The sequence below is a fragment of the Blautia sp. MSJ-19 genome (assembly GCF_018918125.1).
Taxonomy (GTDB): Bacteria; Bacillota; Clostridia; order Lachnospirales; family Lachnospiraceae; genus Blautia_A.
In genome coordinates, this window is record NZ_JAHLQA010000019.1 from 57,672 (window position 1) to 101,037 (window position 43,366).

General features: G+C 43.7%; 61 protein-coding genes (1 of these 61 running past the window's edge). 55 read left to right on the top strand and 6 right to left on the bottom strand.

Annotated features, from left to right (window positions below; translation table 11 throughout):
• From KQI91_RS08205 to KQI91_RS08240, 8 genes are all read left to right on the top strand, one after another.
• Positions 1-222 carry the 3' portion of a bifunctional folylpolyglutamate synthase/dihydrofolate synthase gene (locus KQI91_RS08205; protein ID WP_216392360.1) on the top strand. 1,080 nt of this gene lie to the left of the window's left edge, so only the last 222 of its 1,302 coding nucleotides appear in the window; its start codon lies off the left edge, out of view; its stop codon occupies positions 220-222.
• 11 nt (positions 223-233) lie between these two features.
• On the top strand, positions 234-386 hold the full coding sequence (locus KQI91_RS08210) for a hypothetical protein (protein ID WP_005424949.1): 153 nt from the start codon (positions 234-236) through the stop codon (positions 384-386).
• A gap of 17 nt (positions 387-403) precedes the next feature.
• Positions 404-1,651, top strand: a complete 1,248-nt coding sequence (locus KQI91_RS08215; RefSeq protein WP_216392361.1) for a tetratricopeptide repeat protein — start codon at positions 404-406, stop codon at positions 1,649-1,651.
• Positions 1,652-1,743: 92 nt separating this feature from the next.
• On the top strand, positions 1,744-2,073 hold the full coding sequence (locus KQI91_RS08220; RefSeq protein WP_216392362.1) for an anti-sigma factor antagonist: 330 nt from the start codon (positions 1,744-1,746) through the stop codon (positions 2,071-2,073).
• The gene (spoIIAB, locus tag KQI91_RS08225) at positions 2,070-2,498 is read left to right on the top strand and encodes an anti-sigma F factor (RefSeq protein WP_216392363.1); all 429 of its coding nucleotides are present in this window, start codon (positions 2,070-2,072) and stop codon (positions 2,496-2,498) included. Before KQI91_RS08220 ends, spoIIAB begins: the two co-directional genes overlap by 4 nt.
• Before the next feature lie 8 nt (positions 2,499-2,506).
• The gene (locus tag KQI91_RS08230; RefSeq protein ID WP_330654496.1) at positions 2,507-3,223 is read left to right on the top strand and encodes a SigF/SigG family RNA polymerase sporulation sigma factor; all 717 of its coding nucleotides are present in this window, start codon (positions 2,507-2,509) and stop codon (positions 3,221-3,223) included.
• 105 nt (positions 3,224-3,328) lie between these two features.
• Positions 3,329-3,970 (top strand): stage V sporulation protein AA, encoded by a 642-nt coding sequence (locus KQI91_RS08235; protein WP_216392364.1) that lies wholly within the window; start codon positions 3,329-3,331, stop codon positions 3,968-3,970.
• Positions 3,970-4,386, top strand: a complete 417-nt coding sequence (locus tag KQI91_RS08240) for a stage V sporulation protein AB (protein ID WP_216392365.1) — start codon at positions 3,970-3,972, stop codon at positions 4,384-4,386. The genes KQI91_RS08235 and KQI91_RS08240 overlap by 1 nt, the downstream gene beginning before the upstream one ends.
• Before the next feature lie 83 nt (positions 4,387-4,469).
• On the opposite strand, the gene sstT is transcribed toward KQI91_RS08240, so the two are convergent.
• The 4 genes from sstT to KQI91_RS08260 all read right to left on the bottom strand — a co-directional run bounded on the left by sstT (position 4,470) and on the right by KQI91_RS08260 (position 7,726).
• Complete coding sequence (gene sstT / locus KQI91_RS08245) at positions 4,470-5,696, bottom strand: serine/threonine transporter SstT (protein ID WP_216392366.1); 1,227 nt, start codon at positions 5,694-5,696, stop codon at positions 4,470-4,472.
• Between the two features lie 120 nt (positions 5,697-5,816).
• Complete coding sequence (locus KQI91_RS08250) at positions 5,817-6,173, bottom strand: SpoVA/SpoVAEb family sporulation membrane protein (protein WP_216392367.1); 357 nt, start codon at positions 6,171-6,173, stop codon at positions 5,817-5,819.
• A 3-nt stretch (positions 6,174-6,176) separates the two neighbouring features.
• Positions 6,177-7,259 carry a stage V sporulation protein AD gene (locus tag KQI91_RS08255; RefSeq protein ID WP_216392368.1) on the bottom strand — a complete coding sequence of 361 codons (1,083 nt, stop codon included), beginning with the start codon at positions 7,257-7,259 and terminating at the stop codon, positions 6,177-6,179.
• Positions 7,256-7,726, bottom strand: a complete 471-nt coding sequence (locus tag KQI91_RS08260) for a SpoVA/SpoVAEb family sporulation membrane protein (RefSeq protein WP_216392369.1) — start codon at positions 7,724-7,726, stop codon at positions 7,256-7,258. The genes KQI91_RS08255 and KQI91_RS08260 overlap by 4 nt, the downstream gene beginning before the upstream one ends.
• A gap of 297 nt (positions 7,727-8,023) precedes the next feature.
• Here KQI91_RS08260 and KQI91_RS08265 point away from each other — a divergent pair, with 297 nt between their 5' ends.
• The 41 genes from KQI91_RS08265 (at position 8,024) to KQI91_RS08465 (ending at position 34,584) form a co-directional block, all read left to right on the top strand.
• Positions 8,024-8,761 (top strand): tRNA threonylcarbamoyladenosine dehydratase, encoded by a 738-nt coding sequence (locus tag KQI91_RS08265; RefSeq protein ID WP_216392370.1) that lies wholly within the window; start codon positions 8,024-8,026, stop codon positions 8,759-8,761.
• Positions 8,762-8,794: 33 nt separating this feature from the next.
• Positions 8,795-9,715, top strand: a complete 921-nt coding sequence (murB, locus tag KQI91_RS08270; protein WP_216392371.1) for a UDP-N-acetylmuramate dehydrogenase — start codon at positions 8,795-8,797, stop codon at positions 9,713-9,715.
• Between the two features lie 3 nt (positions 9,716-9,718).
• On the top strand, positions 9,719-10,597 hold the full coding sequence (gene rapZ, locus KQI91_RS08275) for an RNase adapter RapZ (RefSeq protein WP_216392372.1): 879 nt from the start codon (positions 9,719-9,721) through the stop codon (positions 10,595-10,597).
• A gap of 25 nt (positions 10,598-10,622) precedes the next feature.
• Entirely contained in the window at positions 10,623-11,570 is a 948-nt protein-coding gene (gene whiA / locus KQI91_RS08280) for a DNA-binding protein WhiA (RefSeq protein WP_216392373.1), read from the top strand.
• Entirely contained in the window at positions 11,567-11,821 is a 255-nt protein-coding gene (locus KQI91_RS08285) for an HPr family phosphocarrier protein (RefSeq protein WP_216392374.1), read from the top strand. Before whiA ends, KQI91_RS08285 begins: the two co-directional genes overlap by 4 nt.
• 94 nt (positions 11,822-11,915) lie before the next feature.
• Complete coding sequence (locus KQI91_RS08290; protein ID WP_216392375.1) at positions 11,916-12,983, top strand: hypothetical protein; 1,068 nt, start codon at positions 11,916-11,918, stop codon at positions 12,981-12,983.
• A gap of 409 nt (positions 12,984-13,392) precedes the next feature.
• On the top strand, positions 13,393-13,710 hold the full coding sequence (rpsJ, locus tag KQI91_RS08295; protein WP_005424971.1) for a 30S ribosomal protein S10: 318 nt from the start codon (positions 13,393-13,395) through the stop codon (positions 13,708-13,710).
• A gap of 87 nt (positions 13,711-13,797) precedes the next feature.
• On the top strand, positions 13,798-14,430 hold the full coding sequence (gene rplC / locus KQI91_RS08300; protein WP_216392376.1) for a 50S ribosomal protein L3: 633 nt from the start codon (positions 13,798-13,800) through the stop codon (positions 14,428-14,430).
• 21 nt (positions 14,431-14,451) lie between these two features.
• Positions 14,452-15,072, top strand: a complete 621-nt coding sequence (gene rplD, locus KQI91_RS08305; protein WP_216392377.1) for a 50S ribosomal protein L4 — start codon at positions 14,452-14,454, stop codon at positions 15,070-15,072.
• The gene (rplW, locus tag KQI91_RS08310; protein WP_216392378.1) at positions 15,072-15,371 is read left to right on the top strand and encodes a 50S ribosomal protein L23; all 300 of its coding nucleotides are present in this window, start codon (positions 15,072-15,074) and stop codon (positions 15,369-15,371) included. Before rplD ends, rplW begins: the two co-directional genes overlap by 1 nt.
• Positions 15,372-15,544: 173 nt before the next feature.
• The gene (rplB, locus tag KQI91_RS08315) at positions 15,545-16,390 is read left to right on the top strand and encodes a 50S ribosomal protein L2 (RefSeq protein ID WP_216392379.1); all 846 of its coding nucleotides are present in this window, start codon (positions 15,545-15,547) and stop codon (positions 16,388-16,390) included.
• Between the two features lie 15 nt (positions 16,391-16,405).
• Positions 16,406-16,687 (top strand): 30S ribosomal protein S19, encoded by a 282-nt coding sequence (rpsS, locus tag KQI91_RS08320; protein ID WP_008707255.1) that lies wholly within the window; start codon positions 16,406-16,408, stop codon positions 16,685-16,687.
• A gap of 97 nt (positions 16,688-16,784) precedes the next feature.
• Entirely contained in the window at positions 16,785-17,174 is a 390-nt protein-coding gene (gene rplV / locus KQI91_RS08325; protein ID WP_005424978.1) for a 50S ribosomal protein L22, read from the top strand.
• Between the two features lie 11 nt (positions 17,175-17,185).
• Positions 17,186-17,842 carry a 30S ribosomal protein S3 gene (gene rpsC, locus KQI91_RS08330; protein WP_216392380.1) on the top strand — a complete coding sequence of 219 codons (657 nt, stop codon included), beginning with the start codon at positions 17,186-17,188 and terminating at the stop codon, positions 17,840-17,842.
• Complete coding sequence (rplP, locus tag KQI91_RS08335; protein ID WP_216392381.1) at positions 17,842-18,279, top strand: 50S ribosomal protein L16; 438 nt, start codon at positions 17,842-17,844, stop codon at positions 18,277-18,279. Before rpsC ends, rplP begins: the two co-directional genes overlap by 1 nt.
• Positions 18,269-18,478, top strand: coding sequence for a 50S ribosomal protein L29 (gene rpmC, locus KQI91_RS08340; RefSeq protein WP_022067328.1), 210 nt, complete (start codon positions 18,269-18,271; stop codon positions 18,476-18,478). The genes rplP and rpmC overlap by 11 nt, the downstream gene beginning before the upstream one ends.
• Before the next feature lie 22 nt (positions 18,479-18,500).
• On the top strand, positions 18,501-18,755 hold the full coding sequence (gene rpsQ / locus KQI91_RS08345) for a 30S ribosomal protein S17 (protein WP_008707264.1): 255 nt from the start codon (positions 18,501-18,503) through the stop codon (positions 18,753-18,755).
• 13 nt (positions 18,756-18,768) lie between these two features.
• On the top strand, positions 18,769-19,137 hold the full coding sequence (gene rplN / locus KQI91_RS08350) for a 50S ribosomal protein L14 (RefSeq protein WP_005424985.1): 369 nt from the start codon (positions 18,769-18,771) through the stop codon (positions 19,135-19,137).
• An 11-nt stretch (positions 19,138-19,148) separates the two neighbouring features.
• Positions 19,149-19,460, top strand: a complete 312-nt coding sequence (rplX, locus tag KQI91_RS08355; protein WP_216392382.1) for a 50S ribosomal protein L24 — start codon at positions 19,149-19,151, stop codon at positions 19,458-19,460.
• A gap of 21 nt (positions 19,461-19,481) precedes the next feature.
• Positions 19,482-20,021, top strand: a complete 540-nt coding sequence (gene rplE, locus KQI91_RS08360; RefSeq protein ID WP_216392383.1) for a 50S ribosomal protein L5 — start codon at positions 19,482-19,484, stop codon at positions 20,019-20,021.
• 14 nt (positions 20,022-20,035) lie between these two features.
• Complete coding sequence (locus KQI91_RS08365) at positions 20,036-20,221, top strand: type Z 30S ribosomal protein S14 (RefSeq protein WP_005424988.1); 186 nt, start codon at positions 20,036-20,038, stop codon at positions 20,219-20,221.
• A gap of 193 nt (positions 20,222-20,414) precedes the next feature.
• Positions 20,415-20,816: a 30S ribosomal protein S8 gene (rpsH, locus tag KQI91_RS08370; protein WP_005424990.1), complete on the top strand. Its 402-nt coding sequence runs from the start codon at positions 20,415-20,417 to the stop codon at positions 20,814-20,816.
• 229 nt (positions 20,817-21,045) lie between these two features.
• On the top strand, positions 21,046-21,585 hold the full coding sequence (rplF, locus tag KQI91_RS08375; RefSeq protein ID WP_015542257.1) for a 50S ribosomal protein L6: 540 nt from the start codon (positions 21,046-21,048) through the stop codon (positions 21,583-21,585).
• Positions 21,586-21,602: 17 nt separating this feature from the next.
• Positions 21,603-21,971, top strand: coding sequence for a 50S ribosomal protein L18 (rplR, locus tag KQI91_RS08380; RefSeq protein WP_005424994.1), 369 nt, complete (start codon positions 21,603-21,605; stop codon positions 21,969-21,971).
• 18 nt (positions 21,972-21,989) lie between these two features.
• On the top strand, positions 21,990-22,499 hold the full coding sequence (gene rpsE / locus KQI91_RS08385) for a 30S ribosomal protein S5 (protein ID WP_005424995.1): 510 nt from the start codon (positions 21,990-21,992) through the stop codon (positions 22,497-22,499).
• A gap of 13 nt (positions 22,500-22,512) precedes the next feature.
• Positions 22,513-22,695, top strand: a complete 183-nt coding sequence (rpmD, locus tag KQI91_RS08390) for a 50S ribosomal protein L30 (protein ID WP_008707273.1) — start codon at positions 22,513-22,515, stop codon at positions 22,693-22,695.
• A gap of 39 nt (positions 22,696-22,734) precedes the next feature.
• On the top strand, positions 22,735-23,175 hold the full coding sequence (gene rplO / locus KQI91_RS08395; RefSeq protein ID WP_216392384.1) for a 50S ribosomal protein L15: 441 nt from the start codon (positions 22,735-22,737) through the stop codon (positions 23,173-23,175).
• Positions 23,175-24,491, top strand: coding sequence for a preprotein translocase subunit SecY (gene secY, locus KQI91_RS08400; protein WP_216392385.1), 1,317 nt, complete (start codon positions 23,175-23,177; stop codon positions 24,489-24,491). The genes rplO and secY overlap by 1 nt, the downstream gene beginning before the upstream one ends.
• 120 nt (positions 24,492-24,611) lie before the next feature.
• Positions 24,612-25,256, top strand: coding sequence for an adenylate kinase (locus KQI91_RS08405; protein WP_216392386.1), 645 nt, complete (start codon positions 24,612-24,614; stop codon positions 25,254-25,256).
• A 5-nt stretch (positions 25,257-25,261) separates the two neighbouring features.
• A complete protein-coding gene (map, locus tag KQI91_RS08410; RefSeq protein WP_216392387.1) occupies positions 25,262-26,017 on the top strand; it encodes a type I methionyl aminopeptidase in 756 nt (251 codons plus the stop codon).
• Positions 26,018-26,039: 22 nt separating this feature from the next.
• Positions 26,040-26,258, top strand: a complete 219-nt coding sequence (infA, locus tag KQI91_RS08415) for a translation initiation factor IF-1 (RefSeq protein ID WP_005428560.1) — start codon at positions 26,040-26,042, stop codon at positions 26,256-26,258.
• A gap of 381 nt (positions 26,259-26,639) precedes the next feature.
• Complete coding sequence (gene rpmJ / locus KQI91_RS08420; RefSeq protein ID WP_003497809.1) at positions 26,640-26,753, top strand: 50S ribosomal protein L36; 114 nt, start codon at positions 26,640-26,642, stop codon at positions 26,751-26,753.
• 301 nt (positions 26,754-27,054) lie between these two features.
• Positions 27,055-27,423 (top strand): 30S ribosomal protein S13, encoded by a 369-nt coding sequence (gene rpsM / locus KQI91_RS08425; protein WP_022387993.1) that lies wholly within the window; start codon positions 27,055-27,057, stop codon positions 27,421-27,423.
• A 167-nt stretch (positions 27,424-27,590) separates the two neighbouring features.
• A complete protein-coding gene (rpsK, locus tag KQI91_RS08430) occupies positions 27,591-27,986 on the top strand; it encodes a 30S ribosomal protein S11 (RefSeq protein ID WP_022214196.1) in 396 nt (131 codons plus the stop codon).
• 18 nt (positions 27,987-28,004) lie between these two features.
• A complete protein-coding gene (rpsD, locus tag KQI91_RS08435; protein ID WP_216392388.1) occupies positions 28,005-28,598 on the top strand; it encodes a 30S ribosomal protein S4 in 594 nt (197 codons plus the stop codon).
• A gap of 56 nt (positions 28,599-28,654) precedes the next feature.
• Entirely contained in the window at positions 28,655-29,614 is a 960-nt protein-coding gene (locus KQI91_RS08440) for a DNA-directed RNA polymerase subunit alpha (protein WP_044926370.1), read from the top strand.
• Between the two features lie 94 nt (positions 29,615-29,708).
• Positions 29,709-30,245: a bL17 family ribosomal protein gene (locus KQI91_RS08445; RefSeq protein WP_253288458.1), complete on the top strand. Its 537-nt coding sequence runs from the start codon at positions 29,709-29,711 to the stop codon at positions 30,243-30,245.
• 161 nt (positions 30,246-30,406) lie between these two features.
• Complete coding sequence (locus KQI91_RS08450) at positions 30,407-31,744, top strand: MurT ligase domain-containing protein (RefSeq protein WP_216392389.1); 1,338 nt, start codon at positions 30,407-30,409, stop codon at positions 31,742-31,744.
• Positions 31,741-32,466, top strand: a complete 726-nt coding sequence (locus KQI91_RS08455; protein WP_216392390.1) for a type 1 glutamine amidotransferase — start codon at positions 31,741-31,743, stop codon at positions 32,464-32,466. Before KQI91_RS08450 ends, KQI91_RS08455 begins: the two co-directional genes overlap by 4 nt.
• 10 nt (positions 32,467-32,476) lie before the next feature.
• Positions 32,477-33,088, top strand: a complete 612-nt coding sequence (locus tag KQI91_RS08460; protein ID WP_216392391.1) for a WYL domain-containing protein — start codon at positions 32,477-32,479, stop codon at positions 33,086-33,088.
• Between the two features lie 17 nt (positions 33,089-33,105).
• On the top strand, positions 33,106-34,584 hold the full coding sequence (locus KQI91_RS08465) for a substrate-binding domain-containing protein (RefSeq protein ID WP_216392392.1): 1,479 nt from the start codon (positions 33,106-33,108) through the stop codon (positions 34,582-34,584).
• Between the two features lie 62 nt (positions 34,585-34,646).
• On the opposite strand, the gene KQI91_RS08470 is transcribed toward KQI91_RS08465, so the two are convergent.
• Entirely contained in the window at positions 34,647-35,219 is a 573-nt protein-coding gene (locus KQI91_RS08470; RefSeq protein ID WP_216392393.1) for a xanthine phosphoribosyltransferase, read from the bottom strand.
• Between the two features lie 180 nt (positions 35,220-35,399).
• Here KQI91_RS08470 and yedF point away from each other — a divergent pair, with 180 nt between their 5' ends.
• The 5 genes from yedF to KQI91_RS08495 all read left to right on the top strand — a co-directional run bounded on the left by yedF (position 35,400) and on the right by KQI91_RS08495 (position 37,958).
• Positions 35,400-36,023 (top strand): sulfurtransferase-like selenium metabolism protein YedF, encoded by a 624-nt coding sequence (gene yedF, locus KQI91_RS08475; protein ID WP_216392394.1) that lies wholly within the window; start codon positions 35,400-35,402, stop codon positions 36,021-36,023.
• On the top strand, positions 36,020-36,256 hold the full coding sequence (locus tag KQI91_RS08480) for a DUF3343 domain-containing protein (protein WP_216392395.1): 237 nt from the start codon (positions 36,020-36,022) through the stop codon (positions 36,254-36,256). The genes yedF and KQI91_RS08480 overlap by 4 nt, the downstream gene beginning before the upstream one ends.
• 6 nt (positions 36,257-36,262) lie before the next feature.
• A complete protein-coding gene (locus tag KQI91_RS08485; RefSeq protein ID WP_330654497.1) occupies positions 36,263-36,535 on the top strand; it encodes a hypothetical protein in 273 nt (90 codons plus the stop codon).
• Between the two features lie 84 nt (positions 36,536-36,619).
• Positions 36,620-36,982 (top strand): metal-sensing transcriptional repressor, encoded by a 363-nt coding sequence (locus tag KQI91_RS08490; protein WP_216392396.1) that lies wholly within the window; start codon positions 36,620-36,622, stop codon positions 36,980-36,982.
• 139 nt (positions 36,983-37,121) lie between these two features.
• Positions 37,122-37,958: an Mrp/NBP35 family ATP-binding protein gene (locus KQI91_RS08495; RefSeq protein ID WP_216392397.1), complete on the top strand. Its 837-nt coding sequence runs from the start codon at positions 37,122-37,124 to the stop codon at positions 37,956-37,958.
• Between the two features lie 125 nt (positions 37,959-38,083).
• Here KQI91_RS08495 and KQI91_RS08500 read toward each other — a convergent pair whose 3' ends face one another.
• Positions 38,084-38,953, bottom strand: a complete 870-nt coding sequence (locus KQI91_RS08500) for a LysR family transcriptional regulator (protein WP_216392398.1) — start codon at positions 38,951-38,953, stop codon at positions 38,084-38,086.
• A 173-nt stretch (positions 38,954-39,126) separates the two neighbouring features.
• Between KQI91_RS08500 and KQI91_RS08505 the strand changes: the two genes are divergently transcribed.
• On the top strand, positions 39,127-42,885 hold the full coding sequence (locus tag KQI91_RS08505; RefSeq protein WP_216392399.1) for a phosphoribosylformylglycinamidine synthase: 3,759 nt from the start codon (positions 39,127-39,129) through the stop codon (positions 42,883-42,885).
• Positions 42,886-43,366: the final 481 nt, after the last annotated feature.

Here is a 43,366-nt window from a genome sequence, read left to right on the forward strand (position 1 = left end):
ATCGTGACACAGGTAGGCGGCTACCGTAAGGTGCCGGCAGAGAAACTTGCGGAGATCTTCCGCAAAGAAGGATGTCCGTCAGCTGAAGCCTGTGAGGATGTAGAAGAGGCATTTCGCAAAGCACTGGCTGTGAAGGGCGAAGACGGAATGCTGTTCTGTGTTGGTTCCCTGTATCTGGTTGGTGAGATCAAGACAGCCATCCTGAAGGGAATCGGAAAATAAAGGAGAATACGATGATTGATTATGAAGAGGAACTGAAGAAGTTTGAACCATGTCTGGATGTCACAGATGCAGAAGGCGCGATCTATGACCGTGAACTGACAGATATTCTGGATGTTCTGCAGGAAGTATTAAGAGAAGCAAAGAGCAACAGACGTGTAAAATAAAGCACAAGGAGAACTACATGAATTGTATGAACTGCGGTGCATTTCTCATGGATATGGATCTGGATTACTGTCCGAACTGTGGGTATAATGTGCTGATTCAGAAAAAAGTAGATTATCTGTCCAAAATATACTATAATCAGGGGCTTGAAAAAGCGAGCATTCGTGACCTTTCCGGCGCGATTGCCTGTCTGAAACAGAGCCTGATGTATGATAAAAGAAATATTCGGGCTCGAAATCTGCTTGGACTGGTATATTTTGAGACGGGTGAAGTGGTGTCGGCACTCAGTGAATGGGTGATCAGCAAGAATCTTCAGCCGAGCAGAAATCTTGCAACAGAGTATATCAATAAATTACAGGCCAACCCGAACAAGCTGGCTGCGATCAATGAGACGATCAAAAAATATAATCATGCGCTTTTTCTCTGCAGAGAGGGGCATGAGGATATGGCTGCGATCCAGCTGCGTAAAATTCTTGCGCAGAATTCAAAACTGATCAAGGGATACCATCTGCTTGCCCTGATCCAGATGAAAAACGGGGAATGGAATCGTGCACGAAGAATCCTGAAGAAGGCAGCACGGATCGACAAAACAAATACGACAACACTTCGGTTTCTTCGTGAAGTGGATGAACAGACCGGGGTTACGACAAGACTGGAAAAAACTCCAAAGAAGGGGCTGTTCCGTTCCAAAAACAAAAAACAGAGTTTTGATGAGGAAATCCTTGGAAATGGCAGCAGTGTGCAGCCGACCGTGTACAGGGAACATTCGAGGATTTCTGCATTCTTTATTTTGATGTCCGGTATTGCGGCAGGTGCAGTTGCATTCTGGCTGCTGGCCGTGCCATCGATTCGTCAGGGAATCTACCAGGAAGCAAATCAGCAGATCGTGCAGTACAGTGAATCGCTGGCAAGTCAGGGAGCTGAGCTGACCAAAGTGCAGGGAGAGGCAAAAGAGTCCGGGGATACCGTAGAATCCGTGACACAGGAGCTGACAACGGAGCAGGCGAAGAGTGAGAGTTATCAGGCACTTCTGCAGGCATATACGTATTATCAGCAGCAGGATATCGACAGTGCAGCGGTGGAGATTCAGAAAGTACATGTAGATGTGCTGACAGATTCCATGAAGACGATCTATACGACGATCAAAAATGCAACCGGTGTTACTGGAATCAATGATTCTGAAGGCGTACAGGCGCAGAGTGACCAGAATACAGACAATGCTGATTACAGTGAGTATGACAATGCAGATGGAGAATATTATGAATAAGCGATTCGGATTTTAAGAAAAACCTCGGAGAAGGGGATGTACCAGCGGTGCATCCTCTTTTTCTTTTTTATAAAAGCAGGGGGGAGTGGAAAATGAAAGAAATGTTTAAACTGGAGGGGACAACATTGGTTATTCTGGTTCCGGAGGAACTGGATCATCCGGTATCTGACTGGATCCGGAAAGAGGCGGAAAAACTGGCAGGCAGAACTTATATAAGGACGATCGTGTTTGATTTTTCGCAAACGCAGTTCATGGACAGCTCCGGAGTTGGATTGCTGATGGGAAGATATCGGTCTCTGGGGATGCGCAAAGGCTGCATCCAGGCAACGGGAGTGAGCAGCCATATCGACAGGCTGCTCCATCTGTCGGGACTGCATCGTTATATTGAAATACACAGAGCAGAAGAGGAGGAGAAACCATGAAAGAGAATACAAACGAAATGCTTCTTGTTTTTGACAGCCTTCCGGCAAATGAAGGTCTTGCGAGGATCACGGCGGCATCTTTCTGTACGCAGCTGAATCCTACATTGGAAGAGATTGCAGACCTTAAGACTGCAGTGTCGGAAGCCGTGACAAACTGCATCATTCACGGATATGAGAATCAGATAAAAAAGATTGAAATGAAATTATATTACAGAGAGCAGGTACTGTACGTGGACATCACAGATCATGGAGTGGGAATTATGGATGTGCAGAAAGCAATGGAACCAATGTATACCACAAAACCGGATAAAGACCGTTCGGGAATGGGATTTACCTTTATGGAAGCCTTTATGGATGAAGTGGAGGTGGAATCAGAAACAGGAAAGGGAACCACGGTGCATATGAAAAAGACCATTGGTCGGTAGGCACAGATATGACCTTGGATACATCGGCCCTGATCGGGCGGGCGCACCAGGGGGATAAAGAAGCGAGAGAACTGTTATTTCATCAGAATATGGGACTGGTCTACAGTGTTGCCAGAAGGTTTGCGGGCCGAGGGGTAGAAATGGAAGACCTTGTCCAGATTGGAAGTATCGGCCTTTTGAAAGCGATAGATAAATTTGACCTGTCATTTGATGTGAAATTTTCTACTTATGCCGTGCCTATGATCGCAGGTGAGATCAAAAGATTTCTGAGAGATGATGGCATGGTAAAAGTCAGTCGTTCTATAAAAGAAAATCAGTACAGGATCTATCGTGCACGGGAAATGCTCGAAAAAAGGCTGGGAAGGGAACCGAACATTACAGAACTTTCCGAAGAACTGCAGATGCCGCCGGAAGAGATTGCGATGGCATTGGAATCAGCAGCTGAGGTGGAATCCATTTACCGGCCGATCCATCAGGGTGAGGGAACGGAACTGAGGCTGCTGGATAAAATTCCGGAACTGAAGAATATGCAGGAGAAATTGTTGGACAGAGTGCTGCTGGAAGAACTTCTGGATCGCCTTCAAAAAGAAGAAAGAGATATGATCTGTATGCGCTATTTCTGCGATATGACACAGACAGAGGTAGCGTCGCGCCTGGGAGTATCACAGGTGCAGGTATCCAGAATGGAAAAAAGAATTTTGCAGAAGCTTCGAAAAGAATTATAAAATATGCTGTGGCAGCCAAAACTTTAATGGCACTATTACGTATACTTTTTGCCGGTTTTTCAGATACTGATACAGAAACAAACCGGAAAGGACGTGTGGGGATTTATGGCATCTGAATCAGTAACGGTGTATATCAAAGGTGACCGGAATGTGGAGGTAACAAAAACGGATGTGACTCTGGGAGATATTGTCACACTGGAGTGTGCCGATAAAGTTATGCTGCCCAGGATCAAAGCATTGAAGATACTCAAAATACACGGGGAGAAAGAACAGAGATTTGTGATATCCATATTAAAGATCATTGCCTGCATTCACGAGCAGTATCCCAAAGTAGAAGTGCAGAATCTGGGAGAGTCGGATCTGATCGTGACCTATGAAAATCAGAAGACACCGCCATATGCGTGGCATATCCTGAAGGTGACTGCTGTGGCAGCTGTGATATTTGTAGGATCGGCTTTTTCTATCATGGCATTTAACAATGATGTAGGAGGGACGGAACTGTTCGGTCAGATCTATGAACTTGTGATGGGAAGCAAAAGTGATGGATTTACAGTGCTGGAGATCACTTACTCGATTGGGCTGACACTAGGAATTCTGATCTTTTTCAATCATTTTGGAAAAAAACGTTTTACTGTGGATCCGACACCAATGGAAGTGCAGATGCGTCTTTATGAAAATGATATTCAGACAACACTTGTGGAAGATGCGGCGCGCAGAAAAAAAGAAATGGAAGTTGGTGGGAAATAATGTGGATACAGAAGATAGTTCTTGTACTGATCGGACTGAGTGCAGGTGTGGTCGTTGCAGGCGGATTGTTCTCTTTTATCGTAGAACTGGGGGTGATCTCTGATTTTGCGGACCGGACGCATACCGGAAATAAGATCATGTTCTATGAAGATATGGTTTCGGCAGGGGCTGTGTTTGGGAATCTGTTTCAGATCTTTGGACTGCAGATGCCGGGTGGAAAGCTCTTTTTGTCTGTATTTGGTCTGCTTGGAGGAATCTTTGTGGGATGCTGGGCTATGGCACTGGCAGAGATTCTGAATGTATTTCCGATCTTTATGCGCAGGGCCAGGATCGTTCGCTATCTGGCGGTGTTTGTGCTTATGGTAGCACTGGGAAAAGGGTTTGGAGCAGGGCTCTTTTTCTGGAAGAGATGGTAAAAGACAACGGGGACGGAGTTTTGTGTTGTAAAACTCCGTCCCCGTTGTCTTTGGAGATAAAATCAATAAACAAGAATAGTTGGCTAGAATTTAATTTCTTTTCCTTCCAGTCGCCACTGTCTGAATTCTGCAGATGCAGAAAGGAGAAGGTCGGAAGAAGAGTTCAGAGCGGTCTCTACAGAGTCCTGGATAACACCGATGATGAAACCAACGGCAACGACCTGCATGGAAATATCATCAGAGATACCAAACAGGGAGCAGGCCATCGGAATCAGCAGCAGGGAACCGCCGGCAACACCGGAAGCACCACAGGCTGACAGAGCTGCCAGGAGACTGAGGATGATCGCAGTCGGAATGTCTACATGGATACCAAGTGTGTAAGCGGTTGCCATAGTCATAACGGTAATAGTGATCGCAGCACCATCCATGTTGATCGTAGCACCTAACGGAATCGTTACAGAATATGTATCACGGTCCAGACCCATTTCTTCACATACTTTCATGTTGACCGGAATGTTGGCAGCAGAACTTCTTGTAAAGAATGCAGTCAGGGCGCTTCTTTTCAGACAGTGGAAGATCAGCGGATACGGGTTCTTACGGATACACCAGTAAACCAGAAGCGGGTTGGTGACAAAATAGATAAAGAGCATACAGCCAACCAGCAGGAGAAGCAGTTTTCCATATGTGGTAAAGATATCCAGACCATTGGTGGATACGGTATTGAATACAAGACCGAAGATACCAAATGGTGCCATATTGATGATCCAGGTAACAACTGTGGAGATTCCGTCAGCAACATCAGCAAGAACATTTTTAGTCATGTTATTGGCTGCACGGAATGCAAGTCCGAGAAGAACTGCCCACATAAGGATTCCGACATAGTTTGCATTTACGAGGGAGGATACCGGATTGGCAACCAGATTCAGAAGAAGGTTGTTAAGAACCTCTACGATACCCTGTGGTGCAGCTGTGTCAGTTGCGGCAGCGGTAGCAAGTGTCAGTTTGACAGGAAAAGCCATGCTTGCGAATACTGCGATGACTGCTGCCAGTACAGTACTGAACATATAAAGAATGATGACTGTCTTGATGACCCCGCCGTGGGATTTTCCTGCGTTGCACAGAGAACTGATCACAAGAAAGAATACCAGAAGTGGTGCGATTGCCTTAAGGGCACTTACAAAGACATCGCCAAGAATTGCAATGCCGGTTGCACCTGGTACAGCGATTCCCAGAATGGCACCAAGAATAAGGCCGACCAGGATTCGCTTTACCAGAGCGATGTCTGTCCATTTGTTCCAAAGCTTTTTCATATTTGTACTCCTTTAACGTTTTAAAATGATAATATGATACAATTATAAACGAAAAGAAGTAAGAATGCAAGAACGTAATGTACAAATGTTCACCAGTGAAAGACAAGACGGCAAAATCTTCTATTCTTTCATTTGGGGATGAAAGATCAGACTGGCAAGATAGGAAAAAATCAGTGCAGCAGAGACTCCGACAGCACAGGCTGTAAAACCTCCGGTGAAGAGACCGAGAAAACCGTCCTGGTCAATTGCCTTTTTCATACCCTTCCAGAGAACATGGCCGAAACCCAGAAGAGGAACACTTGCGCCGGCTCCGGCATAATCGGTAAATGGCTGATAGAGTCCGACAGCACTGAGAAGTGTGCCGAGGCAGACCAGCAGGACCATGACCCGTCCGGGGAGCAGCTTGGTTTTGTCCAGAAGGATCTGGACAAGGGCGCAGATCAGTCCGCCGACCCAGAATGCATTAAAATAATCCATTGTTTATGCCTCCTTTGTTTTGGGAATGTGTTCAAGGACGATGGCATGTGCGATGCCGGCAACGGGAGCTCCTTCATTGAAGCTGACTTTGGAAAGCATCGCACCTGTTGGCACAAAGAGAATTTTTTTCCATATTCCGGATGCGACCTTTGGAAGAAGCAGAGCAGAAAGCACAGATGCGGAACAGCCACAGCCGCTTCCGCCGGAGTGTGTGTCCTGACTGTCATTGTCGTAGATCAGCAGACCGCAGTCCTGATGTACGGAAGCAAGGTCGATCTGATCCTGTTTCAAAAGATCGAGAAGGATGCGCTGCCCGACCAGTCCGAGATCGCCGGTGATGACTGCATCGTAGCTGTCTGCAGTCAGATCAAAATCCTGAAGATGCTGCCGGATCGTATCGCAGGCGGCAGGCGCCATGCAGCCGCCCATATTCAGAGAGTCACGGAAACCAAAGTCGATGACTCTGCCGGTAGTGATGCCGGTAACCGCAGCATAGCCCTCTTCGTGGCAGAGTGGAGAACTGCCGACGGTGTTCCGGGGATGAGGCGGTTTTGCACCGAGAATGCAGGCTCCGCTTCCGGTGACTGTCCAGGTAGCAGAGAGGGGACGTTGAGAACCATAGCCAAGCGGGAAACGAAACTCTTTTTCGGCAGTTGCAAAATGACTGGATGTGGCACACAGGATATGTTGACCGTATCCGGCAGATACAGCGATAGCTCCGAGAGAAAGAGATTCACCCATGGTAGAGCAGGCACCGTACAGACCAAAAAATGGAATGCCCATTTCTGCGATGCCGAATGAAGAGGCAATTGTCTGGGCCAGGAGATCACCGGCGAAGACAAAACGGATATCTCCGGGAGTAAGTCCTGCTTTTCCGATGGCAAGAGTGGCGACTTCTTTCTGCATGGTACTTTCGGCAGCTTCCCAGGTTTTTTCACCGAACATAGGATCATCACAGATCATATCAAAAGAATCTTTTAATGGACCGTTTCCTTCTTTAGAGCCAACCACAGAAGCACAGCTTTGGATATAGACGGGACTGGAAAAAGCAATACTTGCTTTTCCAAGCAGAATTCCGGATCTCATCGAATCACCTCCATAAACTTTATAAAGAAGTAGATAAGGCCAAGCAGCCAGGAACTCAAAATGCCATAGAGGATGACCGGTCCTGCGATGGTAAAAATCTTGCAGCCGATTCCAAATACCTGTCCTTCGGCACGGTATTCAATAGCGGATGCAGCGACGGAATTGGCGAATCCGGTGATAGGGACCAGTCCGCCGGCACCACCGAATTTGCCGATTCTGGAATAAAGATTGAGACCGGTCAGGATCACGCTGAGCAGGATCAGGAGAAGTGAACACCAGTTGCCGGCAGTTTCTTTATCAGCTCCCATGGAAGACACGGTGTTCAGAATCAGCTGCCCAAAGGAGCAGATGAGCCCGCCGGTCACAAATGCTTTGCACATATTCAGTGGGAGACTGTGCGAAGGAGTGATACTTTTGACATATTTTTCATATGCTTTTTGTTTTTCTTTCTGCGTGCTTTCAGACATAACAGACATCCTTTCATAACAATTTTGAGATGCGAAAAAAATATTTGTAGAAAAAGAAGGTTTTCTTTTGACTTTTCCTGCATTTATGCATATAATGAGAAGGCTTATGGTCATCAGAACCTTCGGGCGGGAAAAGTTCCTGAGGGGTCGTGATGGGTAGTATATGGAAATGCGGGAAAAAAATACGCAAATTCTAAAAAAAGTATGAAAAACTGTACATTCTTATATCCGGATAGTATAATAAAACGGAGTGGGAGCAGAGAGTCTTAGAATAAGAAGGCATGAGGAGGTTTGCGTATGTATGACGCATTTTCCCGAATGGAATGTCTGCTTGGAAGCAGGAATATGAGGCGGATCAGCAGTATGAAGATTGCAGTATTCGGCGTTGGCGGTATCGGTTCGTATGTAGTGGAAGCTCTGGCACGATGTGGTGTGGGAAGTCTTACACTGGTCGATCATGGAGAGATTGCACTGACGGATATCAACAGGCAGTTATATGCATTGCAATCAGCAGTTGGCCGCAAAAAAGTACAGATGGCAAAAGAACATATCCGGGATATTGATGAAAATATTCTCGTACACACTTACGAGACATATTATAACAGAGAGACAGCTGGTATGTTTGATCTCAGTGCATTTGATTATATTGTGGATGCGATGGATACAGCTGCATCCAAGGTCCTTCTGATCGAACAGGCGGGACTCAGTAAAGTGCCGGTCATTTCCTGCCTTTCTACAGAAAACAAACTGAATCCCGCAAGACTGGAGATTGCAGATATTGCCAGAGTCAGCGGCGATCTGCTTGCAAAGACTATCCGTGCAGAACTGAGAAAGAAAAACATCCGTAAAGTAAAAGTTCTGTATTCGCGTGAAAAACTGCGCAAAACACGCGGAGTACGTCAGCATGAAGACATCGGAGACGGGATGACAGATGGCAGCATTTCTTTTGTGCAGGGAACTGCGGGGATGCTGGTTGCCGGTGAGGTGATCAGAGATCTGCTGACAGAAAAAGCAAAAAATGATAAGCGTAAATGATGTATTTTTTATGAAAGATAGAGGAAAAGATCTGTGAATGAAGAAATAAAACAGAAGCTTTGTCATGAGCTGGGGACGGAACAGGTGTTGTTTGAGGAACCAATGAAACGTCATACAACATTTCGAATCGGTGGCCCGGCTGAGGTTTTTGTGATGCCCAGGAGTGTGGAAGATGTTGCAAAAACACTTATGATCTGCAAAGAGGAAAATATACCGTATTTCATTCTCGGTAATGGAAGTAATCTTCTTGTGAGTGACAGAGGATACCGTGGTGTGATTCTGCAGATGGATCGTAATATAGGAACGGTGGCGGTAGACGGAACAGAGATTCGTGCATCTGCAGGTGCATTGCTGTCTACGATCGCTGTAGCGGCAAGGCGTGCATCTCTGACCGGATTTGAATTTGCAGGCGGTATTCCGGGAACACTTGGTGGAGCAGTCGTCATGAATGCAGGCGCATATGGTGGCGAAATGAAAGATGTTCTGAAGGAAGTCACTGTGATGGATCAGGATGGGAAAATCCGGGTTATACCTGCAGAAAAGCTGGAAATGGGCTATCGTACCAGTATAGTCAAATCAGCAGGTTATATTGTGTTGGAGGCTGTGATCTCTCTGAAAGAAGGAGACATCGAAGAAATCAAGGCTCTCACGCGTAAACTCAGTGAGCAGCGTTCAGAAAAACAGCCGCTTGAATATCCAAGTGCGGGAAGTACGTTCAAACGTCCGGAAGGATACTTTGCCGGCAAACTTATTATGGACAGCGGGCTGCGGGGCTATCGCGTGGGCGGCGCACAGGTGTCCGAGAAGCATTGTGGATTTGTGATCAATGCGGGAGACGCGACTGCGGAAGATGTCTGCAATCTGATGAAACATGTGCGTGAGACGGTATATGCGAAGTTTGGCGTGACACTGGAACCTGAAGTGAAATTTCTGGGAGAATTTGACGGGAGATAAGATATGCGGCTTGTGATCGTAACCGGATTATCCGGTGCAGGAAAATCGACTGCATTAAAGATGCTGGAGGATGCAAGATATTTTTGCGTAGATAACCTTCCGATCCCGCTGGTCGGGAAGTTTGTTTCTCTGATGGCGGGAGCACAGGAGGAAGAAGTTCAGAATGCGGCAATCGGTATTGATGCACGAAGCGGAAGAGCACTGGAAGAACTGGAAGTAGTCCTTGAGAGACTGAAACAGGAAGGTCATCGCTTTGAGATCCTGTTTCTGGATGCGGAAGACAAAGTACTTGTAAAGCGCTATAAGGAATCGCGAAGAAGCCATCCGCTTGCAATGAATGGCAGGGTGGATGACGGGATTCGTCTGGAACGTCAGAAGATGATGTTTCTGAAAAATCGTGCAGATTATATTATTGATACGACACATCTTCTTACCAGAGAACTGAAGAAAGAGCTGAATAATATTTTTGTAGATAATGGGAAGTTCAGCAATATGGTCATTTCGGTTCTGTCTTTTGGATTCAAATACGGAATTCCGGAAGATGCGGACCTGGTATTTGATGTGCGCTTTTTGCCAAATCCATATTATATAGATGAACTTCGGCCACAGACAGGACTGGACGAGGGAGTTTACAACTATGTGATGGACAATGAGACTGCGAGGCAGTTTGCTGCGAAACTGGGAGATATGGTGAAGTTCCTGATTCCCAATTATGCAAAAGAGGGCAAGACCAGCCTGGTCATTGCGATTGGATGCACAGGCGGCAAACATCGGTCGGTGACACTTGCGAGGGTATTGTATGACTGCCTTACAGAAGAGAGAGAGTATGGAATCCGACTGGAACACAGGGACATTGGAAAGGATGCTTTACTCAAAAAATAGACCGACAGAACAGGAGAAGGTGGAAATGTCTTTTTCAGGGATGGTGAAAGAAGAACTTTCCAGACAGATCAGCATGGCGAGACACTGCCGTATCGCTGAAATCGCCGCGCTTCTGAGTGCATGCGGAAAAGTAAATGCAGAGGGAGCCCTTCGCTTTCAGACAGAAAATGATGCTGTGGTGAGAAAGTACTTTACTTTATTACAAAAAACATTTAATATAGATACAGAAATAGCCATTCGCGAGAGTCGCCAGATGAAGAAGGGAAATGTGTATTCTGTTGAGATCACAGATTCCACACAGGCACTGACGGTTCTTCAGGGAACGAAACTTTCGCTGAATGAGGCTGACGGAGATACCTTATATTTGGATAATGAACTGATCACACAGCAAAATTGCTGTAAGCGGGCATTTATCCGTGGCGCTTTTCTGGCATCCGGATCGATCAGTGATCCCGAAAAGGGATATCATTTTGAAATCGTATGTCAGGACGAAAGAAGAGCGAAATATCTGCAGAGGATCATACGGAGCTTCGATATCGATGCCAAAATCGTACTGCGCAAGAAATCATATGTGGTCTATGTGAAAGAAGGCGCACAGATCGTGGATATGCTGGCAATCATGGAAGCAAATGTGGCACTGATGAATCTGGAGAACATCAGGATTCTCAAAGAAATGCGCAATTCCGTTAACCGGAAAGTAAACTGTGAAACAGCCAATATCAATAAGACGGTAAATGCAGCAGTGAAACAGATTGAAGATATCAGACTGATTGAGGAAAAAACAGGACTCCACAATCTGAGTGAGGGGTTATCTGAGATCGCTGAACTGAGACTGCAGTATCCGGAGGCTACACTAAAAGAATTAGGAATGATGTTAAATCCGCAGGTGGGAAAATCAGGAGTCAATCACCGCTTAAGAAAATTAAGCGAGATGGCCGATGAACTGCGGACAAACGAGGAGGAGCTATTATGATTAAAAAACCTATCACCATTCATTTGTCTACTGGTCTTGAGGCACGCCCTGTCGCACAGCTTGTACAGGTGGCAAGCCAGTTCAACAGTGAAATCTATGTTGAGATCGGAAGAAAGAAAGTCAATGCAAAGAGCATCATGGGAATGATGACCCTGGGACTTGACGCAGGTGAAGAAATCACACTTTCCGCAAACGGAGAAGATGAAGAAGCTGCAATGAAGAGCATCGAAAATTATTTAAGTAATCAGTAATTAAGCAATCAGTATATTTTGAAGCATTGCCAGGGAGAAGACCGATTCCGGGGCAATGCTTTTCACAAAGGTAACCAAAGCGAGGGAGATACCAATGTCAAAATTTTTGAAATTTATTGTACATTTTGTTGTGATATGTACGATCGCATGTATCCTTGGGCTGGCACTGCCGCCGTTTTTTGGAGTCAGAACTGTGATTATGGATACGACGGATAAGGCAACAAATCTGCCATATGGTTCTGTGACTTATGCGATTCCTGTAAAAACAGAAGAAGTTACGGCAGGGACACCGATTCTGGTAGAGGAAGATTCTAAGACTTATAAATACAGCCTTATGAGTGTGAACAGAGAAAATAATACAGGTACTGTGGTTGACACAAGCACATCTGCACAGCAGAATATTACGGTTTCTGTAAAGAACTGGGTACCAAAGGTTGTTATAACGCTTCCACTTGTGGGATATCTGCTGATCGCAACGCAGAGCATTGAGGGGCTGATCATTCTTGGTCTTGTGCTTCTCTTCCTTATTATATTATACGTGATCGCAGAACTCTGGAAAAAAGAGCCGGAGGATGATTATGAATATGAGGATGGCCGTGGCGACCGTCGCAGGGTAAAAACATCCAAGGAACTTAAAGCAGAAGAAAAAGCCCGCGAGAAACGTATGAAACAGGAAGACAAAGAACTTCTTCGCGGAGCAAAAGAAAAAAAGAAGAATAAAAAAGAAGAAAAAAGAAAGAAAATCCGTACTGGTGGATTTGTAGATGAAATCTATGAGGATGATCTTGAGGAAGAAGTGCCGGTAAAGAAACGCCCGGTCAAAAATGTGCAGACAGCAACAAGCGAGGCACATGAGCTGCTCAAAAAAGAAATTGCAGCAGCAACGGCAGATGATGAACCGGAAATGAATCAGGAATATCAGGAACCGGCGGAGAGTACATACGTGTACGAAGAAGAGCCGGAGGAAGATGAGATCGAAGAAGAAAAGGCTCCGGTCGAAATCAAGAAACTTGCGATTCCGAAGAGAACTGCTTCTCAGCTTGCCAATAAAGCGAGAAAGGCCGGAGATGCACCGGATGTTGTGAGAGATTCCATCACAAAGGTTACACTGTTTGATTATTCGGATATCATCGGCGGCGATGAAGAGGCTGAAGAAGAATAACAAAAGATATCCTATTATAATAAGAAGAAAACGGATAAAATAAGATGCAGTGAAGGGAGAAAGACCTTTCACTGCATTTTGCACTATAATAAGAAGAAAAAAGGCAGAATTATTGTGAATAAATAAATGTAAAAAAATGAAAAAAACACTTGCATAATTTAGAATCATCGTATATACTAATATCTGCTGTGACATGATAGCAATGAAGCGCGAGGTTGCCGCCAGGAGATGACGGGTTTTCCGTGGAGCGAATGTCAAGTTAGGAAACTGACGACAAGTCACTGTACAAGTTCAGAAACCATCAACGGGATGGACGTGTGTAAAGAAGTCGAAAGACACACACGGAGATGTGTACAGTCGCCGCTTGTCGTACTGCATAATTGAGTACGAATAGGAGGAGACTTTTTTTATGGCAAATCAGGTAATGAGAATCACTTTAAAGGCTTATGATCATCAGTTAGTAGATGCATCTGCAGCAAAAATCATCGAGACTGTTAAAAAGAACGGAGCAACAGTTAGCGGACCGGTTCCGCTTCCGACAAAGAAGGAAGTTGTTACAATCTTAAGAGCTGTTCACAAATACAAAGATTCCAGAGAACAGTTCGAGCAGAGAACTCATAAGAGACTCATCGATATCATGACACCAACTCAGAAAACAGTTGATGCACTTTCCAGACTGGAAATGCCGGCTGGTGTTAACATCGATATCAAGATGAAAACAAAATAATTTAAACTCGTTTTAAATGCCCTTCGGGCGTTTCAAAAAACTATATGATTGCCTTTATGGTAATCCGCTATAAGGAGGAAGAAAGAAATGAAGAAAGCTATTTTAGCTACTAAAGTCGGAATGACTCAGATCTTCAATGAAGATGGCCAGTTAATTCCGGTAACCGTTTTACAGGCTGGTCCATGCGTTGTAACTCAGGTTAAGACAGAGGAAAACGACGGATACGCTGCAGTTCAGGTGGGCTATGGCGAGATCAGAGAAAAACTGGTTAACAAACCGGAAAAAGGTCACTTTGACAAAGCTGGTGTTGCAGTAAAGAGATTTGTAAAAGAATTCAGATTTGAAAATGCTGCAGAATACACAGTAGGACAGGAAATTAAAGCTGATATCTTTGCAGACGGCGATCACATCGATGCAACTGCTGTTTCCAAAGGTAAAGGTTTCCAGGGTGCTATCAAGAGACATGGACAGTCCAGAGGACCTATGGCTCACGGCTCCAAATATCATCGTCATGCTGGTTCCAATGGTGCTTGCTCCGATCCGAGTAAAGTATTCAAAGGAAAACACATGCCGGGTCACATGGGAAATGTACAGGTTACTGTTCAGAACCTTGAGATCGTTCGCGTTGACACAGAAAACAACTTACTGTTAGTGAAAGGTGCTGTTCCAGGACCTAAGAAATCTCTGGTGACCATCAAAGAGACAGTAAAGTCTTTATAATGAGAAAGGAGGAGCATCAGAATGGCAAACGTAACAGTTTATAATATGGAAGGCAATGAAGTTGGAACAATGGAACTGAACGATGCAGTGTTCGGTGTAGAGATCAACGAACATCTTGTTCATCTTGCTGTTGTTCGTCAGCTTGCAAATAATCGCCAGGGTACTCAGAAAGCAAAAACACGTTCTGAAGTAAGCGGCGGCGGAAGAAAACCGTGGAGACAGAAAGGAACAGGTCATGCAAGACAGGGTTCCATCCGTGCACCACAGTGGACTGGCGGCGGTGTAGTATTCGCTCCGGTACCGAGAGATTATGAAGTAAAAATGAACAAAAAAGAAAGAAGAGCAGCTCTGAAATCCGCTCTGACTTCTAAAGTTCAGGAAAATAAACTGGTTGTTGTAGACAGCCTTGCACTTGCAGAAGCAAAGACAAAAGAAATGCAGAAGGTTCTTACAAACCTCAAAGCAGACAAAGCTCTTGTTGTAACTGCTGGTGATGATCAGAACGTAGTTCTTTCTGCAAGAAACATTGCAGATGTACAGACTGCAACTGTAAGCACTATCAACGTATATGATGTGATGAAACACAATACAGTAGTGGTTACAAAAGACGCAGTTGCATCCATTGAGGAGGTATACGCATAATGGCAGCTATTAAATATTATGATGTAATTCTCAAGCCTGTAATCACAGAGAAATCCATGAATGCCATGGGTGAGAAAAAATATACATTCCTGGTTCATCCGGAAGCAAACAAGTCTCAGATTAAAGAGGCTGTTGAGAAAATGTTCGAAGGAACAAAAGTTAAGAGCGTAAACACCATGAACATGGATGGAAAGAAAAAACGTCGCGGTGTTACAGTTGGTAAAACAGCTAAGACTAAAAAAGCGATCGTAGCTCTTACAGAAGAAAGCAAAGATATCGAAATCTTCGAGGGACTTTGATCGAAAGCAACTTAATGAATGCGAGTGAAAACGAAGCATGAATTAAGTGCGAGATCGTTCCCGAACCTTAACGAGCATATAATGCGAGTTTGGTTGAGGGAACATTCCTCTTCACGCTTTCAGAAGATATATGCTGGAAAGCATGATAACTAATATTCGAAAGGAGAAACATCATGGGAATCAAAACCTATAACCCATATACACCTTCCAGAAGACATATGACTGGATCTGATTTCTCTGAGATCACAACAAATACCCCTGAGAAATCCTTAGTCGTATCTCTGAAGAAAAATGCTGGACGTAACAACCAGGGTAAAATTACTGTTAGACACCGCGGAGGCGGAAGCAGAAGAAAATACAGAATCATCGACTTCAAGAGAAGAAAAGATGGAATCCATGCTACTGTTAAGACAATCGAATACGATCCGAACAGAACAGCAAACATCGCTCTGATCTGCTACGAAGATGGTGAAAAAGCATACATCCTTGCACCGGAAGGACTGAAAGTCGGACAGAAAGTCATGAACGGTCCGGAAGCAGAAATCCGTGTAGGAAACTGCCTGCCACTGGAACTTATCCCGGTTGGTACTATGATCCACAACATCGAGCTGCATCCTGGAAAAGGCGGACAGATGGTTCGTTCCGCTGGTAACGGCGCACAGCTGATGGCTAAAGAAGGAAAATACGCAACATTAAGATTACCGTCAGGTGAAATGAGAATGGTTCCGCTTGTATGCCGCGCTTCTATCGGAGTTGTTGGTAACGGCGATCACAACCTTATCAATGTTGGTAAAGCTGGACGTAAACGTCATATGGGAATCAGACCTACAGTTCGTGGTTCCGTAATGAACCCGAATGACCATCCGCATGGTGGTGGTGAAGGAAAGACCGGAATCGGTCGTCCAGGTCCGTGTACACCATGGGGCAAACCTGCTCTTGGTCTGAAGACCAGAAAGAAAAACAAACAGTCCAACAAGCTCATCGTAAGAAGACGCGATGGAAAAGCTTTATCAAAATAATAAGGAGGGTACAGAATGTCTCGTTCATTGAAAAAAGGACCTTTCGCAGACGCAAGCCTGCTTAAAAAGGTTGACGCTCTGAATGCTGCAAATGATAAATCTGTGATCAAAACATGGTCACGTCGTTCCACTATCTTCCCGTCCTTCGTAGGACATACAATCGCAGTACATGACGGAAGAAAACATGTTCCGGTATATGTAACAGAAGATATGGTAGGACACAAACTTGGTGAGTTCGTAGCTACAAGAACTTACAGAGGACACGGAAAAGACGAAAAGAAATCCGGCGTTCGCTAGTATTAAACTTAAATAAAATAATCTGCCTGTTGTCCCGCAAGGGGGCAGCAAGGCGGTGTTACCAGATATCGATTAATTGGAAAGGAGGCACTTTAAAATGGCAAAGGGACATAGAAGCCAGATTAAGAGAGCCAGAAATGAGAGTAATAGAGAGACAAGACCGTCTGCAAAATTATCTTATGCAAGAATTTCTGTTCAGAAAGCCTGCTATGTATTAGATGCAATCCGTGGTAAAGACGTGCAGACAGCACTTGGTATCCTCACATATAATCCGAGATACGCTTCAAGCGTTCTGAAGAAACTGCTTGAGTCAGCAATCGCAAACGCAGAAAACAATAACGGAATGAGCGCAGATAACCTCTACGTTGCAGCGTGCTATGCAAACAAAGGACCTACAATGAAACGTATTCAGCCAAGAGCACAGGGTAGAGCTTACAGAATCGAAAAGAGAACAAGCCATATCACCATCGTGCTGGATGAAAGATAAGGAGGAAAAGCATGGGACAGAAAGTTAATCCACATGGCCTTAGAGTCGGTGTGATCAAGGATTGGGATTCCAGATGGTATGCAGAAGCAGATTTCGCAGACTACCTGGTTGAAGATTACAATATCAGAACATTTTTAAAGAAAAAACTTTACAGCGCAGGTGTTTCCAAGATTGAAATCGAAAGAGCATCTGACAGAGTTAAGATCATCATCTACACTGCTAAACCGGGTATCGTAATCGGTAAAGGTGGTTCTGAGATCGAAAAAGTAAAAGCTGAATTACAGAAATTCACAGACAAAAAACTGATCGTAGATATCAAAGAAGTAAAGAGACCGGACAAAGATGCTCAGCTCGTAGCTGAAAACATTGCCCTGCAGCTTGAAAACCGTATCTCCTTCAGACGTGCTATGAAATCTACAATGCAGAGAACAATGAAAGCAGGAGCAAAAGGAATCAAAACATCCGTATCCGGACGTCTTGGTGGAGCTGATATGGCTCGTACAGAGTTCTACAGCGAAGGAACAATCCCGCTTCAGACACTGCGTGCAGACATTGATTATGGATTTGCAGAAGCTGACACAACTTACGGAAAAGTTGGTGTAAAAGCTTGGGTATACAACGGTGAAGTACTTCCTACTAAAGGAAATAAGGAAGGGAGCGATAAATAATGTTAATGCCAAAAAGAGTAAAACGTCGTAAACAGTTCCGTGGCTCCATGAGAGGTAAAGCCCTTAGAGGTAATAAGATCAACTATGGTGAATTCGGACTTGTTGCTACCGAACCTTGCTGGATCAGATCTAACCAGATCGAAGCAGCCCGTGTTGCCATGACACGTTACATCAAACGTGGTGGTCAGGTTTGGATTAAGATTTTCCCGGATAAACCAGTAACAGCGAAACCAGCAGAAACACGTATGGGTTCCGGAAAAGGTTCCCTTGAATACTGGGTAGCAGTTGTTAAGCCAGGACGTGTAATGTTCGAAATCGCAGGCGTTTCTGAAGAGATCGCTCGTGAAGCATTACGTCTTGCAATGCACAAGTTACCATGTAAATGTAAAATCGTTTCTCGTGCAGACTTAGAAGGCGGTGATAACAGTGAAAATTAATAAATTCGTAGAAGATTTAAAAGCAAAATCAGCTGCAGAATTAAATGAAGAATTAGTAGCTGCTAAAAAAGAACTTTTCAATCTGAGATTTCAGAATGCAACCAATCAGTTAGACAATACAAGCAGAATCAAAGAGGTTCGCAAAAATATTGCCAGAATCCAGACAGTAATCACTGAGCAGGCAAACGCTGCTAAATAGTGAATAGTAGGAGGAAATAATCGTGGAAAGAAATCTGAGAAAGACCCGTGTGGGTAAGGTTGTCAGCAATAAGATGGACAAGACCATTGTTGTTGCTATCGAAGACCATGTAAAACATCCTCTTTACAAAAAAATCGTAAAGAGAACATATAAACTCAAAGCTCATGATGAGAACAATGAGTGCAATATCGGTGATACCGTTAAAGTTATGGAAACCAGACCGCTGTCCAAAGACAAGAGATGGAGACTGGTTGAGATCGTAGAGAAAGTGAAATAAGGAGGAAACCAGTATGATTCAGCAGGAAACTAGACTGAAAGTTGCCGACAACACTGGTGCAAAAGAAATCCTTTGTATTCGTGTTATGGGTGGCTCTACAAGAAGATATGCTAACATCGGTGATACTATCGTTGCTACTGTTAAAGATGCAACACCAGGCGGTGTTGTTAAAAAAGGCGATGTAGTTAAAGCTGTTGTAGTTCGTACCAAAAAAGGCGCTCGTCGTAAAGACGGATCTTACATCCGTTTCGATGAAAATGCAGCCGTAATCATTAAAGACGATTTAACTCCGAAAGGAACACGTATCTTTGGACCAGTTGCCAGAGAACTTCGTGAAAAGAAATTCATGAAGATCGTTTCCTTAGCTCCGGAAGTATTATAGGAGGGTGCCTAATGTCAGCTATGAAAATTAAAAAAGGCGACACTGTTAAAGTAATCGCTGGAAAAGATAAAGGCAAAGAAGGAAAAGTTCTTGCCGTTAACGTAAAAGACAACACCGTAATCGTTGAGAATGTCAACATGGTTACAAAGCACAACAAACCATCAGCTGCAAACCAGGCTGGCGGAATCACAACAAAAGAAGCTGCTCTTCATGTTTCCAACGTAATGCTCGTTGTTGACGGAAAAGCTACAAGAGTTGGATTCCAGATGGATGGAGACAAAAAAGTACGTGTTGCAAAAGCAACAGGTAAAGTTATCGATTAATTAAGAGAGGAGGCATGACAGGTGAGTAGATTAAAAGAACTTTACACAAATGAGATCATGGATGCCATGACCAAAAAATTCGGATATAAAAACGTTATGGAAGTGCCAAAACTCGATAAGATCGTTATCAACATGGGTGTTGGTGAAGCTAAAGAAAACGCTAAGCTTCTTGATGCAGCAATCGCTGATATGGAACTGATCACAGGCCAGAAAGCAATCGCAACAAAAGCTAAAAAATCTGTAGCTAACTTCAAAATCAGAGAGGGTATGCCAATCGGTTGTAAGGTTACCTTAAGAGGCGAGAAGATGTATGAATTTGCTGATCGTCTTATCAACCTTGCTCTTCCTCGTGTACGTGACTTCCGTGGTGTAAATCCGAACGCTTTCGATGGCAGAGGAAACTACGCACTGGGAATCAAAGAACAGCTGATCTTCCCAGAAGTTGAGTATGATAAGGTAGACAAAGTAAGAGGTATGGATATCATCTTCGTTACAACTGCTAAGACAGACGAAGAGGCTCGTGAACTGTTAACTCAGTTCAATATGCCTTTTGCTAAATAAGGAGGAGAATTCGAATGGCTAAAACAGCAATGAAAATCAAACAGCAGCGCAAACAGAAATTCTCCACAAGAGAATACAGCCGCTGCAGAATCTGTGGACGTCCACACGCATACCTGAGAAAATACGGTATCTGCCGTATCTGCTTCCGTGAACTGGCTTACAAAGGTCAGATCCCGGGTGTTAAAAAAGCTTCCTGGTAGGCCGGAAACACTTAATGAATGCAAGCTGTTAAGCACAGCATGAATTTAGTGTGAGGCCCTTCCCGAACCTTAACGAAACCGAGTGTAAACGAAGGTTGAGTTTAGTTGAGGGAAGTGGTGCAAATTTGTTAAACCTAAAGTAATTATATTAATCATGTAAAGTCTGAGAAGAGAATAATAGGAGGAAACTAACATGACAATGAGTGATCCAATCGCAGATATGCTTACAAGAATCCGTAACGCTAACACTGCAAAACATGATACAGTAGATGTTCCGGCATCCAAAATGAAAATCGCAATCGCAAACATCCTTGTAGATGAAGGATATATTGCAAAATACGATCTGATCGAAGACGGCGTATTCAAAACCATCCATATCACACTGAAATACGGTGAGACAAAGAACGACAAGATCATCACAGGACTTAAGAGAATCTCCAAACCAGGTCTTCGTATCTACGCTGGTAAAGATGAACTCCCGAGAGTACTTGGCGGACTTGGAATCGCAATCCTTTCCACAAACAAAGGTGTAATCACTGACAAAGAAGCTCGTAAACTTCAGGTTGGTGGAGAAGTTCTTGCTTTCGTTTGGTAATAAGGAAAAAAATCTGAATGCAGATTTTTTATAGATGAAGGAAACACCATCGTCACTAAATTCGATAGCCGACGCGTTGCATCGACTCTCTCATTAAGTGTCGAGGTGTGCTTTCTCACTAAACTCGTACAGCGTTTGCGCCTGTACTTGTTAAGTGTTCAATGCAAACTGAAAACAGAGAGAAATGAAAGCTTTTCTCTCCGACAATTTAAGTAAGGAGGACAATATTATGTCACGAATCGGAAGACTTCCGGTAGCTATTCCGGCAGGCGTTGAAGTAAGCGTAGCTGCAGGTAACGTAGTAACCGTTAAAGGTCCTAAAGGAACACTCGAAAGAGCACTTCCAACCGAAATGGAAATCAAAGTAGAAGATGGTCATGTAGTAGTTACAAGACCGAACGATCTTAAGAAAATGAAAGCATTACACGGTCTGACAAGAAGCCTTATCCACAACATGGTTGTTGGTGTAAGCGAAGGCTACACAAAAGAGCTTGAAGTCAACGGTGTAGGTTATAGAGCACAGAAACAGGGCAAGAAACTTGTTCTTTCTCTGGGATATTCTCACCCGGTAGAGATGGAAGATCCAGAAGGTCTGGAATCCAAAGTTGATGGAAACAAGATCATCGTTTCCGGTATCAGCAAAGAAAAAGTTGGCCAGTACGCAGCAGAGATCAGAGATAAGAGAAGACCGGAGCCATATAAGGGCAAAGGTATCAAGTATGCTGATGAAGTTATCAGACGTAAAGTCGGTAAGACTGGTAAGAAATAAATAAGGAGAGTGAGAATATGATTAATAAAGCATCCAGAGCGGAAATTCGCGAGAAAAAACATAGAAGAATCCGTCATCATCTCAATGGAACAGCTACTACTCCTAGACTGGCAGTATATCGTTCCAACAAGCATATGTATGCACAGATCATTGATGACACTGTAGGAAAAACTTTAGTATCTGCTTCTACTCTTCAGAAAGATGTAAAAGCTGAACTGGAAAATACTGATGATGTAAAAGCTGCAGCATACCTTGGAACTGTAATCGGAAAGAAAGCAGTTGAAGCAGGTATCGAGAGCGTTGTCTTCGACAGAGGAGGCTATATCTATCACGGTAAAGTAAAGGCACTGGCAGACGCAGCAAGAGAAGCTGGGCTGAAATTCTAAAAGGGAGGAAAAAGACACATGAAAAATAATCTTATTGATGCTAGTCAGTTAGAATTAGAAGATAAAGTAGTGTCAATCAAACGTGTTACCAAGGTTGTTAAAGGTGGCCGTAACTTCCGTTTCACAGCTTTGGTTGTTGTAGGTGACGGCAACGGACATGTTGGTGCAGGTTTAGGAAAGGCAGCTGAAATTCCGGAAGCTATCCGCAAAGGAAAAGAAGATGCCATGAAAAAACTGGTTACAGTTGCAAGAGATGAGAACAATTCCATCACTCATGACTATGTAGGAAAATTCGGAAGTGCTGAAATGCTTCTGAAACGTGCTCCGGAAGGTACTGGAGTTATCGCTGGTGGTCCAGCGCGTGCAGTCATCGAACTTGCAGGTATCAAAAACATCCGTACAAAATGTATGGGATCCAGAAATAAACAGAACGTAGTTCTGGCTACTATTGAAGGATTAAGCAAACTGAAAACTCCGGAAGAAGTTGCAAAACTTCGCGGAAAATCTGTAGAAGAGATTCTGGCATAAGGAGGACAAAACAATGGCAAACACATTAAAAGTTACACTTGTTAAGTCTCCAATCGGTGCAGTTCCGAAACACAAAAAGACTGTAGCTGCTATGGGACTTACAAAAATGCATAAGACAGTTGAAATGCCTGACAATGCTGCTACAAGAGGAATGATCCAGCAGGTTCAGCATCTTGTAAAAGTAGAAGAAGCATAATAATTTCCAGAGATTGAATAATAAAAGGAGGTGCCAAAGATGGAATTATCAAACTTAAGACCAGCAGAAGGTTCTAAACACAGTGATAACTTCAGAAGAGGCCGTGGACATGGTTCCGGAAACGGCAAAACAGCCGGAAAAGGACACAAAGGACAGTTAGCTCGTTCCGGACACAAAAAACCGGGATTTGAAGGTGGACAGATGCCTTTATACAGACGTCTTCCTAAGAGAGGCTTCAAGAACAGAAATTCTAAAGAGATCATCGCAATCAATGTTGACGTTCTGAATCGTTTTGAAGACGGAGCAGAAGTTACAGTTGAATCTTTACTTGCTACCAGCGCAATCTCCAAAGCTGGAGACGGTGTTAAGATTCTTGGAAACGGTGAACTGACCAAAAAACTTAATGTAAAAGTAAATGCTGTCAGCGAAACCGCTAAAGCAAAAATCGAAGCTGCAGGTGGTACAGTAGAGGTGATCTAATGTTTGAGACTCTTAAAGGTGTTTTTAGAGTGAAAGAGATGCGGCGTAAGCTTCTCTACCTGTTAGCGATGATTTTTGTCATCCGTATAGGTTCACAGCTGCCGATACCTGGTGTGGATGGCAGTGTGTTCAAACAGTGGTTCAAGAGCAATACCGGTGATGCATTCAATTTCTTTGATGCATTCACCGGTGGTTCCTTTGAGAGCATGTCTGTTTTTGCATTGAATATCACACCGTACATTACATCTTCCATTATCATTCAGCTTCTGACGATTGCAATTCCTGCTCTGGAGGAAATGCACAGAGATGGTGAAGAGGGAAGAAAAAAGATGACTGCAATTACCCGTTATGTCACAGTAGGTCTGGCTCTTTTTGAGTCAGTTGCGATGACGATCGGTTTTGCCCGTGGAAATATCGTTAAAGATATGGACCTCTTAAAAGGCATTGTTGTAGTTGTCAGCCTTACAGCCGGTTCTGCAATGTTGATGTGGATCGGTGAGCGTATCACAGAAAAGGGAGTTGGAAATGGTATTTCTATCGTACTTGCAGTAAATATCGTGTCCAGAATTCCAAGTGATATGACAACTCTTTATGAGAACTTTATTAAGGGAAAAACAATCGCAAAGGGAATGCTTGCAGGTGTGATCATCTTCGCGATCATTATGGTTGTGGTTGTATTTGTCCTTATTCTTAATGGAGCAGAAAGAAGGATTCCTGTTCAGTACTCCAGAAAGATGGTTGGAAGAAAAATGATGGGCGGTCAGGCCACAAACATTCCGTTAAAGGTCAACACTGCCGGTGTTATCCCGATCATCTTCGCTTCTTCCATTATGTCTTTCCCGGGTGTTATTGCCCAGTTTGCCGGTAAGGCAAATGGTACAGGCATTGGAAGTGAGATCCTGAGAGGTCTTTCATCAAGTAACTGGTGTAATCCATCCCAGCCGCAGTATAGCTGGGGATTGCTGTTATACGTAGTTCTCTGCGTATTCTTTGCATATTTCTATACTTCCATCACATTTAATCCGCTGGAAGTTGCAGATAATATCAAAAAGCAGGGTGGTTTTATCCCAGGCATCCGTCCAGGAAAACCTACATCAGATTATTTGACTAAAATGCTTAATTATATTATATTTATAGGTGCGGTAGGCCTGATCATTGTGGCAGTAATTCCGTTCTTCTTCAATGGTGTATTCGGAGCACATGTTTCTTTCGGTGGTACATCTATCATCATCGTAGTTGGTGTTGTTCTTGAAACATTGAAGCAGATCGAGTCTCAGTTGCTTGTCCGCAATTACAAAGGCTTTCTGAACAGCTAAAATGAAGGCTGTGGTGTGAAAGCATCACAGTCTTTTGTTTTATAGGGATTCCCTGTAAAGCAGAAACGCTCCGCGAGGATGTTGTTTTAAGCTTCATAAAGAAAAAGGAGGGTATTTATTATGCGTATTATTATGTTGGGTGCACCAGGAGCAGGAAAAGGAACTCAGGCAAAAAAAATTGCCGAGAAATATGGTATTCCGCATATTTCTACAGGAGATATTTTCCGTGCAAACATCAAAAATGGTACTGAATTGGGGAAAAAAGCAAAAACATATATGGACCAGGGGCTTTTGGTACCAGATGAATTAACCTGTGATCTTGTAGTAGACAGAATTCAGCAGGATGATGCAAAGAACGGTTATGTACTGGATGGTTTCCCAAGAACGATCCCGCAGGCAGAATGCCTGACAGCGGCTCTTGAAAAACTGGGAAGCAAGATTGATTATGCGATCGATGTAGACGTACCGGATGAGAATATTGTAAATCGTATGTCCGGCAGAAGAGCCTGCCTGAAATGCGGAGCAACTTATCACATCGTATATGCTGCACCGAAGACAGAGAATGTCTGCGATACCTGTGGGGAGAACCTTGTACTCCGCGATGATGACAAACCGGAAACAGTTTCCAAACGTCTGAAGGTTTATCATGAACAGACACAGCCGCTGATCGACTATTACACCAAACAGGGCGTTTTAAAGACTGTAGACGGAACTGTTGCACTGGATGAGGTATTCCAGGCAATCGTCGAAATCTTGGGAGAATAATAAAGATGTCAGTTTCTATTAAGTCAGAACATGAAATTGAGCTTATGAGACATGCCGGTCATTTACTGGAACAGGTTCACGATGAACTGGCTTCTCACATTAAGCCGGGAATCAGCACAAAAGAACTGGATCGCATTGGTGAGGACATGATCCGTTCCATGGGTTGTATTCCGAACTTTAAGAATTATCAGGGCTTTCCTGCATCATTCTGTATCAGCCTGAATGATGAAGTTGTACATGGGATCCCGTCCAGACATAAGATCATCCAGGAAGGCGATCTTGTCAAGATCGATGCCGGACTGATCTACAAGGGATATCATTCCGATGCTGCGCGTACGTATGCGGTCGGTGAAGTATCTCCAGAAGCAAAACAGCTTATGGAAGTTACCAAACAGAGTTTCTTTGAAGGAATCAAATATGCAAAAGCAGGAAATCATCTGAATGATATTTCCAAGGCAATCGGTGCGTATGCTGCAAAGTTTAACTATGGTATCGTTCGTGACCTGGTAGGTCACGGAATCGGAACACACCTCCATGAGGATCCGCAGATACCGAATTTCCCGCAGAAACGCAGAGGCATTAAACTGATGCCTGGTATGACATTTGCAATCGAACCAATGATTAATCTGGGACGCGCAGACGTTGCGTGGGAAGATGATGAGTGGACGGTTGTAACGATGGACGGCTCTCTTTCTGCACATTATGAAAACACCATTCTGATCACGGATGGAGAACCGGAAATTCTGACTCTTACAAAATGACAGATGACATAGGAGGTTTATAATGTCTAAAGCAGATGTAATCGAAGTGGAAGGTACTGTATTGGAGAAGCTGCCTAATGCGATGTTCAAAGTAGAACTGGAAAACAAGCATGTAGTGCTGGCACATATCAGCGGAAAGCTGCGTATGAACTTTATCCGTATTCTTCCTGGAGACAAAGTTACAATTGAACTTTCTCCATACGATCTTTCCAAAGGACGTATTATTTGGCGAGATAAATAAAAACGTGAGGGGGACTCGCTCACAGTTGCGAAGGCCGCTGTCCCCCTCACACTCCCCCTGTGGGCCACGCTGGTGCTGCGGGGGGAGTTTTTTGTTATTAGAATATGTAAGTTAACCCAATAAGATCCTTGAACGAGAATGATTTACATATTTTGATATGCACAGCTACGAGAAAGAAGAGAACAGAAATCGCAGTGTGTCAGGAACTCCTTCTTTCTTATCTACGTAGCGTAAATATTTTATAGACAAAAAAATTAACAAAAATTTAAAATTAGGGCTTGCATAATTTGCAACAAGGTGTTAATATATCATATGTACGCGCTGAGAGTGCGTGTATGAACTGCAGATTCAAGCCTATATTACGGAAAAGGAGGATTTCCAGTGAAAGTAAGATCATCTGTAAAGCCGATCTGCGAAAAATGCAAGATCATCAAAAGAAAAGGATCTATCAGAGTAATCTGTGAAAATCCAAAACACAAACAGCGTCAGGGTTGATTGACTGATTTGTGAAACGTGCGGCTGCAGTTTGATACACCCGGAAGGGTTGTTCGGACTGTTTTAATATCTTATTAAAGAAGCATGTATTGCCTAATACCGAGAGGCAACAAGATGTCCGAGAGGACACAATTTCGGAAAGGTCGCTTTACGCCAAAGGCGACTGGGTGTTTTACCGAGGCACCCCAATTAGGAAACTAGAAAATCAGAAAGCTTAGGAAAATATACCCCATTTCACCTTGCAAGATCGCAAGTGGTATAGTTCTGAAGACTTTCAAAAAGAAAATGGAGGAAACAGTACATGGCTCGTATAGCTGGTGTAGACTTACCAAGAGACAAACGTATCGAAATCGGCCTTACCTATATCTATGGTATCGGCAGAACAAGCGCTGACAAAATTCTTGCTCAGGCAGGTGTAAATCCTGACATTCGTGTTAGAGACCTGACAGACGATGATGTAAAGAAAATCAGTGCTGTAATTGATGAAACAATGACAGTTGAAGGTGATCTTCGTCGTGAAATCGCTCTGAATATCAAGAGACTGCAGGAAATCGGATGCTACAGAGGTATCCGTCATCGTAAAGGACTTCCGGTTCGTGGCCAGAAGACCAAGACAAACGCTAGAACACGCAAAGGTCCTAAGAGAACCGTTGCAAACAAGAAGAAATAATGAACGCTTAACGAATGCAAATGTAAATGCAGCATGAGTTTAGTGTGAATATTGTTCGAAGGAACTTAATGAAGACAAGCGTAAGCGCAGACTGAATTTAGTGAATCGAACTTCCTTACGAAACGAAATAATTGATTATATAAAGGAAAGTGTAGGTTAGTTTTAAAATGGCAAAGACAACCAGAAAAGCGACAACAAAACGTCGTGTTAAGAAAAACGTTGAACACGGACAGGCACATATCCAGTCTTCTTTTAACAACACAATTGTTACTCTGACAGACAACGAAGGAAACGCTCTTTCATGGGCAAGTGCTGGTGGTCTGGGATTTAGAGGTTCAAGAAAATCTACCCCTTATGCAGCACAGATGGCAGCTGAGACTGCAACAAAAGCTGCTTTAATTCATGGTTTAAAAACTGTTGATGTTATGGTTAAAGGACCAGGATCCGGACGTGAAGCTGCAATCCGTGCCCTTCAGGCATGCGGTCTTGAAGTAACAAGTATCCGTGACGTAACACCGGTTCCGCATAACGGATGCCGTCCACCAAAACGCAGAAGAGTCTAATTTAGGAGGTAGCTTGAAATGGCAGTAAATAGAGTTCCTGTTCTGAAAAGATGCAGATCCCTTGGCCTGGATCCGATTTATTTAGGAATTGATAAAAAATCCACAAGACAGTTAAAACGTGCAAACAGAAAAATGTCTGAGTACGGTTTACAGTTAAGAGAAAAACAGAAAGCAAAATTCATCTACGGAGTTCTGGAAAAACCTTTCCACAACTACTACAACAAAGCTGACAGAATGCCGGGACAGACTGGTGAAAACCTGATGATCCTTCTGGAAAGCAGACTTGACAACGTAGTATTCCGTATGGGTCTTGCAAGAACCAGACGTGAAGCTCGTCAGATCGTTGATCACAAGCATGTACTTGTAAACGGCAAATGTGTAAACATTCCGTCTTACCTTGTAAAAGCTGGTGATACAGTTGAAATCAAAGAAAAATGCAAAGGTTCTGAAAGATACAAAGGTATTCTGGAAGTAACAGGCGGAAGACTTGTTCCGGAATGGCTTGATGTAAATCAGGAAGCTTTAAGCGGAACTGTAAAAGAACTTCCAAGAAGAGAAGCAATTGATGTTCCGGTTAACGAAATGCTTATCGTCGAGTTGTACTCCAAATAATGCATTTTAAATTAAATACCCTCAAATGTTGACAAACCCAGAAGGAGGGACTTATAGTGTTTGATTTTAATAAACCAAAAATCGAAATTACGGAAATTTCCGAAGATAAAAAATTTGGCAGATTCGTAGTAGAACCTCTCGAAAGAGGATATGGAACTACACTTGGTAATTCTCTCAGAAGAATTATGCTGTCATCCCTCCCGGGAGCAGCAGTCAGCCAGGTTAAGATTGATGGTGTCCTTCATGAATTCAGCTCTATTCCGGGCGTGAAGGAGGACGTTTCAGAAATCATCATGAATCTGAAAAGCCTTGCTATCAAGAATAACAGTGCCGACAATGAGCCGAAGACCGCATACATTGAGTGTGAGGGCAAAGGTGTCGTAACTGCTGCTGATATTCAGGCAGATCAGGATATCGAAATCATGAATCCAGATCAGGTTATTGCTACTCTTAATGGTGGTAAAGACTGCAGACTGGCTATGGAACTTACAATTACACGTGGACGTGGATATGTAAGTGCTGACAAGGGCAAAACAGACGATATGCCGATTGGTGTACTTGCTGTTGATGCAATCTATACACCGGTTGACCGTGTAAATATGATTGTTCAGAATACCCGTGTTGGTCAGATCACTGATTACGATAAACTTACATTGGATGTATATACCAATGGTACACTGGATCCGGATGAGGCTGTCAGCCTTGCTGCTAAGGTACTGAGCGAACATCTCAGCCTTTTCATTGACCTTTCTGAAAACGCTAAGACTGCAGAAGTCATGATCGAGAAGGAAGACAATGAAAAAGAAAAAGTGCTTGAAATGAGCATTGATGAGCTTGAGCTTTCTGTTCGTTCTTATAACTGCCTGAAGAGAGCCGGTATCAATACAGTAGAAGAACTTTGCAATAAGACTTCTGATGACATGATGAAGGTTCGTAACCTTGGTCGTAAGTCCTTAGAAGAAGTACTTGCTAAACTGAAAGAACTGGGATTACAGCTTCAGCCTACTGAGGAGTAATTTCATTCAGCAAATATGAGCGGGGATGCCTAAGCATCAGGACAGTAAGACCGAACAAGCATGTTCTGATGTCCCGCAGATGGAGGAAAATAAAATGGCAAAATATAGAAAATTAAGCAGAACTTCTGATCAGAGAAAAGCTCTGTTAAGAAACCAGGTGACAAATCTTCTGTATCACGGAAAAATCGTTACCACTGAAGCAAAAGCAAAAGAAATTCGCAAGATCGCTGAAGGTCTTATCGCTATGGCAGTACGTGAAAAAGATAACTTTGAGACAGTTACTGTAACTGCAAAAGTTGCACGTAAAGATGCTGATGGTAAGAGAGTAAAAGAAGTTGTAGACGGAAAGAAAGTAACCGTATACGATGAAGTACAGAAAGAGATCACTAAAGATGCTCCGTCCAGACTGCACGCTCGTCGTCAGATGGCAAAAGTTTTCTACTCAGTTAAAGAAGTACCTGCAAAAGGTGCTGGTAGAAAGAAAAACACTAAGGACATTGATATGACTAAGAAAATGTTCGAAGAAATCGCTCCAAAATACGCAGGACGTAACGGTGGTTACACAAGAATCGTTAAGATTGGACCACGTAAGGGCGATGCTGCAATGGAAGTACTTATTGAATTAGTATAATTTTCATGTGCAATAAGAGGAATGTCTCAGAAGAGATGTTCCTTTTTTTTTGTTAAGTTTCGGCAGAAGGTTGATTAATTTGCCGATATAGCGTAAAATTATGGACAATAATAAGATTAGAAAGTTACAAAATAACGATAGAAAAACAAAGGAACAAAAATATGAATATAAGAAGAATACTGGCAATCTGGGCAGCAAAAGCAGCCGGAAGTGTCTGCAAGATCATGGGCAGACAGGGTGTGACATGGGCCGGAAAGATTGCATTAAAGATATATCCGCCAATTTTAAAAGAACTTGCTGCAGAAGTACGAAAAGATATTTTTGTCGTATGTGGTACAAATGGCAAGACTACGACAAATAACATGTTGTGTGCTGCATTGGAAGCAGAGGGAAATAAGGTGATCTGCAACCATACGGGATCCAATATGTTGAATGGCGTAGTTGCAGCGTTTGCACTTGGTGCAGGACTGAACGGGCATATCAATGCGGATTATGCCTGTATTGAAGTTGATGAGGCTTCTACGCGACACGTATTTACCAAGATCAATCCGGATTATATGGTGATGACAAATCTGTTTCGTGATCAGTTGGACCGTTATGGTGAGATTGATATTACCATGAATATTCTGGAAGAGATGATACGGAAAGTTCCGGAGATGAAACTGATCGTAAATGGTGATGATGCACTTTCAGCATATCTTGCCATGGACAGTGGCAATCCATGTATATATTATGGAATCAGTCATCCGGTTATGAAAACAGAAACAAATGAGATACGTGAGGGAAGATTTTGTAAATGCTGTGGGGAACGTCTACAGTACAGTTTTTATCATTATAGTCAGCTTGGCGATTATAAATGCCCGAAATGCGGCTTCCAGAGACCAGAACTGGATTTTGATGCAGAAGAAGTAAGTGTTGGTGATCAGCTGTCATTTACTGTTGAGAACAGACGTATTACGGCAAACTATAAAGGCTTTTATAATGTATATAATATTCTGGCGGCATATGCGGGAATCCGTACAGCCGGATTAAAAGCAGAACACTTTACAGATATGCTGCGGAAATTTAATCCGGAAAATGGCCGTATGGAGCAATTTCGTATCAAAGGAACCAGCGTGATTCTGAATCTTGCAAAGAACCCGGCTGGTTTCAATCAGAATATTTCTGCTGTCATGCAGGATAAAACACCGAAAGATGTGATCATCGCCATTAATGATAATGCACAGGATGGAATTGATATTTCCTGGCTCTGGGATGTGGATTTTGATCGCTTTAGTGATGAAAGTGTGCGTTCCATCACAGTGAGCGGTATTCGCTGCCAGGATATGCGTCTGCGTATGAAATATGTAGATATTCCATCGGTTCTGGAGTCAGATGTAGAAAAAGCGATTCGTGGCCGTGTGGAGGACGGGACTGGCAATCTGTATGTGCTGGTTAACTATACGGCACTGTTCAGTACCAGAAACATTCTCAAGAAACTGGAGGGAGAACTCAAATGAAACTTACGATAGGACATTTATATCCGGACCTTCTGAATCTTTACGGAGACAGAGGCAATATCCAGTGTCTGATGAAACGATGCCAGTGGAGAGGAATCGAGGCAGAGACGATTGCCTATGAGATTGATGATACGATTGATTTTTCAAAGCTGGATATTGTGCTGCTGGGAGGCGGATCTGACCGGGAACAGATGCTGGTATGTGAAAAACTGAAAACTATTCAGAAGGATTTTAAGGCATATGTGGAAGATTACGGTGTTGTGATCGCTATCTGCGGAGGATATCAGCTCCTTGGCAAATATTACAAGACAGATCAGGGAATGATCACTGGACTGGATCTGGTAGATATGTATACAGAGCAGGAAGAAGGCCGTCTGATCAGCAATATCGTGCTGCAGAGCGATTTGTTTGATATGCCGGTGGTTGGATTTGAAAACCATGGAGGAAGAACCTGTATCAATGATAACAAGCCACTTGGAAAGGTACTTTATGGTGCTGGAAATGATGGACGTTCCGGGTATGAAGGTGTTGTTTACAAAAATGTGATCGGAACATATCTTCATGGACCGCTCCTTCCGAAGAATCCACAGCTTGCAGACTGGCTGATTCTGCATGCACTTCAGAAGAAATATGGGGAGCAGACGGAACTGTTGCCTTTGGATGACAGCCAGGAAAAAGAAGCAAATGATTATATCGTCAGTCGATTTACAAAAGAAAAATGAGGGAATAAAGATGGCAAAATCACGTAATCAGAAAGGGAAAATCTTAGTTATTGAGCATCTTCTGCAGGAGACAGGCGAGGGCAGGATCGTGACCATGCAGGAAATCCTTGACAGACTTACAGAATATGGAATCACTGCAGAAAGAAAAAGTATATACGATGATATAGAAGCACTGCGGGAATTCGGACTGGATGTACAGTTTAAGCGTGGAAGACCGGGCGGATATTATCTGGTCGGAAACGTGCCGAAACAGGCTATGCCGGTCAGAAAGACAGAAGAAAGACCGGCAGACAAAGATAAAGCAGAAAAAGCAGCCGAACATCCCAAAATACCGAAATATGTACTTGCAGAAACAGAGATACAGGAAGGCGAAAAATCAATGAAACTGCAGTGCAAAAAATCCAGAGAAAAAGAAATCCGTGAATATTTTGGAAGTCATGGTGAATATAAGATCAAAGAATCTGGTTTTCTGCAGGTGACAGTACCGCAGATCAGCGGACCTGAATTTTATGGATGGCTTGCCATGATGGGAAAAGATGTACACATTCTGAAACCCAAAAAAGTGGCTGCATCCTACAGAGATTATCTGAAAGCTCTTGCAAAAGAGTATAAGGGAGTATAGACAGAAAGGAAGACAGCATGAAAAAAAGAGCAGTATGTATGTTACTTGGAGTACTTCTGATGGGAACGGTATTTACCGGTTGTGGGAAAAACAAAGCCACAGAAGCAGCCAGTGAGAGCGCACAGACTGAAAAAGAAGGAACCGGAGAGCAAACGGCAGAAGAGACGGGATCAGATTCTTCAAAGGAAAGCAAAGCGGATACAGACAAGAAAGACGCGGATCAGACAGCCGAATCTGATGATCAGGAAAAGAATACAGCCGAAGAAGTTGTAAAAGAAAAAATAGCAGTTCTTCTTCCTGATGAAAAGAACTGGTCAAGAGATGCAAAAGAGCTGGAACTTCAGTTTGAAAATGATGGTTATGAGCCGCAGATCCTTTATGCAGAGAATGACAGCTCCAGACAGGTATCGCAGATTCAGCAGATGACAGAAGAGGCAGTGTCGGCTATGGTGATCGCACCGGTAGATCCATATGGACTGGGAGATGTACTGAGCACTGTAAAGGATGCAGAGATCCCGGTATTTTCTTATGAAAGTCTGATCATGGATACCAATGCAGTCAACTATTATGTGACATTTGGCGGACGACAGGTTGGTCAGATGATCGGGAAACAGATCATAGACAGCGAAGAGCTGGATAAAGTTCAGGAAGCAAAAGAATCCAGAAGTATAGAATTCTTTATGGGATCCCTGGATGATACGCAGGCACTGTTTCTTTATAATGGAGTAATGGAAACATTACAGCCGTATCTGGACGATGGAACGCTGGTCTGCAGATCCGGCAAACTGTCTTTTGATGATACGGGACTTCTCCGCTGGAGTACAGAGCTGGCAAGAACAAGAATGACAGATATACTGGCAGCGTATTATCAGGAGGGAGAATATCCGGATATCATCTGTACCGGATTTGATAATGCAGCCATGGGAGTAGAAAAAGCCCTGGAAGAAAATGGTCTTATGCCTGGAGCTGAAAGCTGGCCATTGATCAGCGGCTCAGGATGTAATGCGGAAGGTGTACGCAGAATCGCGGAAGGAAAGCAGTCATTCAGCATCTTTATGGATCGCAGGGAACTTGCAGACAAATGCGAAGAGATGGTACATGTATATCTGCATGGGGAAGATGATCCGGAGGTCAATGATTATGAGCAGTATGATAACGGTGTCAAGATCATTGGTACATATCTTTGTGAGCCACAATTGATCGATCGTGAAAATTATGAGATTCTGATTGACAATGGATATTATACAGAGGATGAGGTAAAACCGGCAGCCACGCCTACTCCTACCCCGGAACCAGTCACTCCAACTCCGGCAGAAACAGTGACTCCAACCCCGACAGAGGAAGCAAAACCGACAGAAACGGTGACACCGACCCCGACAGAGGAAGTGGAGCCAACAGAAACCGCCACTCCTACACCTGCCAGAGAAGCTGGTGTGACGGCAACTCCGACTCCAAAAGCGCAAACGACGCTGAAACAATCTTCAAAAAATAAATAAGGATATCAAAAAAGGAACTCCTGATTGCAGGGGTTCCTTTAAATATACAGAGATATATAAGATCATTCACGGAATGTCAGGGAATCATTGGTCATAGAATCTACAATTGCCAGAGATTCCAGACGGACCCCCATATCACGAATTTTCTGACCGCCGTTCTGGAAGCCTTTTTCGATCACGATACCGGCACCTTCAAGTGTTGCACCGGATTCTTTGACAATATCGATCAGGCCAAGAAGGGCACATCCGTTTGCAAGGAAATCGTCGATCAGAAGAACATGATCTTCCGGTCCGAGAAATTTCTTGGATAAAATAACGTCATAAACTTTTTTATGAGTGAAGGATTCTATTTTTGAACAATACATTTCTCCATCAAGATTCAGGCTCTGAGATTTTTTTGCAAAAATCACAGGTACATCAAAATACTGAGCCGCGATACAGGCAATACCTATGCCGGAGGCCTCGATTGTAAGGATTTTGGTGATCGGACAATCTGCAAAACGTCTCTTGAATTCTTTACCGATCTCGTTGATGAGAGTAATATCCATCTGATGATTCAAAAAACTGTCTACCTTCAAAATATTACCTGGTTTCACGATTCCATCTTTCAGTATACGGTCCTTTAAAAGCTGCATGATTTCTCTCCTTTGATCTTGTAAGCATTTTTATAAAATTATACTAATGATACTCTATTCTTCGAAGAAGTTCAATTCTTTTCGACAAAATTTTTTTTATAAAATTACAAATAAATTGGGAAATAGAAAAAACTTATGTTACAATGAGAACAACGTAAGAATGAAACAGGAGGTAACAAAATGGCTGAACAGAAATATACAGTAGATGCGATGGGAGAGCAGTGTCCGATCCCGGTAGTAAAGACGAAAAAAGTTCTCGACAGTATTCAGGGAGATGCAGAGATTACTGTACTGGTAGATAATGAGATTGCCGTACAGAACCTTACCAGAATGGGTAAAAGTGCCGGAGCCGAAGTGATTTCCGAGAAAAAAAATGAAAAAGAATTCCATGTGATCATCCGCGTAAAGGACAGAGAACCGGCAGCTGGAGCAGAGAATGAAACTGTTTCCTGCATTCCGGATGTCAAGGGCGACTTTGTAATCGCAGTAGATACGGCTACAATGGGAAGAGGGAATGACGAGCTTGGTAAAGTTTTGATGAAAGGTTTCCTTTTTGCAGTGACACAGCTGGATGAACTTCCAAAGACCATGCTCTTTTATAATGGTGGTGCAACGCTGACTACAGAAGGTTCTGAGTCTCTGGAAGACCTGAAGAGTCTGGAAGCGCAGGGTGTGACGATCAAGACCTGTGGAACCTGTCTGAATTATTATGGACTGACAGAGAAGCTTAAGGTTGGTGAAGTGACCAATATGTATGATATCGTAGAAACAATGGCAAAAGCTTCCAAAGTCGTAAAACCATGATTCAGAAGATTCCGAGGTATCTGCTTACATTTTATAATACGAGTGGTGCAATTGCGGTGGAGAGATTCTGTAAGGCGAATGGAATTCCCGGAAGACTGATTCCCGTTCCGAGAGAGATTTCAGCGAGTTGTGGACTGTCCTGGGCAGTTCCGGCAGAACAGAGAGAAGAGCTCGCAGAGATTGAAACAGAATTTGCGGATGAGATAGAAGGAAAATGGACGCTGGAGATTTAGCTGTGGATGTATTGTCAGATATCTGTCGCAGTATTAGAAAGTGTGGAAAATATGAAAGAATACGAAGTAATCTGGGAAATCTATAATAAATGCCCGAGAAATCAGATGAGGGATGTCTTTGTGGAGGAAGTGGAGATTGCAGATCCGGAGGAGTATGTGAAGCAGAAATTCCAGGGGAAAGATGTCTCCTATGATAAAACCGTTCTTGAGGATGGTACGATCATCTTTGATATCGTCACTTCACAGATAAAACAGAGATGTTCCTTTACAGAGATTTAATGAGTGTGGTATAATATAATTTCAAGGTTGCTGCGGTACGGCAATCCGTAAGATACCAATCTGATACCTGAGAGGAGCACAGACATGAGTGAAACAAACGAAACCCATGTACATGTACTGGAAGACGGAACGATAATGGAACATTCCCATTCTCATGAAAATCATGGAGAACATGGTCATCATCACAGCCATGCCCAGACAAAGGCGGTTCTGAACCGGCTTTCCAGAGCCATCGGACATCTGGAATCCATTAAACGTATGGTCGAAGATGGCAGAGACTGTTCAGAAGTGCTGATTCAGCTTTCAGCAGTGAAGTCCGCCATTAACAATACCGGTAAGATCATTCTTCAGGATCATATTGAGCATTGTATCGTAGATGCGGTAGAGCACGGCGATAAAGACGCGATCAAAGAACTGGAACGTGCGATCGACCGTTTTATGAAATAAAAGTATGTCTCGGGATTTTGCCCTGTTCATGGCAAAACAACGCGCGGGATATTACTTGTGAACAGTAACAAACAAAATACAGAGAATGCGGTTCAGGCAGACACAGCAGCATTCTCGGAAAATAAAGGAGTATAGAAAAATGGCAGAATGCAGTAACAGCGGCTCATGTGGTAAATCAAGCTGTGAGGGATGCGCAAGCAAAGGACAGAGCAATCCGCAGAATTTTATGGCAGAGCAGAACATTTTTTCAGATGTAAAACACGTCATTGGTGTTGTCAGCGGCAAAGGTGGCGTAGGAAAATCTTTTGTAACAGGTTCCCTCGCAAATGCAATGGCAGCGAAAGGCTATAAAGTAGGTATTCTGGATGCAGATATCACAGGACCATCCATTCCGAAGATGTATGGACTTACAGGAGCAGCACAGGCAGATGATAACGGTATCTACCCGATGGAGACAGCAAATGGTATTAAGGTTATGTCCATCAACCTTCTTCTTCCGACAGAAGACACTCCGGTTATCTGGAGAGGACCGGTCCTTGCAAACATGGTAAAACAGTTCTGGACAGATGTTGTATGGGATAAAGTTGACTATCTCTTCGTAGATATGCCTCCTGGAACAGGCGATGTACCGCTTACGGTATTCCAGTCCCTTCCGATTGATGGAATCGTGATCGTAAGCTCTCCGCAGGATCTTGTAAAGATGATCGTTAAAAAAGCTTACAACATGGCAGAGATGATGAAAATTCCGGTGCTCGGAATCGTAGAAAACTACAGTTATGTGAAATGCCCGGACTGCGGAACTCCGATCAAGATCTTTGGTGAGAGCCATATTGATGAGATCGCAGCAGAGCTGAATGTTCCGGTATTAGGAAAGATGCCGATCGACATGGCATATGCATCCAAGGCAGACAGCGGTGCGTTCGACCAGATCAACAACGAATACATCACAAAAGCCGTAGAGGTTATGCCAGAGTAATTTCTGACAGATAATCCCCGACAGTTATTGGAAAATAAATCCGGTAACTGTCGGGGATTTTTTACTTTACAGGAAGTTATTCCGTAATGTTCTGATAAAGTGAAAAACGCTCCGCTTTATCCTTTTCAGAACATCTCTAAGAAACGTTCGGCCGCCTGGGAAACAGGAAGGCTGTCATGCTGGACGAGTACAAGCTGTCGTTTTGGAAGTGGCTGGGCGAGCGGGATGGGTTTCAGAGAATCATCCGGATTCAGCATATAATCCGGAATGCAGGCAATACCCAGACCGATGCGGGCAAGATCCATCAGAAGATCGTTGCTGTTCAATTCGACTTCAGGCAGCAGTTTCAGGCCATGAGAGGTAAAGGTCTGCTGCAGATACTCACTTGTGGTACTTTTGGAAGAAAGCATCAGGACCGGCTGCTTCAGAAGTGTCTGAAATTCGCAGGGCAGTTCATCGGGACTGAAACATCCGGGTTTACCGACAAAGATATCCTGAAAATTCTGAAGGATTTTTATTTTCATATGACTGCCAAGGCGTGAATTCGGAGAATTACAGACGATCAGGTCAACCTGTCCTTTTTCCAGAAGTTCCACGCAGCCGATGGAAGTACTGTTGGTGACTTTGATACGGACATCCGGAAAATCCTGATGAAATTTCTGAAGATAGTGAAGAAGATAATAACGGCAGATCGTGTCACTGGCACCTATGCGTAGCTGGCCTTTCAGCATATTATCCCCGGACAGCAGAGATTCACCTTCATCCAGCATCTGCATGGCAGGTTTGACATGCTGTAACAGAAGTTCCCCTTCCGGCGTAAGGAGGACCTTTTTGGTACTGCGGATAAAAAGTGTATGATTCAGCTTCTTTTCCAGTGTTTTGATCGACTGACTGACAGCTGACTGTGAGATAAAAAGTTCCCGGGAAGCTTCCGAGAAGCTTAAGGTGGTAGCTACATAATAAAAAACTTTATATAATTCGAGATTGATGTCCATATAAACGAACCTCCTGCTATTTTAAAATCGAAGTTTTTAAAACATAAATTAGCATAGCTAATAAAAAATATAAGATATATTAATTTTACTAATGATATTTCTTATGATACTATAAACTCAGTAATTTAACAAGAATATACATAATAACAATGCACGAAGGAAAGGAGTTTCTAATGAGTAACGTAAGACGCGTTTATGTAGAAAAGAAACCAGCCTATGCCGTACAGGCAAAAGAATTAAAGCATGAGATCAGCAGCTATCTCGGAATCAAATCCGCAACGAATGTAAGAGTGCTGATCCGTTATGATGTAGAAAATATTTCAGATGAAGTTTTTGAAAAAGCATGCAGAACCGTATTTGCAGAGCCGCCGGTTGACGACCTGTATCTTGAGAAATTTGAAGCCGCAGAAGGCGCAAAGATCTTTTCCGTAGAATATCTCCCGGGACAGTTCGACCAGAGAGCAGATTCCGCTGTACAGTGTGTACAGTTCCTTGATGGAGATGCACAGCCGATCATCCGCTCTGCGACGACTTATGTAATAGAAGGAAATGTAACAGACGAAGAATTTGATGCCATCAAACATCACTGCATCAACCCGGTAGATTCCCGTGAGACAGGACTTGAGAAACCGGAAACACTGGTTACCGTATTCCCGGAACCGGAGGATGTCAAGATTTTTGACGGATTCAAAGATATGCCGGAAGCAGACCTCAAAGCACTGTATGATTCTCTGAATCTTGCAATGACCTTCAAGGATTTCCAGCACATCCAGAATTATTTTAAGAACGAAGAGAAACGTGATCCGTCCATGACGGAGATCCGTGTACTGGATACCTACTGGTCTGATCACTGCCGTCATACCACATTCTCCACAGAACTTACCGATGTGAAGTTTGATGAGGGCGATTACAAAGAACCGATCGTAAAGACTTATGAGAAATATCTTGCTGACAGAGAAGTTCTCTACAAAGGCCGCGATGACAAATTTGTCTGCCTGATGGATCTTGCTCTGATGGCAATGAAGAAACTGAAATCCGAGGGCAAACTTGCTGACCAGGAAGAATCCGATGAGATCAATGCCTGCAGTATCGTTGTCCCGGTAGATGTAGACGGCAAGGAAGAAGAGTGGCTCATCAACTTCAAGAATGAGACACACAACCATCCTACAGAGATCGAGCCATTTGGTGGTGCTGCTACCTGCCTCGGTGGTGCGATCCGTGACCCGCTTTCCGGACGTACTTATGTATATCAGGCAATGCGTGTGACAGGTGCTGCCGACCCGACGGTATCTGTGAAGGAAACCCTCAAGGGCAAACTTCCGCAGAAGAAGCTTGTCAGAAGCGCAGCTCACGGCTACAGCTCCTATGGTAACCAGATCGGTCTGGCTACCGGTTATGTCAAAGAAGTTTATCATCCGGATTACGTTGCGAAACGTATGGAGATCGGTGCTGTTATGGGTGCAGCTCCGAGACGCGCAGTCATCCGTGAGAACTCTGATCCGGGCGATATCATCATCCTTCTCGGAGGACGTACCGGACGTGACGGTATCGGTGGTGCTACCGGTTCCTCCAAAGTACATACAGAGGCATCTATCGAAGTCTGCGGTGCAGAAGTACAGAAAGGTAATGCACCGACAGAGCGTAAGATCCAGCGTATGTTCAGACGTGAGGAAGTCAGCCACATTATCAAGAAATGTAACGACTTCGGTGCCGGCGGTGTATCCGTTGCCATCGGTGAACTTGCAGACGGACTTCGCGTAGACCTCGACAAAGTTCCGAAGAAATATGCCGGTCTTGACGGAACAGAGATCGCAATCTCTGAATCCCAGGAGCGTATGGCAGTTGTTGTAGATCCGAAAGACGTAGACACTTTCCTTGGCTATGCAAACGAAGAAAACCTGGAAGCAATTCCGGTTGCAGTCGTTACCGAAGATCCTCGTCTTGTCCTTACCTGGAGAGGAAAGGAGATTGTAAATATTTCCCGTGCTTTCCTTGATACCAACGGTGCACATCAGGAAACAACCGTAGAAGTTGAGATCCCGAACAAAGAGGGCAATCTTTTTGAAGACCGCCCGGATGTAGCAGATGTCAGGGCAAAATGGCTCGAGACACTTGCCGACCTCAACGTATGCTCACAGAAAGGCCTCGTCGAGATGTTCGATGGTTCTATCGGAGCTGGAAGCGTATTTATGCCATACGGCGGTCAGTATCAGCTTACCGAGACACAGAGCATGGTTGCCAAAGTTCCGGTACAGAATGGCAAGACTGACACCGTAACGATGATGAGCTATGGATTTGATCCGTATCTGTCCTCCTGGAGCCCGTATCACGGAGCAGCCTATGCAGTGACAGAATCTGTTGCAAGGATCGTTGCGACAGGCGGTGACTATAAGAAGATCCGCTTCACCTTCCAGGAATACTTCCGTCGCATGACCGAAGATCCTAAGAGATGGAGCCAGCCATTCTCCGCACTTCTTGGTGCATATGCGGCACAGATGGGATTCGGACTTCCGTCCATCGGAGGTAAGGACAGTATGTCCGGTACTTTCAACGAGATTGACGTACCTCCGACACTCGTTTCCTTTGCAGTAGATGTGGCGAAGATCCAGGATGTCATTACTCCTGAACTCAAAAAAGCCGGAAACAAACTGGTATGGCTCCGTGCGCCACGTGATCAGTACGATCTGCCAGATTACGCAGGAATCATGGATCAGTATGAAAAACTCCATAACGATATCCAGAGCGGCAAAGTCGTTTCCGCTTATGCACTGGATCGTCATGGTATTGCAGCAGCTGTTTCCAAGATGGCATTCGGTAATGCACTTGGCGTAAAGATCGAGCATAATCTGGATCCGAGAGATTTCTTTGCTCCGGGATTTGGCGATATCATCATGGAAGTTCCGGCAGACAAAGTCGGCGAGCTTTCCATCACTTACACACTGATCGGTGAAGTTACTGACGACGGTAAATTCTCTTATGGAAATACTGTGATCACAGAGGCAGAAGCAGTAGAGGCATGGAAAGGAACTCTGGAAAGAGTCTTCAAGACCGCTTCCGGTGAAGAAAACGAAAAACCTGCCAAAGATGATCTGTACCATGCAGAAAACATCTATGTATGCAAACACAAAGTTGCAAAACCGCGAGTATTTATTCCGGTATTCCCGGGAACCAACTGCGAATACGACAGCACCCGTGCATTCGAGAGAGCAGGCGCAGAAGTGGATGTCAAAGTCTTCAAGAACCTGACTGCAGAAGATATCCATGATTCTGTAGAACTCTTTGAGAAAGCAATCAATGAGGCTCAGATCATCATGTTCCCTGGCGGATTCTCCGCAGGTGATGAACCGGATGGTTCTGCGAAATTCTTTGCAACTGCATTCCAGAATGCAAAGATCAAAGAAGCTGTTATGAAACTTGTAAATGAGAGAGACGGTCTTGCACTTGGTATCTGCAATGGTTTCCAGGCACTGATCAAACTTGGTCTTGTACCATACGGTGAGATCTGCGGACAGAAAGAAGATTCTCCGACACTGACCTTCAATACCATCGGCCGCCATATCTCCAAGATGGTCTACACCAAAGTTGTCAGCAACAAGTCTCCATGGCTTCAGAAAGCACAGCTTGGCGGTGTATACTGCAACCCGGCATCCCACGGTGAAGGACGTTTCGTTGCCAACGATGAATGGCTTGCAAAACTTTTCGCAAACGGACAGGTTGCAACTCAGTATGTAACTCCGACCGGAGAATTGAGCGCAGATGAAGAATGGAACGTAAATGGTTCCTACATGAACATCGAAGGTATCACAAGCCCTGACGGACGTATCCTTGGCAAGATGGCACACAGCGAACGCCGCGGTGACGGTGTGGCTGTCAACATCTACGGCGAGCAGGATATCAAGATCTTTGAGTCCGGTGTAGAGTACTTCAAATAATAACATATGACAGTTTTGAGCCCTCGCTTATACGGCGGGGGCTTAAGATTGCAGATAAAGTCCATGGCAGTAACAGGGGCTTTTCTTTTTTGGCATAATGGTGGCAAATCTTTTATATGACAGGGCTATTAGCATCGATTCATGCGCCTGACGTGTTTTTCGATGCTTGATATGTTTGTTATATTAAGATACTGGCATCGATATATACATCTGACGTGTTTTCCGATGCCAGATATGTTTGTTATGTTAAGATACTGGCATCGATATGAACACCTGACGTGTTTTCCGATGCCAGATATGTTTGTTATATGGTCAAGTCCTTTTTTGTGTGTAAATTCCCTTTAGGTATAAAAAGTATTACGCCGCAAGCATTTTTTGTTGTTCAATAGCAATCAAGCGTAACTGCTTTTTACAATGCGATAGTGCTGTTTTATCTTTTTTACTTATATTGAGTTTTTGTTCTAGTGAATACCGCTCATGC

Coding starts and splice junctions, on each gene's coding strand:
- KQI91_RS08210 (WP_005424949.1), top strand. CDS start 234: ATGATTGATTATGAAGAGGAACTGAAGAAGTTTGAACCATGTCTGGAT.
- KQI91_RS08215 (WP_216392361.1), top strand. CDS start 404: ATGAATTGTATGAACTGCGGTGCATTTCTCATGGATATGGATCTGGAT.
- KQI91_RS08220 (WP_216392362.1), top strand. CDS start 1,744: ATGAAAGAAATGTTTAAACTGGAGGGGACAACATTGGTTATTCTGGTT.
- spoIIAB (WP_216392363.1), top strand. CDS start 2,070: ATGAAAGAGAATACAAACGAAATGCTTCTTGTTTTTGACAGCCTTCCG.
- KQI91_RS08230 (WP_330654496.1), top strand. CDS start 2,507: ATGACCTTGGATACATCGGCCCTGATCGGGCGGGCGCACCAGGGGGAT.
- KQI91_RS08235 (WP_216392364.1), top strand. CDS start 3,329: ATGGCATCTGAATCAGTAACGGTGTATATCAAAGGTGACCGGAATGTG.
- KQI91_RS08240 (WP_216392365.1), top strand. CDS start 3,970: ATGTGGATACAGAAGATAGTTCTTGTACTGATCGGACTGAGTGCAGGT.
- sstT (WP_216392366.1), bottom strand. CDS start 5,696: ATGAAAAAGCTTTGGAACAAATGGACAGACATCGCTCTGGTAAAGCGA.
- KQI91_RS08250 (WP_216392367.1), bottom strand. CDS start 6,173: ATGGATTATTTTAATGCATTCTGGGTCGGCGGACTGATCTGCGCCCTT.
- KQI91_RS08255 (WP_216392368.1), bottom strand. CDS start 7,259: ATGAGATCCGGAATTCTGCTTGGAAAAGCAAGTATTGCTTTTTCCAGT.
- KQI91_RS08260 (WP_216392369.1), bottom strand. CDS start 7,726: ATGTCTGAAAGCACGCAGAAAGAAAAACAAAAAGCATATGAAAAATAT.
- KQI91_RS08265 (WP_216392370.1), top strand. CDS start 8,024: ATGTATGACGCATTTTCCCGAATGGAATGTCTGCTTGGAAGCAGGAAT.
- rapZ (WP_216392372.1), top strand. CDS start 9,719: ATGCGGCTTGTGATCGTAACCGGATTATCCGGTGCAGGAAAATCGACT.
- whiA (WP_216392373.1), top strand. CDS start 10,623: ATGTCTTTTTCAGGGATGGTGAAAGAAGAACTTTCCAGACAGATCAGC.
- KQI91_RS08285 (WP_216392374.1), top strand. CDS start 11,567: ATGATTAAAAAACCTATCACCATTCATTTGTCTACTGGTCTTGAGGCA.
- KQI91_RS08290 (WP_216392375.1), top strand. CDS start 11,916: ATGTCAAAATTTTTGAAATTTATTGTACATTTTGTTGTGATATGTACG.
- rpsJ (WP_005424971.1), top strand. CDS start 13,393: ATGGCAAATCAGGTAATGAGAATCACTTTAAAGGCTTATGATCATCAG.
- rplC (WP_216392376.1), top strand. CDS start 13,798: ATGAAGAAAGCTATTTTAGCTACTAAAGTCGGAATGACTCAGATCTTC.
- rplD (WP_216392377.1), top strand. CDS start 14,452: ATGGCAAACGTAACAGTTTATAATATGGAAGGCAATGAAGTTGGAACA.
- rplW (WP_216392378.1), top strand. CDS start 15,072: ATGGCAGCTATTAAATATTATGATGTAATTCTCAAGCCTGTAATCACA.
- rplB (WP_216392379.1), top strand. CDS start 15,545: ATGGGAATCAAAACCTATAACCCATATACACCTTCCAGAAGACATATG.
- rpsS (WP_008707255.1), top strand. CDS start 16,406: ATGTCTCGTTCATTGAAAAAAGGACCTTTCGCAGACGCAAGCCTGCTT.
- rplV (WP_005424978.1), top strand. CDS start 16,785: ATGGCAAAGGGACATAGAAGCCAGATTAAGAGAGCCAGAAATGAGAGT.
- rpsC (WP_216392380.1), top strand. CDS start 17,186: ATGGGACAGAAAGTTAATCCACATGGCCTTAGAGTCGGTGTGATCAAG.
- rplP (WP_216392381.1), top strand. CDS start 17,842: ATGTTAATGCCAAAAAGAGTAAAACGTCGTAAACAGTTCCGTGGCTCC.
- rplN (WP_005424985.1), top strand. CDS start 18,769: ATGATTCAGCAGGAAACTAGACTGAAAGTTGCCGACAACACTGGTGCA.
- rplX (WP_216392382.1), top strand. CDS start 19,149: ATGTCAGCTATGAAAATTAAAAAAGGCGACACTGTTAAAGTAATCGCT.
- KQI91_RS08365 (WP_005424988.1), top strand. CDS start 20,036: ATGGCTAAAACAGCAATGAAAATCAAACAGCAGCGCAAACAGAAATTC.
- rpsH (WP_005424990.1), top strand. CDS start 20,415: ATGACAATGAGTGATCCAATCGCAGATATGCTTACAAGAATCCGTAAC.
- rplF (WP_015542257.1), top strand. CDS start 21,046: ATGTCACGAATCGGAAGACTTCCGGTAGCTATTCCGGCAGGCGTTGAA.
- rplR (WP_005424994.1), top strand. CDS start 21,603: ATGATTAATAAAGCATCCAGAGCGGAAATTCGCGAGAAAAAACATAGA.
- rpsE (WP_005424995.1), top strand. CDS start 21,990: ATGAAAAATAATCTTATTGATGCTAGTCAGTTAGAATTAGAAGATAAA.
- rpmD (WP_008707273.1), top strand. CDS start 22,513: ATGGCAAACACATTAAAAGTTACACTTGTTAAGTCTCCAATCGGTGCA.
- rplO (WP_216392384.1), top strand. CDS start 22,735: ATGGAATTATCAAACTTAAGACCAGCAGAAGGTTCTAAACACAGTGAT.
- secY (WP_216392385.1), top strand. CDS start 23,175: ATGTTTGAGACTCTTAAAGGTGTTTTTAGAGTGAAAGAGATGCGGCGT.
- KQI91_RS08405 (WP_216392386.1), top strand. CDS start 24,612: ATGCGTATTATTATGTTGGGTGCACCAGGAGCAGGAAAAGGAACTCAG.
- map (WP_216392387.1), top strand. CDS start 25,262: ATGTCAGTTTCTATTAAGTCAGAACATGAAATTGAGCTTATGAGACAT.
- infA (WP_005428560.1), top strand. CDS start 26,040: ATGTCTAAAGCAGATGTAATCGAAGTGGAAGGTACTGTATTGGAGAAG.
- rpsM (WP_022387993.1), top strand. CDS start 27,055: ATGGCTCGTATAGCTGGTGTAGACTTACCAAGAGACAAACGTATCGAA.
- rpsK (WP_022214196.1), top strand. CDS start 27,591: ATGGCAAAGACAACCAGAAAAGCGACAACAAAACGTCGTGTTAAGAAA.
- rpsD (WP_216392388.1), top strand. CDS start 28,005: ATGGCAGTAAATAGAGTTCCTGTTCTGAAAAGATGCAGATCCCTTGGC.
- KQI91_RS08445 (WP_253288458.1), top strand. CDS start 29,709: ATGGCAAAATATAGAAAATTAAGCAGAACTTCTGATCAGAGAAAAGCT.
- KQI91_RS08450 (WP_216392389.1), top strand. CDS start 30,407: ATGAATATAAGAAGAATACTGGCAATCTGGGCAGCAAAAGCAGCCGGA.
- KQI91_RS08455 (WP_216392390.1), top strand. CDS start 31,741: ATGAAACTTACGATAGGACATTTATATCCGGACCTTCTGAATCTTTAC.
- KQI91_RS08460 (WP_216392391.1), top strand. CDS start 32,477: ATGGCAAAATCACGTAATCAGAAAGGGAAAATCTTAGTTATTGAGCAT.
- KQI91_RS08465 (WP_216392392.1), top strand. CDS start 33,106: ATGAAAAAAAGAGCAGTATGTATGTTACTTGGAGTACTTCTGATGGGA.
- KQI91_RS08470 (WP_216392393.1), bottom strand. CDS start 35,219: ATGCAGCTTTTAAAGGACCGTATACTGAAAGATGGAATCGTGAAACCA.
- yedF (WP_216392394.1), top strand. CDS start 35,400: ATGGCTGAACAGAAATATACAGTAGATGCGATGGGAGAGCAGTGTCCG.
- KQI91_RS08480 (WP_216392395.1), top strand. CDS start 36,020: ATGATTCAGAAGATTCCGAGGTATCTGCTTACATTTTATAATACGAGT.
- KQI91_RS08485 (WP_330654497.1), top strand. CDS start 36,263: ATGTATTGTCAGATATCTGTCGCAGTATTAGAAAGTGTGGAAAATATG.
- KQI91_RS08490 (WP_216392396.1), top strand. CDS start 36,620: ATGAGTGAAACAAACGAAACCCATGTACATGTACTGGAAGACGGAACG.
- KQI91_RS08495 (WP_216392397.1), top strand. CDS start 37,122: ATGGCAGAATGCAGTAACAGCGGCTCATGTGGTAAATCAAGCTGTGAG.
- KQI91_RS08500 (WP_216392398.1), bottom strand. CDS start 38,953: ATGGACATCAATCTCGAATTATATAAAGTTTTTTATTATGTAGCTACC.
- KQI91_RS08505 (WP_216392399.1), top strand. CDS start 39,127: ATGAGTAACGTAAGACGCGTTTATGTAGAAAAGAAACCAGCCTATGCC.